This window comes from Acinetobacter sp. LipI_15 (genome assembly GCF_058242865.1).
On sequence record NZ_JBZAYN010000001.1, the window covers coordinates 922743 to 980413 of the forward strand.

A 57671-nucleotide genomic window follows, 5' to 3' on the forward strand; every position below is an offset into this window, starting at 1 on the left:
CAAATTTTGAAGATACTTGCATAAAGTCTTTCTAACTCTTTTTCATGGGTTGGGGTAACAATAACGAATGTAGTTGCTCTAATTGCGGATCATTCGGATGTTTTTGTTGGAGTTGTTGTAACAACGCGTCAAACTTATTCATATCACCTTGCATGAAGACTGATCGTGCGTAGCGAATGCCAATTTTTAAACTATTACTCAGTTCATACGCTTTGGCCAAAACAGATGCAGATGTACTAAAATCATTTTGCAAATAACAAATATAACCGAACGTATCTAAAATTGAGGCTTGCTCAGGAGCATATTCTAAGGCATGTTCGACGTATTTTCGGGCTTCATCTAAGCGTCTATTTTGTACCGCCAAGGTATAGGCATATGCATTTAAATAGGTCGGGCTATTGGGTTCAATTTCAAGTAATTGTTTTAGTAATTGGTCGAGTCTATCTTTATCTTGATGGGCGTCGAGCAGTAGAACTTCGGCATAAATGAGCTCAGGATCTTCGGGCAAGTTTTTTACCGCTTCATCAAGCAAACGAACTGCTGCTTTTTTATTGTTCATGCGTTTTAAAATATCTGCCTGAGCAAGATATAAAAAACTGGCATGTTGAGGATAATTAACCCGCTCTTGGGTTAAAAAGCGCAGTGCATCATGCAGCTTATTTTGCTGGCTAAAAATGCTGACCATATTGCGACGTGAAACCGTATAAAGACTGCCATCAACAAGGCGATAATAGGCTTTTGCCGTTTCATAATGCTGTTTGCGTTCAGCATTTACTGCGAGATAGTAATACGCTTCATTTTGGTATTTGCTCGAATAACGTAACTCCACCAAATACTTTTCGGCTTTTTCATAAAGCTCTAAGTCAATACTGGTCAAACCTGCCATAAATAGCGGTTCTTCAGCAGATGGCCATTTCTTTAGTATACCTTCGAGTTTTTCTAGACCTAATTCTGACTGATTGATTTTAATTAAATATTTTGCTTCTGCTAAGCGAACTTCCATATTGTTGCGGTGTTTACGGCTGGATTTTTCGAACCATTTTAAGGTTTCTTCTTCATCACCTAACGATATAAGTAAATTGGCTTTCATTAAGATATAGCCAGTCACTTTCGGGCGTTTTTTCAGTGCTAAATTAATGGTGTCTAAGGCATCAGCAAAGGCACCATTTTGAGCTTGTAAACCTGCGACTAAGACCAAAATAGAAGGGTTGGTTTTTTCCTTGCTAGCGGTCAGTGCTTGAATCAGATAAGCGCGATCTTCCTCTGATTCAGGGGAAATACCCGCCAAAATTTGTTCTAAATCTGCATTTGGGTCAATGGTTAAAATTTTATCAAGTGTTTCGGCGGCAAGCTCATATTCATGGGCTTTCAAAGCAATATGTGATAAATAAAATAATGCTGGTACATCTTCAGGTTCTTGCACAACCCAATGTGTAGCAATATCTAAGGCTGCTTGTAAATCATTTTGCTCAATAGCAACGTTTAAAGCACGCTGTTTGACCATGGTGGATTTACTTTTGATTGCAAGCACGGTGTAATTATGAAGCGCGGTTGGGATGTCGTTATAAGCTAAGGCAAATTCTGCAATCATACTTTGTTTAATTGCATCATATCCTGAATTTGCATGGTAAACTTCTCCCACGGCCCGAATTGGGGCAGTAGAAGCCATGCTACCAACAAGTAAGAATGTGGTAGAATACTGCTTTATTGTCTGGCCGTTCAGTCGGCTATTTGTTAGACGCAATTTTTCTTGATCCAAGTAATGCTTTTTATGACGCCGATAATGCACAATAGCATAAATTTAGCGAAATGATGATCTGATATGTCTTTCTTTGCATTGGGTGTCAACCATCAAACCGCCTCTGTAGAACTGCGCGAACAGATTGCATTTAACCCTGAAAAGTTAACAGCGCTGCTTGAACAGCAAAGCCATGCACCTGAACTTAATGACATGGTGGTGGTGTCTACATGTAATCGTACTGAGGTCTATGCGATGTCTGAAAATGCAGACATGGTATTGAATTGGCTTGCCCAATCAAATGGTATTGATGTAAAGCAATTGTCAAATCATGTGTATCGTTATGAAAATGCACAGGCGGTGACACACCTCATGCGTGTGGCTAGCGGCTTGGATTCGCTCATGCTTGGTGAGCCTCAAATCTTAGGTCAAGTTAAAACGGCTTTGTCCTTAGCCAAAGATGCCGAAACTGTCTCCCCAAATTTAAACCGTATTTTTGAATATGCCTTTTATGCGGCAAAACGAGTGCGTTCTGAAACAGCCGTAGGAAGTCATGCGGTGTCGATGGGCTATGCCGTTGCTCAGCTAGCTTTACAGGTTTTTAGTCAGCCTGAAAAATTGACGGTCATGATTGTTGCTGCTGGTGAAATGAATAGCTTGGTTGCGAAGCATTTGGCCGAAATGGGTGTGGGTAGAATTATTATCTGTAACCGTACACGTGCTCGTGCCGAAGCTTTATCGCAAGAGATTGCTCATCGTGTAGAAGTTGAAATAATTGATTTTGCAGATTTGGCAGACAATTTACATCGCGCAGATGTAATTTCAAGTTGTACTGGAAGCTTGCATCAAGTGATTTATTTTGCGGATGTCAAAGCAGCATTGAAAAAACGCCGTTATAAACAAATGTTGTTGGTCGATTTGGCGGTACCCCGTGATATTGAAGCCAAAGTTGAAAGTTTAGATGGTGTTTATTTATATGGTGTAGATGATCTGCAAACAGTCATAGAAGAAAACTTGGCTCAGCGTCGTCAGGCGGCAGTTGAAGCCGAAGTGATGGTTAATCAGCTTGCGACAGATTTAATCACACAGCAAAAAGTGAATTTGGCTGGCTCGACAATTCATGCATACCGTGAACATGGTGAGTCATTGCGTCAAGAAGAACTGGCTTTAGCCCTGAATCGTCTACAAAAGGGCGAAGATGCTGCGAAGATTATGCAAGAAATGTCGCATCGTTTAACCCAAAAGCTGTTGCATCCAACCTCTATCGTGCTGCGCAATGCTGCGATGGCGGAAAATCCTGCTTATTTTGAAATGTTAGAACAAGATTTAGTTAATGTTGCTGAAAATCGCCGTAAACCAAAGAAATAAATAAGCTGATTCATTGAATAGCATGTCGTTCACAGCTTGAACTTGAAGTTAAAACTTAATCTTCAAGGAGCGTGAGCGATCTTTTTTTATCAATATCATAAATACGTTGTTTTAAATTACGCATTTCAGCAAGGCTAGAAAACTTATTCGACTTGATCTTGAGTTGTAAGAATTGATATTGCAATTTTGTCGATAAATCTGCTGCAAGTTTATCTGCCTGTTCAGGTGATGACGTATAGTCACTGATATTGGCATGCTCTAAAATATGTTGTAATTCATGATGATGCGCTGCACATGCACCGAGTACATAATAGGTCGATAACTCTGGGTCATCAGGCAATTCATCAAAAATCACATTGAAAATATTTAAAACGTGATAAAGCAAGAGATCTTGTGAAACTAAGGCGCGTAAAGGCTCAAAATGAATGTAGAGATAAGGATGATTGATTAAAATCGCAATCACATATTCTTCGGCATCAATTTTTGTACTAAAGCTCAATGATGCATCATTATTGACTTGAGGCTGCCACTTTCGGCTAAACCCTAATTTTTCACGGAAATATTGCTGTAGCAAATAACGATATGAACCACCTTTCGGCAACAGTTCAGTCAGTTGTCTCAGTTCGCCCATCACCTGACTTTTACCTTCAGGCGAAGCAACATTATGATTTTGCGTTAAATGTGCAAAAACAAACTCAGAAAGTAGCGGTGAGGTGTCCAGTAAACGTCGAAAATTTTCAATACCTTCACGGCGGATCAGTGAATCTGGGTCGTGGTCATTTGGCAAAACAAAGAATTTAAGTTCACGTCCATCATTCAGTAATGGCAGTGCAATTTCGAGCGTACGACGAGCTGCTTTTTGACCTGCGGCATCACCATCAAATGCAATGGTAATACGGCTATTTTGCTTAAATAAAATGTTTAAATGTTCAGTATTACTGGCAGTCCCTAAAGTCGCTACAGCGCCATGAATGCCATATTGCTGTAGGGCAATGACATCCATATAACCTTCGACCATTAACCAATCTTGGGCTTTTTGTTTACGGCCTTCATATAAACCATAAAGTAACTGATTTTTATGGAAAACTTCGGAGTCTGGAGAGTTGATGTACTTCGGTTTGATTTCATCATTTAGGGCACGACCACCAAAACCGACCACACGACCTTTCGCATCTCGAATCGGGAAAATCACCCGCTCACGCAGTAAGTCAAAGTCACGACCACTATCACTGGTGCGAATCAAACCGAGGAGTTTGAGTCCTTCGATATCTTGTGGAAAGGCTTTTTCCAGATGTTGCCAATCTTCGGGGGCATAGCCTAAACGCCAATAGGCAATGGTGTCTGCACTGAGACCCCGTTGTTTAAAATAAGCTTGCCCAATTGGACTGAGCGGCAGTTGTTGCTCATAAAACTGTGCGACATTTTCCAGCAAGTCATATAAGTTTCCGTCTTGCGGCACATCTTCAAAACCATTGGCAACTTGGTCAAAGTGAGCAAACGGATCGTTCCCATAAAAGGCATCTTCGTTATTTTGAAACTCAGCAAATGGGTCGTGTTCGAAATTTACTGCAGCAGGATTTGTATCGGTTTCGCCTGTTTTGGGCGGCAGAGCTTTTGCTTCGATTGCAGGTTTTTGTACAGGTTTGGGTTTAGATTCGCGTTTATATTTGAGTTTATTGGAATCGTTATTGTCTTTCGGTAGTTCAATACCTGTTTGGCTTGATAAATCCTTCATCACTTCTATGAAGTTACGGCTACCAATATCCATTAAAAAACGGATGGCATTACCATTGGCCTGACAACCAAAGCAGTGAAAATATTGTTTATCACGATAGACATGGAAAGATGGCGATTTTTCCTGATGGAATGGGCAGCATCCGGAGTAGGTGCGTCCAGTCTTTTTCAATTTCACAAATTGACCAATCACATCGACAATATCGGTGCGATCTAAAATTTGATCAATTGTATGTTGAGGAATGGCCATGCTGTTTTATCTGTCTATCTATTGAATTTGGGCAGTTCGTGAAATATGTTGAAATCAGCAATGCTGTAAGTTCAGTGGGGATGCCGTACAGCATCGTCCATCGAACTATTGTATACCTTTTAATCTAACCGAATCTGTAGATCCTGAAAAGATAAAAGGGCAAGTATTCTAACTTGCCCTTTGTGAAAAATCGACCTTCGTTGCGACTATATTATTCAGCTGCTTCGGCCGATTGTGTTTTTTCATCTTTTGGACGATCGAGTAAGCCAAAGCTTAAACGATTAGTTAAACTACGTTTTTCTTCATCAGTTTCAACCGCGTCTGTAGAGGTTTGCTCAGACATCGTTTGTGCTTCTTTACCGAAAATACCTAAGGTTGCACGGTTAAGGAAGCTGCCTTCACTACGTGCAGCACGCATATTGACTGTACCGTCTGACTTCACAAGTTTTGGATAGTTCAGTTTAAGTACTTCAATGTATTGCTGAGACGTGGTTTTATCACCAAGTTTGTCATAACCATAGGCTACAGTCGCTAGAGCTTCTGGAACTTGTGGCGCTTGCGGATAATGTTCGATCACCCAAAGTGAACGTTCAACAGCAGCTAACCATGCTTTACGCTTCACATTAAAACGTGCCGCATTCATTTCGCTTTCAGCCAATTCTTGACTGATGAACTTCATACGTTGTGCGGCATCGACTGCATATTCGCTCGATGGGTAGCGACGGATAAAGTCGACAAAGTTTTGATAAGCCACTTTGAGATAGCTCACATCACGATGCGATTGCTTTAAAGAAGTATAGCGAAGCAAACCATTGTAGTTTTGCTCCATGTTTGAAACACCACGCACGTAGTACGCATAATCAACTTGCGGATGCTGTGGGTTCATACGAATAAAACGGTCTGCAAGTGCAATCGCACCTTCATAGTCTTTTTGCTGAAACTTTACATACAATAGTTCAAGTTGTGCTTGCTGCGCATAGTTACCTGTAGGGTAGTAGGTCTCTAGAGCTTCAAGGTGTTTTGCTGCATCTGTATATTGGTTACGTTCAAGCGCTTTTTGTGCTTTTTCGATATAAATCTGTTCGCTTGATTGTGGACCTGTGTCGACCACTTCTTTCTTTGGATTACTGCTACAGCCTACCATTGCCGATGCAATGCCTATTGTTAGAGCAAGCATTGTCATTTTATATTTTGGTAGCGACATAAAAATTCCTCTGTTAATACGGGCAATGAGCTACAATTGAACTATTAAACCACTTTTGTCTGAATGAGCAAATGAGTCAAGCACAATCTTCCAATTCTAATTTCCCTGAAACTGATTTCAATTTACTTGAAGATTCTGAGGATGCAGATAACCATACTTCAGACTCAACTGCAACACGTTTATCGTTGCAATTTCAATTGGATGAAAGCTATTTAGGACAACGTATTGATCAGGTTTCAGCACTGGTTTGGACTGATTTTTCTCGTGAAAAGCTAAAACAGTGGCTCAAAGAGGGCCATTTGTTGGTCAATGGTAACACTGTGAAACCAAAGTACAAATGCGAAGGCACAGAGTTACTGACTTTAGACGTCGAGTTAGAGGCACAAACCCGTAGCTTACCTGAAGATATTCCACTCAATATTGTCTATGAAGATGACGATATTATGGTGATTAATAAACCTGTCGGTATGGTTGTTCATCCAGGCGCTGGAAACAGTACAGGCACATTGGTGAATGCAATTTTGCATCACTACCCAAAATCTTCAGAGTTGACCCGTGCAGGTTTGGTGCATCGTATCGATAAAGATACTTCAGGTCTGTTGGTTGTTGCGAAAAACCTCGAATCCCAATTTTCTTTAAGTAAGCAATTGGCGAAGAAATCGGTTTACCGTATTTACGATTTGATCGTATATGGCAACATTATTGCTGGCGGTACAGTCGATGAACCAATTAAGCGTCATCCTGTCGATCGCATCAAAATGGCTGTCTTGCCGGGCGGTAAAGATGCGGTGACTCACTATAATGTGAAAGAACGTTTCCAAAACTTTACCCGCGTTCAAGCACGTCTAGAAACGGGTCGTACCCATCAAATTCGTGTGCATTTTACTTATATCGGTCATGGTCTTGTGGGCGATCAAGTGTATGTACCACGTGTACGTATGCCTGCAGGCGCGTCGGTGTTATTAGATGACACTTTACGTGGCTTTAAACGTCAGGCTTTACATGCGGTTAAATTGGGTCTCGTTCATCCACGTACAGGTGAAGACATGATGTTTGAAGCACCATGGCCTGAAGACTTTAATCAATTGGTTGAAGTATTACGTAGCGAAAACAAAGCGTATTAAGTTTTAACCTGATTTACACGCCATAGATAGAAAAGGACGGCAACATGCAATTTGTTCAGGGACTTCCACAGGGTGTTTTTGTGGGACAAACTCGAGTTCATCATGATCAGACGCAACCTGCTGAACAACCCGAACTGGCAGGATTCAATCTGGCATTGCATGTGGGAGATGATGCAGTGCGTGTGCAAAAGCACCGGATGCAATTGCTCAAAGACTTTGCTGAATATGGCGTGAATAAAATCAGTTGGATGAACCAAACCCACAGTACGTTATGCCATCGCATTGATGAACAGATCAACTTTGTTGCACCTGAAGGCGATGGCATGGTCACGCAGTCTAAACATCATGCCCTGATGATGATGACCGCAGACTGCTTACCCGTGGTTTTGGGTAATGCTGACGGGACAGAAGTTGCCAATCTGCATGCAGGTTGGAAGGGCCTGGCTAATGGTATTGTGGAAAACACCATTGCAGCCATGCACACTCAGCCAACATGGGCGTGGTTGGGGGCAGCCATTTGCCAAGAGAATTTTGAAATTGGCGCAGAAGTCAAAGCTGCCTTTTGTGCCAAATACCCAGAACTTGAAAGTGCATTTAAAGCTGGTGTAAGGGAAGGCAAATATTATGCTGATCTTTATGCGATAGCGCGTTATATTCTTGCATTACATGGGGTTAAAGCCGTAACAGGTGGCGACCAATGTACCTTTTTGCAAGCTGAAGAATATTTTTCTTATCGCCGCGAAGCGAAAACAGGACGTATGGCAACATTCGTCTTTATGCTTTGAAAATGCTAAACTTGACTGAATCTATCGACTTTTAAATGTTATGTCTTTGACTGCTAAATCTCTTGCTGTTGTTTACCACAGCCCCTATGGGCACACTGCCAAAGTGGCGAATTTCATTGTACAAGGTGCAGAAAAAGCCGGTGTAAAAGTCCATCTCATGAATGTAGAGCATGTGGATTGGGATGAATTGGACAGTGCAGATGCCATCGTTTTTGGATGCCCAACCTATATGGGCAGTATGAGTGCGGCAATGAAATTATTCATGGAGCAATCATCTAAACGCTGGTTAGCACGGACATGGCAAGGCAAGTTAGCCGCTGGTTTTACCAATGGTGGCGGCTTAAGTGGAGATAAATTGGCAGTATTGCAGCAAATCAATTTATTCGCCATGCAGCACGGTATGTTGTGGAGTGGTCTTCCATTGATGCCAACTGGACGAAGCACAACAGATTTAAATCGGATGTCGAGCTTTTTAGGTTTAATGACACAATCGGATAATGCGCCTGTTGAAGTCACGCCACCTGCGGGTGATTTAGAAACCGCCATTTGGTTTGGTGAATATTTGGGGCTGTTGTTAAATAAAGTTAATTAATTTGTAAATAAATCGTTTGAACTATCATTTATAAATCTTTGAAAACCCTAGTGATGGAAATGTTACTGGGGTTTTTAATGGCCTGAAATTTGTGAAAATTGGCATTTTGTATAATTGAGTTGTGATGCGTGTCACAAATTACCATTCATTTACGCCAACGCTATTGATTTAATCTTCTCATAAATTTCACTCGGGATGAGTGACGAATATTAAAAAGGATTAAATAATAGTAATGGCATTGACCTTATGTGTTTCTGACGTTGTTTTTGCAGCAGAAGGCTTGGTGGGATTAGCCGATGAAGAATTGTCTGCCATCAATGGTGCGGCATTGATGAATATGTCCTATACCGACCCTATTTTAGTCAACCAACAAATGGTCGATGAAAATATTGGTTTCTACAAACTCAGTTTAGATGCCGTCATGGATTTGAACGTCAATGTCAAAAGTTTGCAACTCGGCTGTGGTGGGGTAAATGGGTCAAATGGCTGTGATATTGATATTCGTCATCTAGCGCTGAGTGGTAATGTAACGTTGACCGATGCCAATGGTAATCCCGTCTTTAATGGTGATCGAGCGTCAACAAGTGCCAAACTAAAAAATCCATTTATTGAATTTGCAATTAAAAACCCTAAACAAACCGCTTTACGCGAAGTTAAAGGCTTTCGTGTCAGTGCTGAATCTATTACGGGTTTATTGACCACAGGTATTCAAAATACAGGTGCGTCAACAGACGGGATTAAGTCACTGAGTGGTTATATGAAAATTGCACCGACCACAGGAACAGCAAAGACCCAAGCAGCGCTCTTTGGTGATAGTAGCAGCGAGATTTTATCGGGGAACTTGGTGATTAACACGATTTGGAACAATGATCGTAGCTTTGTCAGCCAACCTGAAAATAGTCAAGGATTAAAAATTCCTTCAATGAATGTGCCGTTTACCGTTCCTGAAATTACGATTAATGGAAAACGACAAACTCAAGCCATTGCCAAAAATATCAGTGCGACTGTGCCATCGATTCAGCTCAATCGAGATAGCGGTAGCATGCAGGTCAAACTTGACCGCAATTTGTTATGGGTTGAAGGGGCGCAGTTCTTTATGGATTCAGGTTCGTCAATTGATGATTTGAAAATGAACATTACCTTTGAGCAAGCCTTAAATATGATTCATAACATTCCATTAAATGGCACAGCCGGTTATTTATCGCTTCAATCTCAAGATATCAGTTGGCCAGATGCCAATGCAGATGATATTGCACGTACAGGTTGGTGGATGTCATTTAAAGACCCGATCAATATTGGTAAATTAAATCCAACATCTGAAGTAGATATTTCAGGCGTCTTGCCACAAGTTGCAGAAAAAGTATCGCAAATTTTAACCAATGAACCGATTTATATTCCGTTAGGTTCTGCTGTTGGTGCTGCATTTGGTTTACCGATTTATAAAAATGTCGGTTCAATTAACCTCAGCAATGCTAGTGCGGCCAATTTAACTTTAAAAAATCAAGTCTTGGTGAACCAGAAAGTTCGGACCAACTGTTTTGGTGGGTTGAAATTCTGCTAAATGTGCAATTTAAAAATAAAAAAACCTCCAAAATGGAGGTTTTTTATTGAACTTATTTATGAAAAATACGGGCTTTATCACGCTGCCAATCACGGTCTTTTTCCGTTGCACGCTTGTCGTGAAGCTGTTTACCTTTTACTAGTGCAATTTCAAGTTTGGCATGAGGACCTTTCCAGTAACATGCCAAAGGCACACATGAATAACCTTTTTGGTTAATTGCACCTTGTAGTTTTTCAATTTCACGGCGGTTCAGCAATAATTTACGAGTACGTGTTGCTTCAGGCACTACATGTGTCGAAGCACTCAGTAAAGGTTGCACTTGAGCGCCGAATAAAAATGCTTCACCATTTTTAAACGTAATATAGCTCTCTACGATAGTCATTCGACCCGCACGCATTGATTTGACTTCCCAGCCTTGTAATGAAAGGCCCGCTTCAAATTTTTCTTCAATGAAATAATCGTGACGCGCACGCTTATTTAGGGCAATCGTACTGCTACTATTTTTTTTAACTACTGCTTTCGTCATAATCAAAAACTTCCAAACTTAGCACTATTGTACCCGAACTTTGAATAAGATGAAGTTTTTAAATTTACAAGCTGACTTCACCTATAAATCAAGATTTTGTTAAAATACCCATCTACAAAATAACAGAGTACAACTGGATGTCTAAAACTCGTGTAATTTATCCGGGCACATTCGATCCAATTACTAATGGTCATATCGATTTAGTGACACGTGCATCACGCATGTTTGACGAAGTTGTCGTGGCAATTGCAATTGGACATCACAAAAACCCTGTGTTTAGTCTGGAAGAACGTGTTGCACTAGCGCAAGAGTCTTTAAGTCATTTGTCAAATGTTGAGTTTGTAGGTTTTGATGGGCTGTTGGTCAATTTCTTTAACGAGCAAAAAGCAACAGCCGTGTTACGTGGTTTACGTGCAGTTTCAGATTTTGAATATGAATTTCAATTGGCAAATATGAATCGCCGTTTGGACAGTAAATTTGAAGCCGTGTTCTTAACCCCATCAGAGCAATATTCGTTTATTTCATCTACGCTCGTGCGTGAAATTGCACGTTTAAATGGTGATGTCACTCAGTTTGTACCACAAGCTGTTGTGGAAGCCTTTAAGCGTAAACAACAGCAAGGTTGGTAGAGTGTCTTTATATATCACTGATGAATGCATCAACTGCGATGTCTGTGAACCTGTATGCCCCAATGAGGCGATTTTCATGGGGGAACTCATTTATGAGATTAACCCTGATTTGTGTACGGAATGCGTTGGGCATCACGATAAACCGCAGTGTCAGTTGTTCTGTCCGGTGGACTGTATTCCATTGGATCCGGCACATCCTGAAACTCAGGAACAGCTTCAACAAAAGTACGAAAAACTAACTGCTCAAAAAACATCAAGCAATTAGTTGTCAGATTTGTTAGAATGCGCCCCGAAGTGAACCAGACGATCGCTGCTGTGTATAGGTCTCCGTGACTAAAGCAGGGGAGGAAAGTCCGGGCTTCATAGGGCAAGGTGCCAGGTAACGCCTGGGCGGCGTGAGCCGACGGAAAGTGCAGCAGAGAGTAGACCGCCTTCATTATGGTTTTGAGCAATCAAAATCGGAGGTAAGGGTGAAAGGGTGCGGTAAGAGCGCACCGCATGACTGGTAACAGTTCATGGCATGGTAAACCCCACCGGAAGCAAGACCAAATAGGGATCCTTTAGGCATGGCCCATGCTGGATCCGGGTAGGTCGCTTGAGCGTATGAGTGATTGTACGCCTAGAGGAATGATCGTCCTCGACAGAACCCGGCTTATCGGTTCACTTCAACAAATTTTGATCAAATACGCGCATTATGGGCTTGACGATATTTAAATATCCCTCCATAATGCGCGCACAGTTTAAGGCTATGTAGCTCAGTTGGTTAGAGCACCGCACTCATAATGCGGGGGTCACAAGTTCAAGTCTCGTCATAGCCACCATATTCAAAAAAGACCACTCCGATTGAGTGGTCTTTTTTTTATGTCTCAATTTTCCAAATTTAAAAAATTAACGATAAACAAAACGACGCATACCTGCACGTAAGGCAAATGCGCCTTGCATATATACGCCACCGAGCCAATACGGCACATTGTAAATATCTTCATGGCGATATTTAACTAAAGCAAACTCAGCCAATAGTCCTTCAAAGAACATGCCACCAATGGCAAGTATAATGGCCAAAATCAGTAACCATGTCCGCTCATAGCTAAATAGCCAGCGAATAAAAAAGCTAATATAGAAAATCCAGCACAATGCTTCAGGGTGGAAGTTACCAAAACCACTGAGTATGTAGACAATCGCAAAGAGTACTAAAGCCTCAACTAATGGAGCTGTACCATCGTGATGGCAACTGAGCTGAGTCATTACTACATAGTGTTTAAGTCGTTGTGTAAGTTGAATATAGCTAAATGCCATGAAAGCAAAGGCAATAAAAAAGCCGGGGAATACCCACTAAGCCTGATGGAAAAATAATGGTTTGGGATAACTAAGCGTCTGGGTATAGACATGAATCGCATAGCAAAAAGTTGCGACGACTGCTGCCAGCAGGGCAAGTATAAATATGCCTGAGAATTGAGTGGTTCTCGTCATCATTCATCCTGAAAAGTGGGGTCTTTTTATTTTATGAGTTCTTTATAGTCTGAATTTGAGGAAAAGGCTATGACAAGTTACGAGATGCTTATGGGTTAAATGTTAATTTATAGCGCTACTGCTATACTCAATACATAGTTAACTTGATGAATATAAATAGAAATGATGGATAATCAATTAAACTGGGCTAAAGATAATTTTGAGAATATTGAAACTGCATGGGAAGGTGATCTTTGGGATCGCCGTCGTTTAGGAGAGCAGCTTACAAGTTATGTTGATCGCTTAAACTGCGGTGCTGTTCTTGCTTTGGATGCACGATGGGGTGAGGGTAAAACGTGGTTTGTCCGTCATTGGGCGAAGCATTTAGATGATACTCAGCATAACGTGATCTATTTGGATGCATTTGCTAATGATTATTTGGAAGATCCATTTTTAACGATTGCAGCTGAAATAAGTCAAACTTTTAAAGAGTCAGAAGAAATTGATGATGATGAAATTAAAGATTTTAATGCTAAGACTGCTTCAGTATTAATATCGTTGGCGGCTGTCATACCAATGATTGCGGCTAAAGCGGGCATGCATTGGATTGGCTTGGGTGGAGCTGGAGAAGCATTTAAAGAGGTATATGAAGAAGGAAAAGCGTTGTATGACACAGCAAGTGAGGAAATAGCTGCAAAAGTTAAGGAGAAAATCGAAAAGAAAATTGAGAATCATCAGGTTGAGAAACAAACAATTCATGACTTTAAGAAAGAACTTGCTGTATTAGCTGGAAAATTAGATAAACCTTTAGTTTTTATTATTGATGAATTGGATCGTTGTCGTCCTGATTTTGCGATACGATTAATTGAAAGGGTTAAACATTTCTTTGATATTCCTAAAATTGTTTTTGTTTTGGTGATGAATAAGCCACAATTATCACAGTCAGTTCAGAATTTTTATGGTTATGAAGCAGAGATAACAGCTGATTATTTTGAAAAATTTATAGATTTAACAATTAAATTTCCAAATTTGGAACCTTATATTAACTATGAAAATGTATTGAAGGAAGAACTTTATAGAATTGGTGAGATGGAGCATAAAGAAGCTTTAAATGAATTCTTTTTTTGGGTATTAGCATTACAAAATTATAAAAACTTCAACTCACGTGAATTAAAAAGAAAAATTAATCAATATGCTATTTTGAAAACTAATGATTTTAGAAAAAACCTAATATTAATTGCGTTTGTATTTGGTGTGGAATTTTCAAAAGATTTGAAAATATTTCGTTTAGTTTTAAGTAAGTTAGTTGAAAAATTTAATTTGTCTTTTAGTGACAGTAAATTTCTTGGAAATATTATTATCAGTAAACTACGAACTGAATATTTCATTGATGAATTTCATATAGGAAATTTATATAATAAACAAGTAACATTGAATGAAAAATATGTATCAGTGGGACAACAAGATGCCAAAGAATTGTATATGCTGGAAACTTATACTCCCTTTGCTATCCAGAAATTAAAACACTCCGATGATTTTATAATTGATTGGAAAAACTATGTTGAATCGGGATTTAATCTAGATATTTGATTAATGTATCAACATCATCCGTCTGCAATTTTTCCCGCATCTTTAAAAACTGCTTTTCATCTAAGTCATAGAGCTTGAGGGAAAGTAGTTTTTTGATATCTTCTTCAGGAAAGCGATATTTAATAATTTTAGCAGGGACTCCGCCTACTACTGCATAAGGTGGCACATCTTTAGTCACCACAGCACCTGTAGCAACGACAGCACCTTCACCCAGTGTAACACCTTGCATAATCATGGCACGTGAGCCGATCCAGCATCCATCACCAATGATTGTGTCACCCGCAGGGACAAAACTCCGTGTATCAAACGGAAAGGCTGAAATCCAGTCCGTGCGGTGGAGTTGGTTACCGCCCATCATAATCACGCATTCTGCGCCAAAACAGACAAAATTACCGATATGTAACTGGTCTATCGGCTTTTCAGCTGTTGCAGGTTTATCGTGCAAATAACGCACCACACAGCGCTCAAAACCTTGATCCCAATATGCAGAATAATATGAATAATTACCTTTGATGTGAATATTAGGGTTCTTCACTGTTTTAGAGATGAACTCAAATTCACACCAATGATTTACAGGTGAATTAATCAATTTTTCAGACATAAACAGTACAACTTAAAAAGGGTAAACCATTATAACCAATTGAACTGATGTCATGCGTCGTTCATCCCTATTAAAAATCAATCGCTAGACCGAAGTGTTTGTAGGGAGGTTTGGGATCCGAGCAATGACTTTAATTTCAAAATCAAAACCTGCAAGCCAATTAACACCTATTGCTGTCCAGTTTGGATAAGGCTTTTGTGTAAACACCTCATTTTTAACTTTCATGATGACTTCAAATTGCTGTTCAGGGTTTGTATGGAAGGTGGTGACATCGACAATTTCATCGAAAGTACAGCCTGCCGCAGCGAGAGTATGGCTAAGATTCTGGAATGCTAGTTTTACCTGTTTCTCAAAATCAGGTTCAGGACTGCCATCTTCACGGCTACCGACCTGGCCTGATACAAAGAGTAAATTTTCCGATTTAATAGCAGCAGAGTAACCATGCTGTTCATACAAGGCATGGCGATCTTGGGGAAATATTGCAATTCTAGTCATGTTTATTCTCATTCAATATCTGGTTTTAAAAGTGGGGGGAAAGCAGCTTTATTTTTGACATACGTATCGTATGTCAACATAATTGACATACGCCTGGTATGTCAATTAAAATTTTTGTGATGATGAGGTAATCAAAGCAATGTCTGTTCGTGAAAAAAAAATGGCGGCAACCCGCAAGAAACTGATTGAAGTGGCACGCCGTACGTTTGCTGAGTATGGCTATGCAGACACCTCAATGGATAAACTCACGGCAGAAGCAGGGCTGACCCGTGGTGCGCTGTACCATCATTTTGGCGATAAAAAGGGCTTATTTGCTGCTGTGGTTAATCAAATTGATTCAGAAATGGCTTTATCTGCCCAGAAGTATCTGGAGCAACCCGAAGATCTTTGGGAGGGGTTGATGCTTGAGGGGAAAACCTATATTGAAAATGCCTTGAATCCTGAGTTTCAGCGAATTGTATTACGCGACGGACCTGCGGTATTGGGTGATCCTGCGCATTGGCCGAGTCAAAACAAATGCTTGAAGTCTACACGTGAATGCGTAGAACAGTTATTGGCAGCAGACCGAATTAAAGCAGTGAATTCTGAAGCGGCAGCCATATTTTTAAATGGAGCAGCCATGAATGCGGCGCTTTGGGTGGCTTCTAGCAAGAATCCTGAGCAGGTGTTGTCAGAAGCATTACATGCCTTTCAACTTTTTGCATCAGGATTATTAAAAGAAGTATAGAGCAGGGGTATAATAATTATTTGTCTGATTATAAAAAACCCCTCAAAAGAGGGGCTTAAAATTGCTATCTTAATGAATTAAAGATATTCAACTTTAGAAACTTCGTACTCAACTTCACCTTGTGGTGTGTTGATTTTTACATCGTCGCCTTCATTTTTACCCAAAAGACCACGAGCAATTGGAGAGTTCACAGAGATTTTGTTGATTTTAAAATCTGCTTCGTCATCACCAACGATTTTATAAGTCTTTTGTTCTTCAGTATCTAAGTTCTCAATGGTCACAGTCACACCGAAAACCACACGGCCATTTTGCTCAAGTGATTTAACATCAATCACTTGGCAAGCACCCAATTTACCTTCGATATCTTGGATACGGCCTTCACAGAAACCTTGTTGCTCGCGAGCAGCGTGGTATTCAGCGTTTTCTTTCAAATCCCCATGTTCACGCGCTTCAGCAATTGCTGCAGTAATACGTGGACGATCAACACTTTTAAGTTGCTGTAATTCTTTCTCTAGGGCAATTTTGCCTTCGGGTGTCATAGGATAACGTTGCATTGTTGTCCCTCATGTTTGTAAAAGAAAAAATCAGTAAAATTTTTACTGACCTAGAAATGAAAAAAAGCCCGCCACCGAGAGGTGGCGGGACTTCTCGGTAACTTAATTAACCTTTAGTAAGGTCTTGTAAGCGGTATACATCCATTGGCAATTTGATTGCTAAAGCTTGGCATACTGCATCAGCACCGTTAAGGGTAGTTGTGTAATACACTTTACCTTGTAATGCAGAGCGGCGGATCGAGAATGAATCTTCTTGAGCCTGTTTGCCTTCAGTTGTATTGATAATGAGGTGAACTTCGCCATTTTTCAAGCGGTCTACGATATTAGGACGGCCTTCAGTCACTTTGTTCACACGTTCACATTCAATACCAGCATTTTTAATCACATCATAAGTACCGCCAGTAGCGATCACTTTGAAGCCAAGATCTGTCAACTGTTTCGCAATACCAACAGCACGAGGCTTGTCAGAGTGACGAACAGATAAGAATGCATGTTTTACTTCGCCTTCCGTTGGTAGGCCTGGTAAACGGTCATTAGAGCCTAACACAGCTTTATAGAACGCTTCACCAAATGTTTTACCTACACCCATCACTTCGCCTGTAGATTTCATCTCAGGGCCAAGAATTGGGTCAACACCAGGGAATTTGTTGAATGGGAACACCGCTTCTTTTACAGAGAAGTGTTCAGGAATAATCTCTGTAGTGAATCCTTGAGATTCTAGAGATTGACCTGCCATACAACGTGCAGCAACTTTTGCTAAAGATTCGCCGATACACTTAGATACGAATGGAACTGTACGTGATGCACGTGGGTTCACTTCTAAGATGTATACGTCAGTACCTTTAACCGCAAACTGTACGTTCATCAAACCAATTACGCCAAGCTCTTTTGCCATAGCGATGGTTTGACGGCGCATTTCGTCCTGTACTTCTTGAGATAAAGAGTAAGGAGGAATAGAACATGCTGAGTCACCTGAGTGAATACCCGCTTGTTCGATATGCTGCATGATACCGCCGATCACAACGTCTTTACCGTCAGATACGCAGTCCACGTCAACTTCAATCGCATCGTCTAGGAAGTGGTCAAGAAGTACTGGCGCTTCGTTAGATGCTTGAACCGCATCACGTAAGTAACGTTTCAATTCTTCGTCGTTGTACACGATTTCCATCGCACGGCCACCAAGTACATAAGATGGACGTACCACAAGTGGGTAGCCAACTTTAGCAGCTTCTGCCATACCTTCTTCAGCAGATTTTACGATGCTGTTGTTTGGTTGACGAAGTTGTAGACGTTGAATCATTTGTTGGAAACGTTCACGGTCTTCTGCACGGTCAATCGCGTCAGGTGATGTACCAATAATTGGCGCACCAGCTTCTTCTAAAGCACGAGCCAATTTAAGCGGAGTTTGACCGCCGTACTGAACGATAATGCCTTTAGGCTTCTCGATACGCACGATTTCAAGTACATCTTCCAAAGTAATTGGTTCGAAGTACAAACGATCTGATGTGTCGTAATCTGTAGAAACCGTTTCAGGGTTACAGTTCACCATGATGGTTTCATAACCGTCATCACGCATAGCAAGCGCCGCGTGTACACAGCAGTAATCGAACTCGATACCTTGACCAATACGGTTTGGACCGCCACCGATTACCATGATTTTGTCACGGTTAGACGGATTCGCTTCACATTCTTCATCGTAAGTTGAGTACATGTAAGCTGTGTCAGATTCAAACTCTGCAGCACATGTATCTACACGTTTGTAAACTGGAGTTACGCCCAAGTTCCAACGGTGTTTACGGAATTGTTTTTGTGAAATGCCCATCAAGTCCGCAATGCGAAGGTCTGATAAACCTTTGCGTTTGAACGAACGGATGTTGTCAGCGTTTAAGTCACCAAAACCTAAAGTTTTGATTTGGTTTTCAGTTTTGATGATGTCTTCGATTTGAATCAAGAACCAACGGTCAATTTTGGTTGCTTCAAATACTTCATCAAGAGTGAAACCGTGACGGAATGCATCGCCTACGTACCAAATACGCTCTGGACCAGGCACTTTCAATTCAACAAGAATTTTCTCACGTGCGCCTTCAGTGCCCACAGCGATTTTTTCGTCAAAACCGCATGCGCCTACTTCAAGACCACGAAGCGCTTTAGACACAGATTCTTGGAAGTTACGGCCAATCGCCATTACTTCACCTACAGATTTCATCTGAGTCGTCAAAGTTGCGTCAGCTTGCGGGAATTTCTCGAAGTTGAAACGAGGAATTTTCGTTACAACATAGTCAATTGCAGGTTCGAAAGATGCAGGAGTTGTACCGCCAGTGATGTCGTTTTTCAACTCATCAAGGGTATAACCTACAGCCAATTTCGCCGCGATTTTAGCAATTGGGAAACCAGTTGCTTTAGAAGCAAGGGCAGATGAACGAGAAACACGTGGGTTCATCTCGATTACAACCATACGGCCGTCTTTCGGGTTGATACCGAACTGAACGTTCGAACCGCCAGTTTCTACACCAATTTCACGTAGTACAGCTAAAGATGCATTACGTAAAAGTTGGAATTCTTTGTCTGTCAATGTTTGCGCAGGAGCAACAGTGATTGAGTCACCTGTGTGCACGCCCATTGGGTCAAAGTTTTCGATTGTACATACAATGATACAGTTGTCGTTTTTGTCACGAACAACTTCCATTTCGTACTCTTTCCAACCAATTAATGATTCATCGATCAATAATTGTTTAGTTGGAGAAAGATCGAAACCGCGTTCACAGATTTCAATGAATTCTTCTTTGTTATAAGCAATACCGCCGCCTGAACCACCCATAGTGAATGATGGACGGATAATGACAGGGAAGCCGAAACGTGCTTGAATTTCAAGTGCGTGTTCCATGCTTTCTGCAACGTCAGCGCGAGGGCATTCCAAACCGATTTTGCGCATCGCGATATCGAAAAGTTTACGGTCTTCCGCTTTTTCGATCGCTTCTTTCGTCGCGCCAATCAATTCAACATTGTATTTTTCTAAAATACCGTTGGCATCGAGTGCAAGGGCACAGTTCAATGCTGTTTGACCACCCATTGTAGGAAGAACTGCGTCTGGACGTTCTTTCTCAATGATTGCAGCTACAGTTTGCCAAGTGATCGGCTCGATGTAAGTTGCGTCTGCCATCGCAGGGTCAGTCATAATGGTCGCTGGGTTAGAGTTCACCAAAATAACACGGTAGCCTTCTTCACGAAGGGCTTTACATGCTTGCGCACCTGAGTAGTCAAACTCACATGCCTGACCGATCACAATCGGACCAGCACCGATAATTAAGATGCTTTTAATGTCTGTACGTTTAGCCATGATGCTTCCTTAATTACTTCTTAGATGCTTCGATAAGTTCGATGAAATGATCGAACAGTGGTGCGCAGTCATGTGGACCAGGGCTTGCTTCTGGATGACCTTGGAAACTGAACGCAGGTTTGTCTGTACGATGAATCCCTTGAAGGGTTTGGTCGAACAGTGATTTATGCGTAGCTTTCAAGTTTGCAGGGAGTGTTTCTGCATCCACTGCGAAGCCGTGGTTTTGAGAAGTAATCATCACTGTACCATTTTCTAAGTTTTGTACAGGATGGTTAGCACCGTGGTGACCGTGAGGCATTTTCACAGTTTTTGCACCTGATGCAAGTGCAAGAATTTGGTGACCTAAGCAAATACCGAATACAGGTACATTGCGTGCGTCTTCTACAATTGTTTTTACAGCTTCAATTGCATAATCACATGCTGCTGGATCGCCGGGGCCGTTCGATAAGAACACGCCATCTGGATTCAGCGCAAGTACGTCAGCAGCAGGAGTTTGCGCAGGCACAACAGTCAATTTACAACCGCGGTCTGCGAGCATACGTAAGATGTTGGTTTTGACACCGTAGTCGTATGCTATAACATGGAATTTAAGTTCTGGTTGAGCGAAACCTTTACCAAGCGCCCAAGAGCCTTCAGTCCATTCGAAACCGGTCGGATCACAGCATTCTTTTGCAAGGTCTAAACCATTAAGACCACCAAAAGCACGTGCTTTAGCTAACGCTTCTTCTTCAGTTGCATTTTCACCAGCAAGGATACAACCGTTTTGCGCACCTTTTGATCGCAGAATACGCGTTAATTTACGAGTATCAATATCTGCGATAGCAACAACATTGTGTTGTTTAAGGTAATCACTTAGTGATTGCTCAGCACGGAAGTTGCTATGCAATAAAGGTAGGTCACGAATGATCAATCCGTTGGCCCATACTTTATGAATTCGACCTGACTCAGCGTCTTCATCATTACAACCTGTGTTACCGATATGTGGGTAAGTTAGGGTCACAAGTTGTTGTGCATAACTTGGGTCAGTCAAAATTTCTTGATAGCCAGTCATGGCAGTGTTGAAAACGACTTCACCAGTCGTACTACCCGATGCGCCAATTGAAGTACCTTTAAAAATAGTACCATCGGCAAGGGCTAAAATTGCTGGGGTGCTCAAACCAAAGCTCCTGAAATTTAGGCTGTAAAAAAGCGAGAAGACGAAAAAAAAGGAAGGTTGCTTAAAAACCTACCCTCCTTACATCTGCTCGCTTGAACTTAACACGGCATTATACGCAGAAAGCCACTGAAAGTCCATCGTAAATATCAGGAATAAAGCAGATAAAGCGCTTGCATTTTAGAATAAAGTTTGGTTTTGCAAAATCGTAGAAAAATGTAAGCAATTAATTATTGTCAGACAAATCATAAATTAAAATTTATCAAAAAGCGCTAATGTGGTTCGGTCAGCAAAAACTACAGGTACAAAGTCATGGCAACACAACAAAAACAAACAGCGGCTAAATCCTCCATGAAAGAAGTCGTTATCGAAGGTGCTGAAAAGCTTGAACAAGTTGCAAAAGAAGCGAGTGTTCAAGCCACAGAAGCGGTTACTGAAAGCAAAGAAAAGATCGGAGCAGAGGCAAAGCAGTTGAATGCCAGTGTGCAAGATCAATTGCGTCATTTGAAGCAAGATGTATTGAATAAACTTGATCAGTTAAAAGTTCAGTTTGGTTCATCGCAAAAAGATTTTAGTGAACTCAAAGAGTTTGTGAAAACTGAGTTTAATACGGTTATTGATGATCTTTCAAAACTTGGAAAAGAGCTGAAAGAAGATGTGACCCAAATTTCAGGAAAGCACAAAGATCATTTAACAGAAACATTTAAGCGTTCTAAGGAACATACTTTAGAAGCGTGGAAAAAAGTTTCACCAGTGAAAGCTGATGTTACGGATCAAACCACAGATCTTAAAAGTTAATTGTGAATGACATGAATTTTAAAACGCTTAAGTTAAATCTAGTCATTCCAAGGAGCTGGATTGGGTGAGAGCGAATTAAACTTAAAGTTAACGCTTGATATACGCTGAATTATCAGGAGACTTTCCCTTGGGAGATTCTAGGCAGCCAACTTATAAAAGTCTTCGGCCATTTGATTTGGTGTCTTAAAACCCAAACCCTTTTGAATTCTTCGATGATTATAAAATAACTCAATGTATTTTATAATATCTGCTTTGGCTTCTTCTCTGGTTTGATAGTTGTAATGATGCACTAACTCATTTTTCAGTATTCCCCAAAAGCTTTCAATCGGTGCATTATCGTAACAGTCTCCGCGCTTGCTCATTGAACCTTGAAAACCATATTGCTCAAGTATATTTCGATATTCATGGCTGCAATATTGACTTCCTCTGTCTGAATGCACAATCAGTTCTTTGGTTGGTTTTTGATTGTGAATAGCCATATTTAGCGCATTACAAACAAGCTGTGTTGTCATGCGCTCATTTAAGCTATAGCCAACCACTTGCTTCGTGTAAAGGTCTTTTACCGCTGCTAAATACAGCCATCCTTCAATAGTCCATATGTACGTAATATCACTTGACCATGCTTGATTTGGTCTAGTCATTGAGAATTGTTGCTCCAGCAGGTTTTCATAGATCGCTCGATTATGGTCACTATTCGTAGTCCTTTTAAAACGCTTGTGTCGCTTACAATACAGGTGGTTCAGCGCTTTTATCTGACGTACAGCGTACATACTCATTTTTATACCCTGAGCTTGTAAGTATTTGGTTAATCGAATATAACCATAGCTCTGCCTGGTCTCCTCATGGGCTATTTTCACCAATATCGTCTGTTGATTTCGTTGAATCGTTCTTTTGCTCACGCCTCTCTTGAGCCAATCATAAAAACATGAAACTGAAACATGAAGTAATCGAGCCATTAAGGTAATTGGAAAAGAATATCTTTTTTGTTTCATATAGGCGTACCTTACTGACTTTCTTTGGCAAAGTACGCTGCTGCCTTTTTTAAAAATTCACGTTCCATTTCAGCTATTTTGAGCTGTTGTTTGAGTTTTTTATTTTCTTCGAGTAGAGCGTTTAGATCAGGTGAATACTGTTTTGTACCTGCTAAAGTTCCAGCCTTTGCTTTGGTATTCCAATTTGAAAGAGTTTGCATTGAAATGCTAAGTTGTCTAGCTGTTTCCGAGACATTGCCTTGATTGGCTTCAATTAATTTGATGGCTTCAGCTTTAAATTCTGTGGTGTAAGTCTTGTGTTTCTTGCTCATGGTAAACTCCTGATGAGTGTGTTTAGTTTACCAAGTTAAAACCTCCTGTTTTTTCAGCACACATCACCATTAATGGCTCCCTTATTGTGAATAGTACATTTAAGTACAAAGCACTTATTTAAAAATAAGCAGGCAATAAAAAAGCAAAAGATCGTACTTTTGCTTTTTATCGAAGATCAAAACATTAAAAAGTTTAGAACTGATGTAGCCAATCACGTTTGTTGTGAAAGTCAGCATTTGGACTACTATGCTGCATGGCATAGTACTGTTCACCTTGAGAGGTTTTTAGTACTGCAGTTAGACCAATATAGAGATCTTCCCATTTAAGTTTGTACTTCAGCATAAATTCTGTCAGATCAAGACTGACATTTAAGCCATAGTGCGTCCGTTTCAACTGATTCAGTTCAATATCGTAAGCAGCTTGTGGCGGCATATCTTCTGGATAGCGATATTCTTCAAACTGGTAAGCCTGCCAAGCTTGTGAAGGGGAGAGGTTGATTTCACGATAAAAATCTTCATTGCGTACACCAATAAAAACTTCTAAGCAGGTCTGTTCCCACAAAAAATCGATTCGTGGGTGAGCTGATACCAATTCTGGCCATTGAATCAGTTGGTTTGGGTCTCGAATCCAATAACCCACATTTAAAGTATATGGGCTTTGTTGTTCGATAGCACCAACGACTGATACAGCCTGAAAGCGACGATCAAAAGCGCTGAGTTCGAAACTTGCCATAAATGCTTAGTTAGACAGGTGTGCGTAGCGAACAAGGTTAGACAGTTTTGCATTTTGTTTTGCCGCTTTACGGTAAATCAAAGCAATCTTACCAATCGTTTGAACAACTTCAGAACCTGAAACAGTCGCAATTTCAGTAATCATTGCAGCACGAGCTTCACGGTCTTCTGTCACAACTTTCACTTTAATTAACTCATGGTCGTTTAACGCACGGTTTAATTCTTCAACAACGCTTTCTGATAAGCCTTTGTCCGCAACCATTACAACTGGGTTTAGGGTGTGACCAATTTGACGTAAGCGTTTACGTTCTTGAATAGATAAAGCCGCCATAAATATAACCTAATTTTAAAAACGACCTAGTATAGCAAAATCAAAGTTGAAGCGCTGTATTTAATCGGCATTTTCTCGATGAACATTATTGAAAAAAACATGATTTAAGATGCTTTTTAGATACACATGTCTACTGCAAAAGTGCTGAATTTCACGTACAATCAAGGCTGAGAAGTTTTTTTTATTTAGAGAGTTATGGCTACCCGCATTACTAACCAGAAATTATCCAAAAGTAGTCGTGACTGGATGCGTGAGCATCTTGATGACCCCTTTGTGAAAAAAGCACAAAAGGAAGGATATCGTGCGCGTGCCGCTTATAAATTGCTTGAAATTCAAGAAAAATACAAATTGATCAAGCCAGGCATGACTGTTGTCGACTTAGGTGCTGCACCAGGTAGTTGGTCGCAAATTGCCGGTAAACTTGTTGGCGACAAAGGTTTGGTGATTGCTTCAGATATTTTACCCATGGATGCTTTACCCGATGTGACCTTCTTGCAAGGTGACTTTCGTGAACAAGAAGTGTTCGATGAATTGTTAAAAATTTTAGATGGACGTACTGTAGACGTTGTAATTTCAGATATGGCCCCCAATACATCAGGTAATAAGGCTGTAGATCAACCGCGTCAGATCTATCTTTGTGAATTAGCAATCGACTTTGCTCAAAAGGTTCTTGGACCAAATGGACAGTTTGTTGTTAAAGTGTTCCAAGGTATTGGATTTGATGAATACCGTAAGCAAGTTGTAGACACATTTGATGTGCTGAAAACAGCAAAACCGGCGGCTTCACGTGCTCGATCTAAAGAAGTGTTTTTAATCGGGCAGGGACGTAAGAAAGCTTTCAAGTAAAGTTTACTTGCCAACTCGTTAAAAATTGTGCATTTTGTACGTTTTTAAATTATTGCGAAGCTACTCTGCAGCGTAAGTATTAGAGTCACCCATGTAAGTGGGATTGAACGAATTAGATAGAAATGGGAATAAAGCTTTGAGCGATCTTTTTAAGAATGCCGTGTTGTGGCTGGTTATCCTAGGCGTGCTGGTTTTAATCTTCAGCAACGTCAGTGACCGCAATCAACCGACCGCGATGAACTATTCTGAGTTCGTGGCAGCCGTAAATGCGGGTCAGATTAAACAAGTCACCATTGATGGCGAAAGAATTCGTGGCGAAAAATCAAACGGTTCAGAGTTTGAAAGTATCCGTCCTGCGGTTCAAGATCCTGAACTTATGCCGAACCTGATCAAGAACAATGTTGTTGTTGAAGGTACAGCGCCACAGCGTCAAAGTATTTTGATGCAACTTCTGATTGCAAGTTTCCCTGTTCTTTTAATCATTCTGTTATTCATGTTCTTTATGCGCAACATGGGTGGTGGAGCTGGTGGTAAGAATGGCCCAATGAGTTTTGGTAAGTCAAAAGCAAAAATGCTGTCTGAAGACCAAATCAAAGTGACATTTACTGATGTTGCGGGCTGTGATGAAGCTAAACAAGAAGTTGTTGAAATCGTTGACTTCCTAAAAGATCCATCTAAGTTCAAACGACTTGGTGCAAGCATTCCGAAAGGCGTGCTCATGGTTGGTCCTCCGGGTACAGGTAAAACTTTACTTGCTAAAGCGATTGCGGGCGAAGCGAAAGTACCTTTCTTTAGTATTTCGGGTTCTGACTTTGTTGAAATGTTCGTAGGTGTGGGTGCGTCCCGTGTCCGTGACATGTTTGAACAAGCAAAGCGTCATGCGCCATGTATCATTTTCATCGATGAGATTGATGCCGTTGGTCGTCACCGTGGTTCAGGCACAGGTGGTGGTAATGATGAGCGTGAGCAAACATTAAACCAAATGTTGGTTGAAATGGATGGCTTTGAAGGCAACGAAGGTATTATCGTTATTGCTGCAACAAACCGTGCTGACGTATTGGATAAAGCTTTACTTCGTCCGGGTCGTTTTGACCGTCAAGTGATGGTATCTCTACCGGATATTAAAGGTCGTGAGCAAATCCTGAATGTACATTTGAAAAAATTACCTTCTGTGACTGGTGTAGATGTTAAAGTCTTGGCACGTGGTACACCGGGCTTCTCAGGCGCTCAGTTGGCTAACCTTGTAAACGAAGCGGCACTGTTTGCTGCACGTCGTAACAAGAACACGGTCGATATGCATGACTTTGAAGATGCAAAAGACAAGCTTTACATGGGTCCTGAACGTAAATCGATGGTGATTCGTGAAGAAGAACGTCGTGCGACGGCTTATCATGAAGCAGGTCATGCGATTGTTGCTGAAATCTTGCCGGGTACAGACCCTGTGCATAAAGTGACAATCATGCCGCGTGGTTGGGCATTAGGTGTGACTTGGCAGTTGCCTGAACATGATCAAACTAGCCATTACAAAGACAAAATGTTGAATGAACTTTCAATTTTGTTTGGTGGTCGTATTGCAGAGGAAGTCTTCATTAACCAAATGTCGACTGGTGCTTCAAATGACTTTGAACGTGCAACGAAAATGGCACGTGCAATGGTTACTAAATACGGTATGTCCGATAAAATGGGCGTCATGGTTTACGAAGATGACTCACAGCAGTCATTCATGGGTGGTTTAGGAAGTCGTGTGATTTCTGAAGCAACGCAGCTTGAAGTTGACCGTGAAGTTCGCCGTATTTTAGATGAACAATATAAAGTTGCACGCGATATTCTTGAAAATAACAAAGATATCGCACATGCCATGGTGAAAGCATTGCTTGAATGGGAAACCATTGATCGTGATCAAATTCGTGACATTATGGAAGGACGTGAACCTCAACCACCAAAAGTGTACATCGCTGAAAATCCAGTGATTGATGTAACACCAACGGATGGTCCAGATGTTCCACCACCATTGCCGTCATTGCCAAAAGCATAAAATTTTAAAACCACCTTCGGGTGGTTTTTTTATATGAAAATAAATGCATGTAAGTGAAATGCTGAGCAAACTTAGCGTTAAAATAAGCGCAGCAAAATCTGGGATGTGTGATATGAAGTTGGTGTCTTTGCCTAATAAAACTTTAAACTGTGGTAACTTGCAATTAAATTTGTCTCAGCCACATGTGATGGGGATTTTAAATGTCACACCGGACTCTTTCAGTGATGGTGGCAAACACAATGGTAAAGACCAAGCTATAGCACATGCCTTACAAATGATAGTGGATGGCGCGACAGTGATTGATGTCGGTGGTGAGTCAACACGTCCGGGTGCATCTGTTGTTGAGGTTGAAGAAGAAATTCGACGGGTCGTACCCGTCGTTGAAGCCTTAACTAAACACAATGTAGTGATTTCTATCGATACCTCACAGCCTGAGGTGATTGAGGCAGCGGTTCAGGCAGGTGCGCATATCTGGAATGATGTACGTGCATTAACTCGGCCGAATGCCTTAGAAACCGCTGCAAAACTGGATATTCCAGTGATCATTATGCATATGCGCGGCGAACCCACCACGATGAATAATCTAGATCAGTATCAAGATGTTGTGGCTGATGTCATTGATGAATTAAAGCAACGCGTGCAAAATGCATTGGACGCAGGCGTGCGTGCAGAAAATATTATGATTGATCCGGGTTTTGGTTTTGCTAAAAATGCGCAGCAAAACTTAAAGCTTTTACAGCAATTCTATCAATTGAATGACATGGGCTATCCGATCCTTTCGGCATTATCTCGTAAGCGTTTTATCGGTGAAGCACTTGGCGGTGCAGATGCACAAAATCGCGCTGTAGGCTCGGTTGCAGCGCATCTACTCAGCATTCAACAAGGTGCATGTATGGTTCGCGCACATGACGTCAAAGCGACGGTAGATGCGATACGTGTTTGGCAAGCCATGCAGAATGCAGACTGATTTGAAAATACTGAATCCCAATAAATTTGGTGAATTGTAGTATTTGTGTTATATAAGCGCCCTGAATGTTTTGTGATAGAGTTTCGTATGTTTGCAGATTTACTGCTACCCATGTTTGATGATGAATATTACCCAGATGTGTTGGTTGCAGAGGTGAAGTTATTGGTTGTTCAATTTGCGAAGAAAATTGCAAAAGCAGATCTAAGTTCAACTGATATCTACCATTTTGCCAATGAAACGGTTGCACAGCTCAATAAGATGAAACCTCAATTTGAAGATTTAGATTCGTCTTTGGATGATACGGCTGCAGATTATATTGCAGAAGCCATGATGATGGTGCTGCAAGATGAAGGCCATATGGATATTGAAATGGAAGAGTTGGTTGCTAACCGAGAATGGTAATTGAACTTTAAAAAAAGCCCTGTAGTGACAGGGCTTTTTTGTGTCTAGGGATTTAAAAAGTCATTGAGCATTGTCTAAAAAATCTTTAAACGATGATTTGATCGATGCTGATAATTTTTGTTCTTCTTGCATGGCTTGTAAGTGTAGGGCGTAGAAATACGATTGATGTTCTTTTTGTTTTAAAGATTGTTGATAAGACCAAAATGCCAGTTGGCGAAGCTTTTGTAGTTTTACTCGTTCAATGGCGCTGCTTTCAGGTTTATAAAATAATTCAGTAAATACACATAAAAACAGACTGAAAAATAGTCCACTGAGACTGATGAGGTTTAATACATCTGTTTGTAGATACTTAAAGTTTATAGCAAGGATAAGTGTTAATCCGCCAAGGAGATATAGTTGTATTTGCAGGCGTTGAACTGCGGACTTGCTGCTAAAACGTGCTTGATAATGTGCATACCAGACATAGCAATAGATCAAAGGAAGAATAATCAATATACCAAGAATGAACGCCATTTTTGGGTCGTGAATTGAAAGTGCCGTCGAAAGCATCTGGCCAAGTACTGCGCTGCCAAGTGAGATAAAAAGTATCAGGCAAAAGCTAAAGATTAAAACGGGTGCAGTGGGCGTTAGATTGATAATTTTAAAATGCGCAAACAGCAACCGTTGATAAAAGGCATCGGGATGCTTGAGTTGTAGTGCAGGGAGATCAAAATCTGAAGGTATTGGCATTGAATAATAATAGATTTATAAATTTTAGGCATAAAAAAACCAGCAAATTGCTGGATCTTTTATTGCACCAATCTTACAAGTATAAGAATGGTGCCCGAGGCCAGACTCGAACTGGCACGCTTTGTGGGCGGGGGATTTTAAATCCCCTGTGTCTACCGATTTCACCACTCGGGCATGTGCGCAATAATAGAGGACGAAATGAAGCTTGGCAAGTGTATTTGATGGTGTTTGTTTTAAAATCAATCAATTCATGCATATAAGTTGAAAATATTCAAAAATAGTGATGTATTGAATGACTTTTTGAGCAGTGATTGAAAGTTTTTTGCACTATATCAATGCTAACTTATTTCATTAACTCATCAAGATAATGTTCAACATTTTGGTGCTTTAGCTTTTTACATAGCTGATTTTCCTGATGTAGCATTTGTATGTGCAAATTTTGGAACTGGGTAAAGCGCTCAGATAACCGCTTGTAGTTTGCTTGATTTGGATTACTGAGTGTCAAACGTAATTTTGCTTTAAGCATTTGTTTATACGACCAATAAGCAATACGACGTGTCTCTTGCAGAAAATAGTATTCTTGGGTGTTACTTCCATCTTTGAATAGATTTTCTTTATAAAAACGCACAAAGCCGAAACTCATGGCGAAAAAGAACAATACAGATTGAACGAAGGTGCTTTGTAAAAAGGCGATATTGAGTAATTGTAATAAAATCACGATCGCAAGTCTGAACGGCGTATTCTTCAAACTTTGATACAGGGACATTGAACTGTGTTTGATTTGCTTGATGACTAAGGGCACAACCAGCATGAAAAACAGCATAATACTCAGTGCAGCAATACCATGAGCTCGAAACTCACTCATATCAGGAAAATACAGTTGCACTGCATGTCCAATACTCATGCTCAAAGAAATAAAAATCATCGCCGCCAAAACCCAAGGAATAAGCTCTTTGAGTTCGTCTAAAATGCCTTGAGTTTTCAGTTGGCTATAAAATAAATAATTATGTTTAAAGGCTGCTGGATATTGCTGTTTCAGTTGTTGAAGGTGAAGCGCAGCCTGTTTCTTTTGAGCCATATTGTGACGTTAGTATTAAAGCGTGAAAGTAATATAGTTGATTTCGATATTTTTGACAGAATTTTTTTCTAAATCATGTTGTATATCTGAACATTATAAGAGAAATCACAATTTCTATAGTGAAGGTCGCAGTTTTCATGCTGCTTTTATGCGAAAATACATACTTATTGAATATTAAGTTTTTATAGGCAGTTTATGACTGATCACTCTCCTGAAACATTAAGCGATATCGAAATTCTAGACATTCTTCAGTCGATGAAATCAGATGTTTTAAATACTGAAGCAAATGAAGTGATTCGTAGTGGGGGAAAAGCTGGTCGTCAAGAAGCACACAAACAAGCTTTGGTGAAATTAAATCAAGCATTTGAAGATAAATTTGTTGAAGCTGTGACTTTAGCTTTAGGCTTAAATGAAGGCCAAAGTAAAAAAATCCGCTACAAAAAAGACCGTATCCGTATTTTGAAAGTTCGTGGTATCGATTATTTAGCGATTGATGGTGCTGAAACTGCACAAGTATTGTCGCAAGTTGCACAAGCGATTGTACGTGAAGACGCAACGGTGACTCATGACCTGCATAATATTTTCCCATTTTGGAAAGAAGGCTGGCCAATGGTGCAATTCGACAATGTCTATAAAATTTTAGAAGATGACATTCGTATTCATTATGAAGCAGTTCTAGAAGCATTAATTTCAAAGCATTAATCACTACAAATGAACCTGTGAGTGTAAAACACTGGCTAGTTCAGTATTGTTAAGCATAAAAAAAGCACCATCAGGTGCTTTTTTATCTTTAACTTTTTAAGTTAAGCTCGAAAAAACGGAAACATTCCAAAGATCAGACCTGCTGCTAACATGACAAAACACGTGATTACAGCCCAGATAATGGTAAATTTCTGATGTTGTCCAAACTCGATACTCGCAAGTCCACAGAGTAAATAGGTCGAAGGAACAAGCGGAGAGAGTAGGTGTACAGGTTGCCCTACGATGGAGGCACGTGCCATTTCTACAGGTTCAATTCCATAATGAGCGGCAGCATCAGAAAGAATCGGCAAAACCCCAAAATAGAAAGCATCATTCGACATAAAGAAAGTCATCGGCATACTGATGACAGCGGTGATCGGTGCTAAATAGGGGCCCATACTTTCAGGGATAATTGCCACAAGTTCTTTGGACATGGCTTCTACCATGCCTGTTCCAGCTAAAATACCGGTAAAAATACCTGCAGCAAAAATAATACCGACCACGTTTAAAGCACTACCTGCATGATGTGCGATTAGCTTTTTCTGCAAGTCGACATTTTTGTAGTTGACGACTAGCGCAATACACAAAGCCACCATGAATAAAATAGGCATAGGTAAAATACTAAAAACCAGACAAATCATCAGAACGACGGTTAGCAATGCATTGAACCAACGTAGATTTGCGCGGTTGGCTTCTGGATTATCTGAGATTTGAATGTTTTCACCATGGCTGATATCCAATTGGACAATTCCTAGACGCTTTCTTTCCATGCGACCATACATCGTTCCTAAGAAGTACAACCAGCCGATGGCAAATAACATCGGTAAAACCATCGGAACAAATACATCACTTGGGTCGACATGAAGCGCGCTGGCAGCGCGGGCAGTAGGCCCACCCCAAGGTGTAAGATTCATAATTCCACTAGAGAGCATAATCAAACATGCCATAATCAATGGGCTCATACCTAAGCGCTTATAGAGTGGCAGCATGGCCGCAACACAGATCATATATGTTGTAGAACCATCTCCATCCAAAGAGACAATTAACGTCAGGGTAATGGTTCCAAGAACGACTTTTAAGGGATCACCTTTGACCATTTTTAAAATAAATTTCACCGAAGGGTCGAACAATCCGGTATCAATCATGATGGCAAAATACAGAATCGCAAAAAGGCAGCATGATGCCAGTCGGTGCAAGTTTTTTTACACCTTCAATCATCATGTCGCCAATTTCATTTATTTGTATGTGTGACAAGCTGTCAAAATAAAAACCAAGTAACCACGCAATCAAGGCAAAAAGTAGGGGAATTAAAGTCAGTGCGACAAGTGGGCTTAAGCGTTTCGACATGATCAAATACATAAAGCACAAGATCATGCCCAAACCGAGTACGGTTAACATGGTTCATTCCTTTGAAATATAAAGCTGTTTTTAAATCCAAGGGCAGAGCATAAAGAGAAATTTCATCAGTCAAAACAAAGGTGATAAAATGTGGAATACATCACTATTTTGATGAAAAATAGTCATTAATAATGAAGGTATTAGGGAAGAGGGATTTTTTGATTTATTTTAATTTTTATTCAAAAAAAGTGGTCTGTTTACATTTATTCAACATCTGTAGAGAACTGTAAATGCTGTGCCTATACAGTTTAATCACAATAAGTGCGCTTAAGCAAAAATAGACAGTAGCGTCCGAATCGGCCAACTAAAAAATCGGAACCAAAAAATTAAGGGATTATAAAAGAACAGACCAAAACGCATGGTTTCGTCATATTGTTGTCGACCGCGTTCATAGGGATAAGGTGTTAAAAACCAAGCAGTGACGATCAGTGCAACACCGAGCAATAGAAATAAAGGTTGTGGATGAGCTTTGAAAAAATAATAGATCAGATAAGCCCCAGTGTAAAAACTAAAGCAAGTCAAAATCGCTTTAAGTGAAAAAGACATCGTTGTTATTCCATCGTATTTTTATTTTATTGTTTTAGAAAAAAGAAGGATCGAATTAGGGTGTGTTGACATTTACAGCCGATAAATTGAGCTAAAGAGGCAACCATATAAATATACAAGCTAAAGCAACAGCGCTTTGATAGTTACGTTTTAGCTTATCGTATCTTGTGGCAATTCCTCTAAATTGTTTTAATCTACAAAATGCATTTTCAACTAAATGTCTGATTTTATACATATACCAGTCCATATCATCATTGCTAGATTTGGCATTTGATCTTCGAGGAATGTTTGCTTTCGTATTACTTTCTCTAATTTTCTTTCTGAAACTTTCTGAATCATAGCCTTTATCTGCACATAGCATTTCTGACTCTGTTAAATCTAATTTTGATACAAGATCAGGTGCAACCTTAATATCATGTGAAGTTCCATCTGAAATAATAAATTCAATAGGATTACCATTTGAATCGATTGCTAAATGTATTTTTGAACTATTACCACCAATACTTTTGGAAATACTTTGATTCTTAATACCAGCTGAATGTTGATGCGCTCGTACATGGCTCCCATCGATAAAAATCCACTCTTTATCAGCATGCTGGCTGAATAATTTAAAAATATTCATAAACTTACTATTTTTAGACCATCGATTATATTTCTTAAAAATAGAATTTGATTTACCAAACTCTTGAGGTAAATCACGCCAAGGACAGCCTGTTCTAATTCGAAATAAAATCGCTTCAATAAAATTCCGTAAATTTAATTTGAGATAAATATTAAAGTGACGGAAAATAGCAAGTAACTTGGACCAGTGTTGATCATTTAGCATTGTTCGAGGCATAGCGAGTGTAAAATTGGGTTTGGCGATTTAATTTTACTATCTCGCTATTTTTTTAATCAACAAATGTCAACAGACCCTAATCCGATTCTTTTGGTGTTTCCAGTTCAGTCTCAGCCGGCTTTAAGCGAGTCACTAATAATTGGTCAATTTTAAAGTGGTCTACATCCACTACTTCAAATTTGTAGCCATGATAAGTAACAAAGTCCGCTGGACGTGGAATTTTACGCAGTTTAAACATCATAAAGCCCGCAAGGGTTTCATAGTTTTCTTCATCGGGCATTTCATCTAAAGCGAGGGCATGCTTTAAATCTTCAATTGGTGTACTGCCATCGATAAGCCAAGAATCTGCATCACGTTTAATAATTTGTTGTTCTGCTTCAATCGGTGTTACCCAGTCGCCCATCACGGTAATCATAATATCGGAGAGGGTAATAACGCCGACAACTAACGCGTATTCGTTAATTACTACGGCAAATTTTTCTTTGGTTGAACGAAAGCGATCGAGTAATTCAGACAGTGTTAAGGTATCTGGAATCGTGAGAACATTACGAATAGTATTTTCGTTGAGTTGTAAAAGTGACTGATTGTTGAGGATACGAACCAAAATATCTTTGGCATCTACATAGCCAATCACGTCATCAATATTTTCACTACAGACCAAAAACTTCGAATACGGAAATTCAGCGAGTTTTTGACGAATACTGGCTTCTGATTCTTTGAGGGTAAAGTACACCACGTTTTCACGTGTAGTCATACTTGAAGGGACGTTACGTTCTTCCAGCTCAAATACGTTTTCAATAAAGTGGTGTTCTTGCTTTTGAAGTACACCAGCTTGAGCACCGGCATCCATCACGGCTGAAATGTCGTCAAAGGTAATATTGTCATCACGTGTTGTGTTTACTTTGAATAAACGAAACAACAAATTGGCAATGGCATTAATCACCCACGCCATTGGCTTACACACCTTAATAAAGATTTGAATCGGGTCTACAACAGCAACGGCAATTTTTTCAGGTGCGATCATCGCCAAACGTTTTGGCATCAAATCAGCAAATAGAATGAATAAGGATGTGACTAAAGTAAACGACAGGGTGAAACCGATAGTTTCAGTCCACGGGCCCTGATAAAAACGAGTGACTAAGCTAATGAAATAAGGACGAAATGCACCTTCACCCAAAATACCGCCAAGAATTGCCACGGCATTTAAGCCAATTTGTGATGCGGCGAAAAAGTCTGCTGAGTTGGCTTGTAAGTCAAGCACACGTTGTGCACGTGAATCTCCAGATTCAGCCAAAATTTTAAGTTTTACTTTTCGTGCACCCGCAAGGGCAATTTCTGTTAATGAAAGAAAACCCGCACCGACGATCAGGAGAATAATAATGACAATATTTTGGAAAAGGCTCACGAATACACCTGTTTGTGATTCATTCTATTTTTCTGTATTTCTAACACAAAAATGGGCAAGGTAGTAGTCTTAACTACTACCTATATAGTGACAGTATACGTTTGAATTAATAAGGAATTAAAGAATTAATTACTGATACTGTGAAAACTGAGAGTTATTCATTAAGTATTCGCGGTTTTCTTCTTCAATCATTTGACGTGCAACATACAAAATCAGTTGACGTAACCAGCGATGAGCAGGGTGATGATGAAGTAATGGACACCAAGCCATTTTTAATTCAAATTCAGGAATATAGAATGGTGGATCACGAAGTAACAGGTTTTGACTTTTGGCTTGAAGTCGAGCAATACGGCTTGGCAGAGTTGCAACCAAGTCAACATTCGATGCCAATAAGCCTGGCATTTGATAATGTCGAGTAAAAACTGAAATTTTACGTTTTTGGCCAATACGTTCTAAGGCTTGATCAATCCAACCTAGACCCGCTTGTTTTTCAGGATTGACACCAAAACCGACACCCATACCTGTTTTAGACACCCAAATGTGTTGTGCATCTAGATAGCTTTTCAGGTTTAAGTTATTTGCAGCAGGGTGCTTGGCATTTAAAAGGCATGAAAAACTGTCACGCCAGACCAAAACTTGGTGGAAACTTTGCGGAATTTCATTAAAGCGGTTAATCGCCAAGTCGACTTTACCTTGTTCCATATCTCGATAAGACACATCACTAGGCGTTAAAAAATCGAGAACCACATTGGGTGCTTCTGAGCGCAAAGCTTTTACTAGGCGCGGCACCAGTGTTGCTTCAGCATAATCTGAAGTCATGATGCGGAAGACACGATTTGAGGTGTAAGGGCGGAACTCGGTACGGGGTTCCAAAATCATCGAAAGGTCAGAAAGTGCATCACGGATACGTGGCTGTAATTCAAGCGCACGTTCTGTAGGTGTCATACCTTCTGAAGAACGAATAAGAAGTGGATCATTAAATAAGTTGCGTAGACGACGTAAAATATTACTCATCGCGGGCTGAGTTACACCCAGTTGCTCGGCAGCACGAGTCACATTTTTTTCACGAAGAAGTACATCAAGATAAATTAATAGATTGAGATCGACCCGCTCCAGATTCATAAAATAAATACCGACAATAAAATCATGAAATTTATCTGATTATGCCATAACTACTAAGGCTTGTGTAAAAAATGGATGAAAAAATGACGTGTACTATTGTACTAAAATTCGGCAGTTTTAAGACAAATTTGCTGAAGCGACAGCACATATTTCTTAAACACTTATTACCTGTTTAGACCGATATTTTTAAATAAATATAATAAAAATAAGGAGCAATTTTGATTATGCGAAGTGATGTTCATAAAACTAAAAAGTAAGATGAAATATCTCATTTACATAATCATTTGAGGACGGAATAACCATGCATTTAGTTTGGTAAATTTGGGCAAAAAAGGCGTAAAAAATGCTGTTTTTTTTTAAAGGGAATGCTCAGTCGACTTAAGTCTAATGAAGAATAATTCATCAGAGTGTTTGTAAAATAGACAAAAAAATCAGCCAAATTTATTGATAAAATTATTTAAATACAAATACTTCTGAATATTGGTTAATTATTATAATACGACTTTAATCTACATATTTTTTAAATAAATACTGAAAATTAATGCAGAATATTGGATTAATTTTTTTAGTCAATCTACTCTGTGTCTATCGCAACGAAGTGTTCTAAATCTGAACAATCATTCGAGGGTATGATTTTAGCCTTACGTTGCAGAAAAATCCTAATATTATTACAGGAACATATCATGTCTACATACTTAACAGCGATTGATGCAATCCGTGAATTAAAAGCAAAATTCGGAAGCACTTGGCGCGATATTAGCCCAGAAGATGCTGCACGTATGCAAATGCAAAACCGTTTCAAAACTGGTTTAGACATTGCGAAATATACAGCTGCTATTATGCGTCGTGATATGGCTGCTTATGATGCTGATTCTAGCAAATACACTCAATCATTAGGTTGCTGGCACGGTTTTATCGCACAACAAAAAATGATTGCGAACAAAAAATACTTCGGTACAACTGAACGTCGTTATATCTACCTTTCTGGTTGGATGGTTGCAGCTCTTCGTTCAGAATTCGGTCCACTTCCTGACCAATCTATGCACGAAAAAACTTCAGTTCCTGCATTGATCGAAGAAATCTACACTTTCCTACGTCAAGCTGACGCGAAAGAATTAAACGACTTGTTCCGTGCGCTTAAAAAAGCAAACGAAGCTGGTGATACTGCTAAAGCTGCTGAAATCACTGCTCAAATCGACGGTTTCCAAACTCACGTTGTGCCAATTATTGCTGACATCGACGCTGGTTTCGGTAACGAAGAAGCGACTTACTTACTAGCTAAGAAAATGATCGAAGCGGGTGCTTGTGCACTTCAAATCGAAAACCAAGTATCTGACGCTAAACAATGTGGTCACCAAGCTGGTAAAGTTACAGTTCCACACGAAGACTTCATCGCGAAAATCCACGCTCTTCGCTATGCATTCTTAGAAATGGGTCTTGATGACGGTATCATCGTTGCTCGTACTGACTCTGAAGGCGCTGACTTGACTCAAAAAATCCCAGTGGTTAAAGAGCCAGGCGACATCGCTTCTCAATACATCAGCTACTTAGACACAACTGAAATTGACATTTCAGAAGCTCAAGAAGACGAAATCCTAATCAAGCGTGACGGTAAACTTCACCGTCCAAAACGTCTTGCTTCTGGCTTGTACCAGTTCCGTCCAGACACGCAAATCGACCGCGTTGTACTTGACTGTGTATCTAGCCTTCAAAATGGTGCTGACCTTCTTTGGATCGAAACTGCGACTCCAAACGTTGAAGAAATCGCTCACATGGTTAACCGTGTTAAAGAAACAGTTCCAAATGCGAAACTTGTTTATAACAACTCGCCTTCATTCAACTGGACTTTAAACTTCCGTCAACAAGCTTACGACCGTTGGGTTGCTGAAGGTAAAGACGTTTCTGCTTACGACCGTGCTAAACTAATGAGCGCTGAATACGATAACTCTGAATTAGCTGCTGAAGCTGACGAAAAAGTTCGTACGTTCCAAGCTGATGCTTCTCGTGAGGCGGGCGTGTTCCATCACTTGATCACACTTCCGACTTACCATACAGCTGCTCTTTCTACTCACGAGCTTGCTCAAGGTTACTTCGGCGACCAAGGTATGCTTGCTTATGTAGCTGGCGTTCAACGTAAAGAAATCCGCGGTACGATTTCTTGTGTTAAACACCAAGCAATGGCTGGTTCAGACATCGGTGACGACCACAAAGAAATCTTTGCTGGTGACAACGCGCTTAAAGCGGGTGACGATGCGAAAAACACAATGAACCAATTCGCTGCTCACTAAGCATTGAACTGATTCGAAAAAAGCCCAGCGAAAGCTGGGTTTTTTTATGGCTTTAAGATCTTCTTAAATCCATTTATTGAAGTGTGTCGATATAAAAAAGCAGGGCATAACCCTGCAAATATAATGAGACACCCTTTATTTAAGGCCAAAGGATAATTAACCAAGTAAAAAAAATAATTGCTAAAGCGACAAATTGAGCTGCACTTCCCATATCTTTGGCAATTTTAGAAAGTGGATGCTTGTCTAAAGATACCCGGTCGACAACGGCTTCAATGGCAGAATTGAATAACTCAACAATCAAGGCAAATAAACACACCACCACCATAAGCGCATGTTCAGCACGACTGACATCGAGAAAACAACTGGTGGGAATAAGCACCATATTCATCCAGACAATTTGTCGAAATGCTGCTTCATTTTGATAAGCAGCTTTGAATCCATCGAGGGAATATTGCGTTGCATTTAAAATTCGTTTAAGTCCAGATTTACCTTTAAACGGGGAAATTTCACTCATAGTACTGTACAGACGTATAGATTTAAAAACTGGCGAAAATATAGCATGCCAAGCTTAAAGTTTTCTTGCATTCAGTTTTTATTTTATGAGGCCTAAACGTTTAGGATGATTTACATAAGTCTGTATCAAGTTAGTGCTATGTTTATCATGTATTGGACTTAAAATTTGCCTGAATTTCAGGCACAATACAGGCGTTTAAATTTTTTAATTTTGAAGCCTTTGCTTCATTGCATGAAATAATAAAAGTGATATAGGTCAACAATGAAAAACTTTAGTTTTGCTGTGCTTGCAGCAACACTTTTAACCAGCCAGTTTGTCAGTGCAGAGCCGGCAGTTATTCAAACGGAAATCAAAACGAATGTGACTCAGCCCATGGGATTTTATCCTTTCCAAGTGGGTGCATATAAAGTCATTGCTTTAAAAGATGGGACACTCGAATTAAGTCCTGATTTGTTTAAACAAAATTTAACTCCAGAAGAAGTCAGTGCTTTATTCCATAAGCTTGCGGTTGATCAGAGCAAAGGCATACAAACCAGTGTCAATGCCTATCTGATTGATGATGGACAAGGCGGTATCAGTCTTGTTGATAGTGGTGCAGCCAGTTGTTTTGGACCAAACTTAGGTTCTATTGCACAAAATATAGGGGCGGCCGGCTATAAGCTTAATCGTGTACGCAGTGTTTTCTTAACCCATTTACATCCTGATCATGCATGTGGCATTGCGAAACAAGGCAAGGCCGTGTTTCCAAATGCAACGGTTTACGTCAATGAACAAGAAAGTCAGTATTGGTTAAGTGAAAACACCGTTGACACTTTAGCTGCCGAAAAACGTGACGGTTATTTAGCGACCGTTGCAAAAATTAAAGCTGCGATTGCGCCTTATCAGACCATGCGGAGTTTTAAGACTTTTAGCGTTGGTTCTGTGATTAATGGATTAGAAGTACTACCGAGTGTTGGGCATACACCAGGGCATTATTCTTTTATCTTAAAATCGCAAGCTAAAAGTTTTGCTATCCTCGGCGATGTGGTTCATTCCTATCATTTACAGTTTGAACAACCCAAGTTATCTGTTGATTTTGATGTCGATCCGGTCAAAGCCAGTGAAACTCGTTTAGCAATTTTTAAACGTTTCGCTCAAGAGCAAACCTTTGTTGCATTTGCACATTTACCATTTCCGGGTATTGGTAAAATTAGTGAAATGAATGATGGTCAGTTCCGTTGGAACCCGCTAAATTTAGCTCCGACAGCTCCGACAGCTCCGACAGCTCCGACAGCTCCGACAGCTCCGACAGCTCCGACAGCTCCGACAGCTCCGACAGCTCCGACAGCTCCGACAGCTCCGACAGCTCCGACAGCTCCGACAGCTCCGACAGCTCCGACAGCTCCGACAGCTCCGACAGCTCCGACAGCTCCGACAGCTCCGACAGCTCCGACAGCTCCGACAGCTCCAACAGCTCCAGCACCTCAGCCAGTGGCAACGCAGTCAGCCGCAGAATATTTGGCAAACCCACTTTAAAATTTCCATTGAACAATAAAAAAGACGCCTCGGCGTCTTTTTTCATTTTAGGAAAATTAGGGCTTTTGCAGTTGCGTTAAGGTTTTACGTGCCAGTCCTGGATCATCGGCAAATACACCATCTACACCAGCTATATAGAAGTTTTCAAATTCTTTGGCCGCACCTGTATCACAGCGTTCTGTCGCCACAGAGCTACATTTTAAATAGTCAGGTAAAAAACCATTTTCAGGTCTGAGTGTATAAGGATGGACTTTCAAACTAGCAGCATGGGCATCTTTGACAAAACTGGTTTGTTTAAATTCAGTGTTTGAAAAGATATACGTTTTACTTGGGCCTACACCATCTGCATATTTTGCCACTGATTTTAGGCCTTCTGCTGTTGCTAAGCTTGCATAATTTTGAGGTGAGCTTTGTTGCTGTAAGTCACCCGGTATTGCAGTTGGGCTATCTAATAATTGAATAATTTTGCCATGTTTGAGGGTTTTCTTTTGCGTGAGTTGATCACGTAAGTATTTAAGATTGGTGGTTTCAAAAGACTGTAAATATACAGGTGCGATATCACGTGTATAACTGTATTTGGCAAGCGTGGTGAGTAAACGATCTTCCATGGCTAGATTTTGCTGTTGGAAAAATGTGGGATGCTTGGTTTCAATATATAAACCAACAATTTTTCCAGTTTTTTTATAATGAGCTTCGGCAAGTTCAATGATTTGTTCGAGCGTTGGGATGCTGTATTGATCATTATATTGAGTGTTATTAGAGCGATATTGAGCAATACGCTCACGTGCTTTTACATTTTGAGTCAGTTCATTCAAATTAAAGTCTTCCGTAAACCATCCTGTATAGTCGATACCATCGATTTTTTTGGTGGTTTTTCGATCCGCAAATTGTGACAGCGTACTAATATTGGTTGTCCCTGAAATTTCACTTTCATGGCGCGCAACCAGATAGCCATCCTTGGTTGGCACTAAATCGGGTTCGATAAAATCCGCACCATCATCAATCGCTTTTTGATATGCGGCAAGAGTATGCTCAGGTCGCAAAGCACTGGCACCACGATGCCCAACAATGACAAAACCTGTATCAGGCAAAATAGGGGGCTTGGTGACATGGGTTTTATCGTCATCCGAATTACATGCAGATAAACCAAAAACGCTAAAAAGGAGCAGTGAAGACACGCCCCATGAGGATTTCACTTTGCTTGTTATGGCTAGATTTAACTGTTTTGTTAATTGTTTTTGCATGGCTGCCTCGGCATCTTTTTATTTAAATGAATGAAGTTGCAGGCATACATTGCAGGGCAGTGGCTAAGACTTCATGACAGAGGCGGTTTTGTCACATAAATTTACTAAAATAGCTGAAATGGAGGCTCTCCATATTTTCTACATATTTCGCTTCAAGCAAGGTTTTTATGTAGTCTAGGCTTGTAATCAAGCATATTGTGATTGATTATCAATAAGATTTTTTGAAAAAATCAATCAACATATTTTATTTCATTAATTGAAAAGTGACATGGACTGATGCTGTCTAAGTTTTTTATTTATCGACCGATTTTTGCAGGTGTCTTGGCGATCATCGTCATGGCGCTCGGGCTATTTGCTGTGCTCAATTTACCGGTAGAGCGCTATCCAGATATTGCACCACCACGAATTACGGTCAGTGCAAGTTATAGCGGTGCGTCAGCAGAAACAGTCGAGGAAAGTGTCACACAAGTTCTTGAGCAACAAATTAAAGGAATTGATCATCTTTTATATTTTAGTTCAAGCAGCGACTCTTCAGGTCGAAGCCGGATCAGCATCAGTTTTGAAAATGGCACTGACCCAGATACCGCTCAAGTACAAGTACAAAATGCCATAAATGGAGTAATCAATCGGCTGCCTGAAGATGTGCAGCGCCAAGGGGTAAATGTCTATAAGTCTTTGGGTGATACCCATATGGTTATCGGCCTCTATGATGAGACTGGCAAGAGTTCGAATATCGAACTTGGTGACTATATGATGACTCATCTAGAACAGGACATTGCTCGAATTGAGGGTATTGGTGAAGTCGATGTTTTTGGTTCGCAATTTGCCATGCGTATTTGGCTCAACCCACTGAAGTTAAAGCAATATAGCCTTATGCCCAGTGATATCCGTGCGGCTGTTGAATCACAAAATACGCAGGTTGCAGCCGGAGCCGTAGGTGAATTGCCGAGTGTATCGGATCAATATCTCAATGTAAAAGTCACTTCAGGTTCACGTTTAAAGTCAGTTGAAGAATTTGAAAATATTATTGTCAAATCTGCACGAGATGGCAGTTTTGTCTATTTAAAAGACGTTGCACGTGTTGAATTGGGTGCGGAAAATTATTCAGGGGTCAATACCATTAATGGATATCCATCTTCAGGGATGGGGATCTCATTGGCTTCTGGGGCAAACGCACTTGAAACCTCTGCCTTAATTAAGCAAGAAATTGAACAGTTAGCGAAGCAATTACCTGCCGGTTATAAAATCGTTTATCCACGGGATAACACGCCATTTGTACAAGAATCGATTAAAGAAGTGGTGAAAACATTATTTGAAGCCGTTTTACTGGTGGTTTTGGTGATGTTTATCTTCTTACAAAATTGGCGAGCAACGCTGATTCCTGCGATTACGGTGCCTGTGGTGATTCTTGGGACTTTAGCGATTTTATATGCTTTGGGCATGACCATTAATACGCTCACATTGTTTGCATTGGTACTGGCCATCGGTCTGTTGGTCGATGATGCGATTGTTGTGGTGGAAAACGTTGAACGTTTAATGCATGAACAACAGTTAACAGCAAAACAAGCGGCCATCGAGTCGATGCATGAAATTAGCGGGGCATTAATCGGGATTACTTTGGTATTAACCGCTGTATTTATTCCCATGGCGTTCTTTGGTGGCTCAACGGGCGTGATCTATAGACAATTTTCCATCACACTTGTGGCTGCAATGGGCTTGTCACTGATGGTTGCGCTGATTTTAACCCCTGCATTATGTGCCTTAATTTTAAAACCCAATCCGAAACCGCAGCGCTGGGCGATTTGGTTTAACGCCAAATTAGAGATTTTAAAAACCAAATATTTGACCCTTGCACAAGCCACGGTTCGTTATCGCTTATGGACGGTGGTTTTGTTTGCGGGGCTTATTACGGTATTTGCTTTGTTTTATCGTGCTTTGCCGACCAGTTTTATTCCTAGTGAAGACCAAGGCATTTTGAGTGTGCAACTTAAATTACAAGAAGGTGCACCGATGTCGAAAAGTCGTGAGGTCGGTGAACAAATTCGGCAGTACTTTTTAACTGAAGAAAAGCAAAATGTTGATTTGGTGATGATTCGTTATGGACGAAATTTTTCTGGTACGGGTCAAAACTTAGGGCAAGGCTTTATTGCACTGAAGCATTGGGATGAACGTTCAGGACAACACAATTCAGCGCAAGCGATTCGTGAACGTGCTATGAAACATTTTAAAAAATTTAACAATGCACAAATCAATGTCAGCATGCCTTCCTCTGTCAGAGGTCTTGGGCAAACCGATGGTCTGGAATTTTGGCTGCGAGATATGAATGGCGAAGGTCGAGCTTATCTGGATGCGCAATTTAAAAGCTTGCAAGAAAAATCTGCACAATTTAGCAGTTTCGAAAATTTAGACAAACGCTCTAACCCAGACAAAGCTGAACTGAAAGTTGATATTGATCAAAAACAAGCGATGGCCATGGGTTTAACGCAAAATGCGATTAATAGCACCATGAGTAGTGCATGGGGCGGGAGTTATATCAACGATTTCATTGACCGTGGACGTATTAAACGCGTCATGATGCAGGCAGATGCCGAATTCCGTTCTAAACCAGAAGATTTAGCTTATTGGCATGTGCGAAATGATCAAAATGAAATGATTCCATTTAGTAATTTTTCAACCATTGGTTGGAGTGGCGGCCCAGAAGTTGTTAATCGTTTCATGGGCTATACTGCATTACAAATGGAAGCGGATACAGCCAAAAATGTCTCAAGTGGACAAGCCATGCAGGATGTGAAAGCCTTAGTCGATCAGGTGCCTGGTGTGGACGTGGCATGGAGTGGTTTATCCTTTGAAGAGCAAAAATCAAGTCATCAAGCGATTTGGCTGTATTTGGTCTCGATTGGATTTATTTTCCTTTGTCTTGCCGCCCTATATGAAAGTTGGAGCATTCCAACCGCAGTCATGAGTGCGATTCCACTCGGGATTGGCGGTAATATTTTGTTTAGCTACATGACTGGTTTTCCAAATGACATCTACTTCCAAATTGCCTTGCTGACGACCATTGGTCTGTCCTGTAAAAATGCGATCTTGATTGTAGAGTTTGCAGCGATGGCACAAGAAAAAGGCAAACATGTAATCGAAGCTGCAATGGAAGGCGCAGCACTACGTTTACGTCCTATTTTGATGACTTCTTTAGCATTTGGTGCAGGGGTGGTTCCTTTAGTTCTTGCTTTTGGTGCTGGTGCAGCCAGTCGTCAAGAGATCGGGGTAAGCGTACTCGGTGGGGTAATATTCGGTACAGTCTTGGTGCTGATTTTTATTCCGTTTATGTATGTGATGGTCCGATCTATTTTTAAAATCAAGCCGGTGTCTGAAACTTAGAAATAATTCACGCACAGCGTATCGCTCCACTAAAAGCCACCGTGAAAGCTTGAGTACATCGCGGTGGTTTTTTATGTCGCCAAATTTATGTCACCAAACTTTCGACAGGGAATGTTCACACAGAATTTTGGCAAACAACGTTCACCGAGAACATATTGAAGAGATTTGAAACTCTTCTTTTTATCCTTCAAAATGTGCACTACATAGAAAGATTAAAATAAGAGTGAGTTGAATGGCGGATTTAATACAAAGACAGCGTGAAATTTCCGCTTTGCTGCAACAACAAAATTATGCAGCAGCAGTTTTCGCTTTACAGCCTCTGAACTACGCTGATCAGGCTCGTTTAATTCAGCAATTTCCAATCGAAGATCAAATCGAGTTACTTTCAGGTTTAGACCATCAAGGCTTGGTATTTGAGTTTTTCCCGTTTGAGTCACAGCGACAGCTGATTTCACGTTATCCACTGCGTCTACAAATTGAATTATTTGATGACATGCATTCTGATGATGCAACGGACTTATATAAAAGCTTAACATATGCAGAACAAGATCGAATTTACCAACAACTTGATCAAGATACACAAGCGCATCTAAAGGCGTTATCTGCTTATGCAGAAGAGTCTGCAGGCGCAATCATGAGCTCAGACTATGTCAGTATGCCTGCTGACTTTACCATGCAACAAGCCATAGAGGCCTTGCGCCATGAACCGCATGACCGTGAAACCCTGTATTTAATTTATGTCACCAATGATCAGTCTCAATTAAATGGGGTGATTTCACTGCGGCAAATTCTGCAGGCTGACCGTGATGCACGGATTCAAGAGGTGATGACCAAAGATGTAGTGACTGGTTGGATAGACGAAGACCAAGAAAGTATTGCACGTAAACTGGCTGAATATGATTTTATGGCCTTGCCGATTGTGGATCATGCCAAGCGTTTGATGGGGATTGTCACCTATGATGATGCGATGGATGTGGTACAGGCTGAAACTACCGAAGACTTTTTAAAAGCTAGTGCAGTGAGTACCGAACCAGGTATGAGCATTAAGAAAGCACCGATTTTAAAGTTGTATCAAAAGCGGGTGTTCTGGTTGGTAATATTGGTCTTTGGTAGCTTATTGTCCGGTTTAGGTATTTCGTATTATGAAGATATTATTGCCGCACATATCGTCTTGGTTTTTTTCTTACCCTTATTGGTCGGAAGTGGAGGCAATGCAGGTTCACAGTCTGCGACCTTAATGGTGCGAGCGCTTGCAACTGGGGATGTAAAAATTCGTGATTGGTTTTATTTGTTGGGACGGGAGACACTCGTCGCTCTTTGCCTCGGCGGAACCATGGCCGTTGCTGTATCGATTTTAGGCTACTACCGCGGTGATGCAACCGTCGCTTTGGTCTTGGCTTTAAGTATGATGGGCATCGTATTGCTCGGTTGTTTAATTGGGATGAGTTTGCCCTTTGTACTCAACAAGTTGAAGCTCGATCCTGCAAGTGCATCTGCACCATTGGTGACCTCGATTTGTGATGCGACCGGCGTGGTGGTGTATTTGATGATTGCATCGCAATTGCTCAATTTATAGAGATTAGCATTTTGCTACAGATTGAAGATTTCTAATATGTTTTAATCTCAGTGATTTACACGGTTTTTATTGGATAAAACATGACTGAACCATTAAAACAAAAAATGTCAAAGCAAGAAGTCATTCGTCTTGAACGTGATCTCGCCAAGTTTGCCAATATGATGGACTCGGTGGTTCGGATTCCATTTACCCGACAAGGGGTAGGTGCAGATGCAGCGTTGAGTACCATTCCGGTCGCTGGTGATATCGCAGGATTTGTCTTGACCTGCTATGCTGTCTATAAAGCCAAACAGATTGGCGTACCACAAGCCAAATTAAATGGTGTAATGAAACTCGCGGTTATGGATGCTGTCGTGGGGTTTATTCCTGTCGCGGGGACGATCTTCGATGTGTTTATTCGTCCGAGCCGTAAAGCTTTAGATGTCGTACACACGCATATACGTGAAGAATATCAAATCAGTACAGATCAACATGTGGTACATCCGTTTTTACATGAAAAATTAGAAGAGAAACAACAGCAATCGGCTTTTTGGCGTAACCCTGTGATTGCATGGTTATGGATTCATATCCCAGATATACTCGGGATGATTTTCTTATTGGTGTTTATCTTTGCAATTTATATGGGCGGTTCATTGCTTTGGCAATGGTTAAAGGCCAATGGGGTATTGTAGAGAGAAATGCACTGTTGCTTGAGCGCGATCAATGAAAGGCTATTCAACTGAAAAGTGATTGATAAAACGGTAAACGCTCTGAGAAAAATTAGACCCAATAAAAAAGCCTCCATAGGGAGGCTTTTTTACGACTTACATCAGATGCTGAATTATGGGCAATCTAATTGTTGTAAAGCCGCAACACGTTGTTCAATCGTTGGGTGTGTTTGGAACAATGCAGCTAAGCTGAAACCTTGTTCTTGACCCGCAGAAATAGCAAAGGCTTTCATTTCTTTTGGCATTTGATCTGGCATTTCAGATTCTGCTTGTAAACGTAATAGGGCAGAAATCATCGCTTGTTTACCTGCTAGACGCGCACCAGCTTCATCGGCACGGTATTCACGGTAGCGAGAGAACCACATCACAATAGCAGACGCTGCGATACCAAAGACAATATCTAATACAATCGTAATGACGAAGTATGCGATACCCGGTGCTTCACCATCTTCACGACCGAAGACATTACGGTCGATAAAGTCACCTGCTACACGTGCAAAGAACATGACAAAGGCGTTGACTACACCTTGCACCAAAGCAAGGGTCACCATGTCACCATTGGCTACGTGACCAATTTCGTGAGCGAGTACGGCACGGAGTTCATCTTTGTTCATACGCTCCAGTAGACCGGTAGAAACCGCCACTAAAGCATCATTTTTGTTCCAGCCTGTTGCAAAGGCATTTGACTGGTACGATGGGAAAATACCCACTTCTGGCATTTTGATACCAGAACGTTGTGCCAGTTGCGCAACTTCGTTGAGTAACCATGCTTCAGCTTGGCTACGTGGTGCATTAGGGTCAATCAGCTCTGTACCCGTGGTTTTTTTCGCCATCCATTTTGACATGAATAGTGAGATCATCGAACCCACCATACCGAACACAAAACAGATAACGAGCAAGTTGCCTAAGTTTAAGCCGCCTGCACCGTGGTAACTACCGACACCGAAGAGTGACAAGATTATGCCAGCTACAACCAGTACCGCGAGGTTGGTCAGCAAGAACAAACCAATCCGCATCATTGGGTAAATCCTCTTATTATAGAAAAATGATCTGATTTACAAATAAAAATCATTAAACTCAATATGAGGTGAAAGTCTTAAAATTTCAAGGAAAAATTAGTAAAACAGATGCAATTTTACAAAATCAGTGAATTTATTCATTGAAATAAATGCGCGCTGAGGCAGACGCATTTGCTGTCGCAAATGAACCTGAAGGTGCATCAGTAAAACTACCATTGTCTGTTTGAATAATTTGACGTGCCGGTGACTTGGCAACAGTAGGGGCAGCAGCATGATAATTGTCCGAGCTGGCAATAATCCGACCACTACTATTTGAAGTGCTATTTGAACTGCTCGAACTCGAGACACTTAAACTGCCAGCATATAGGTTACTGTAGCGGCTAGTGACACGGCGGACATAGTCTTGGGTTTCACGAAAAGGTGGGATACCACCATATTTCGCGACATTGCCTTCACCTGCGTTATAACCTGCTAAAGCAAGCGAGGTGTTGCCATTAAAACGTTTCAGTAGCCAAGATAAATATCGAGCACCAGCCATAATATTCTGATGAGGATCATAAGCATTTGTTACATTGAAGCGACGTGCAGTAGCAGGCATGAGTTGCATTAAACCTTGCGCACCGACAGGGGAGCGTGCATTGGTGTTAAAACCTGATTCGGTATGCATCACCGCTTTGATTAGACCTTCGGAAACACCATGCTGGGCCGCGGCTTGTTTAATAATATTGTCAAACGCATTTTTATTCCTACTATAGCTGGGTAACACAGACGCTTCATTTGAGCCCCAGTTACTATAACTATGGATATTACTGTCCGGATAGTAGGTTTTTTTCTCAACTTTTAGATTGCTATAGCGGCCTTGTTTATTGGTGAGTAACGTTGTGCCATTACTTTCACGCAATTGATAAATCGTTTGGCCGGCAAAAATGTTTGGTGCAGCTAAACTGATAGCCACACTTCCACCTAATAACAGCCCCAAAGTCCAAGTAATGTTTTTCATTTTATTGTGAAGAAAAATTCTGTCCCCAAACAGTTAAAGAGAGTTTATCAAAAAAAAATTAGATGAAAAGGCTTCATAGACTGATTTCTTCTTTACTTTGTAAAAATCAAGTCATTTTGATGATTCAATAATCAAAAAAAATATTTATTTTTTTTTAATGAGCATAACTTGACACATCTAAAGCATTGATAAGTAATAAATAATAAATAGATCAAAAAATGATCAATTTAAATAGAAGCCTTAAAATAAGGGCAGCTCACCTTGTCAAGTCATTTAAAATCCACAAAGTTATCCACAGCTTTTGTGGACAACTGTGGAAAAGTCCAAAAGATAAGCGTTTCGCCTAAAAAATGAACTCGACTGTATAAAATAATGCACTGAAGATTACGTGATCATGACAGTATTTCTACTTTTTTCGGAAATTACATTCTTTTGATGCGAGAAGTCTGCGAATCGGATAAAATTGCGCGGTATTTTTTTTTAGGTTTAACTCGTCTATGTTCTCGCCAGTTGAGTCCGAACAAGGATTTAATTTCAAACCAGAACTACCAACTAGCTCTGCGTATTATCGTCTATTGAAAAAGCTACGCCGTCAGGTCGGTCATGCCATTCGTGATTTTAAAATGATCGAAGAGGGTGACAAAGTGATGGTCTGTATTTCAGGCGGTAAGGACAGTTATACCCTGCTCGACATTTTGTTGCAGTTTAAGCGTATTGCGCCGATTAATTTTGATGTGGTTGCGGTCAACCTTGACCAAAAACAGCCGGGTTTCCCTGAAGACGTATTGCCACGTTATTTAGAAGAAAACAAAATTCCGTATTACATCTTAGAAAAAGATACTTACAGCATTACCAAACGTTTAACACCAGAAGGTAAAACGTACTGCGCAGTGTGCTCGCGTCTACGTCGTGGTTCGTTATACGGCTTTGCTCAAGAAATTGGGGCGACGAAAGTGGCTTTAGGTCATCACCGTGATGATATTTTGGCGACGTTCTTTTTGAACTTGTTCCATGGCGGCAGCTTAAAAGCCATGCCACCGAAATTATTGTCTTCTGACAAAAAGAACATTTTGATTCGTCCACTGGCTTATGTGGAAGAAAAAGACATTATCAAATATGCAGAAATGCGTAAGTTCCCAATTATCCCGTGTAATTTGTGTGGTTCTCAAGAAAACTTACAACGTGCGATGCTAAATGACATGCTGCGTACTTGGGATAAAGAATTTCCAAAACGTTTACACAGTATTTTTGGTGCGTTGCAAAATGTATCACCTTCACAACTGGCTGACCGTGAGTTATTCGACTTTGAAGCCCTAGATGAACAACGCGAATTTGACTTTAAAAATAGCGAAAGTTGTTCAACTGAAGAAGGTGAGTCAGAAAGCAAACGCATTAATATGGTGAACTTAGGGTTTATGGCAGATTAAGCCGAAAACCTCATCACGCAAAAGGCATTCTACGGAATGCCTTTTTTATGCTTATGATTTTTCTCATTTTGTTATTAAACAGTTAAATATTGAACGGTGCGTACAAAAAACTTTAGCCTTTTCACAAATGATCATGCTATAACAAACCTCAAGCAAAATATGCTTGCACTGATGTTGTCCGGAACGGCAACACACACGAACAAAATAAATTGAGGAAAGATCATGCCTGCTTTTTTAACTGATGATTGGTTTTCAACTGTAGAAACTCTGACAGCTCAAGCTGGTGATTTAAACTTACCACCTGCATTGGCTAATCTTGCAATTAACCTTGTGGTTGCTGACGCTGCAGGCAATACTGAATTGTCATTAGATGGTGGTGCAATTAAAAAAGGTTTATCTTCAAACGCGAAAACAACGTTGAACATGGATGCTGAAACTTTACGTAAAGTATTCCTTGAGTTTGATATGGCTGCAGCGATGCAAGCGTTTATGACGGGCAAAATAAAAGTACAAGGTGATATGTCACAATTGATGGCATTACAAACAGCAAAACCAAGTGCTGAGCAAAAAGATTTGTTCAAAAAAGTACTTGAGCAAACTGCTTAAGTTTAAAACGAAAAAAGCTTACCTAAAGGTAAGCTTTTTTTTGTGCGCTCACATGTAAATGTTAGGTGGACGCATATTAGATATTCACCAGTTGTGGTGTGGTTTTAATATGTTCCAAATACGCACGAATACGCGTGACATATTGCACAGCTTGACGATAACGACCATTGCTGGCCTTGTTACGGTCTAGATAAGCATATAAATTCACCCACTTATTCGGGTTTTTACCCTGAGACTGGATGCGCTTTTGAATCTGACTTACAGCACCAGGACCCATGTTATAAGCCACTAAGGCATACCAATTACGATCAGGGTACGGAATGTTACTATAACGGTTTAACATTTGGTCATAGTACTTTGCACCACCTTGAATGCTTTGAGTCGCATCTGTACGGTTGCTCACACCCATGGCTTTTGCTGTACTGTTGGTCAGCATCATAATGCCACGAACACCCGTTGGGGATACCGAGTCAGGTTTGAGGTAAGACTCTTGATAACCAATCGCTGCCAATAAATGCCAGTCGAGGTCATATTGCTTGGCGGTGTTTTTAAAACTTGCCTTATAGATCGGCATACGTTTACTTAAATCACGTTGAATCACATTCCAAGAATCTTGTTTGACCACATTACGGTTGTAGAATGATGCCAACTGTCCAATTGCGCCATTTTGTTTGGCACGGCAAATAAAACCACTCGCGGTTTGGCTTAGTGGATCATCTGCATTTTTAAATACCCAGTTTAAGTTGCTGTTTAAACCATTCTTTTTTAAAGAAACGGTATCACCACAACTGGCTGAAAATGACGTCAAATGCTTGGCTTCAATGGTACTCATTTCGGCAGTGGTCATAGCAAAATTGGCTTGACCTTTGGCAACCATTTTTAAAGCAGTGGCATTGTCATTCACTGTTTTAAAATCTAATTGGACATTTAAACTTTCTGCATAGTTACGTGCAAGGTCGTAACCAAAACCATGTCGATGTTTACCATCCTGAAAAACAATGGCAGGATTGGCAACTGCAACAACAGTGAGTTTATTACTGTTGACGACAGCATCATATTGATGTGCTGTTTTGCTGGCATTAATACTGTGAAAAGGAATTAAGATAGTACTAAGTGCAAGCGCTTTAAATGGGAGAGAGTTAAAAGAGTTAAGGCAAAGCCTCGACCCAGAAGTTGAACTACTGTGCATGTTGTCTCCGCTACAAGTAATTTATGCCCTAAAAAGCAAAGGCAAACAGGCCTCAGACTTTTTCAAGTTTGATAAATTCAATAAGGGTTGGGCAGTCATGACGTCATTCAAAAATGACTAGGGGTTTCGGGAAATATGTAGAAAATCTACACTGGATAAAAATTAAACAAGCCTAAAAGATGTGCGCATAATAATGAGCAAAAAAATACTTGTCAAATTTTGTACGAAAAAATATTAAAATATGTAACATAAATAATTGATTTTGTTTGGGAATAAATTTTATATACTTTGCCTGTGTAGAAATGGAGGATAAAATAGGCATGTTTTGTAAAAATCAGCGCTTGCTCAAGGCCGAAAAATCATCATGAAATCTAACTTAATTACCCGTGGTGGACACGATTTATTGGTCGCTGAACTTCAACATTTATGGCATGAAGAACGACCTGAAATTACCAAAAAAGTGAACTGGGCGGCCAGTCTTGGCGACCGTTCGGAAAACGCGGATTATCAATATAATAAGCAATTGTTACGCAAAATTGACCGACGTGTACGCTATTTGGGAAAACGTTTGGAAGAGCTTCGTATTATCGATTATTCACCCGAGCAAAAAGGGAAAGTCTATTTTGGGGCGTGGGTCGATATTGAAAATGATGAAGGCGAACAAAAAACGTTAAGGATCGTGGGGGTAGATGAAATTTATGATCATCATCCACAGCATATCTCAATTGATTCACCTATGGCTCGAGCACTCCTGTCCAAGCAAGTGGATGATGAGGTCGAAGTCCTGACCCCACTGGGAAAAAAATGTTGGTATATCAATTCAATTCGTTATGAAATGGGCGAAAGTACTGAAAAATAACAAACTGCTCTTATTTTGTTCAATTGGACGTGTTTTTTACAAAATAATTTGCCATTGCTGAAATTTATTTATATGATGGCGGCCATGGAAGCGTGGCAGAGCGGTTTAATGCACCGGTCTTGAAAACCGACGAGGGCGCGAGTCCTCCGTGAGTTCGAATCTCACCGCTTCCGCCAAATTCAAAAACCCTGATGTTTTAACATCAGGGTTTTTTTATATGCGTAAATTGAGGCAATGTAATTAGCTATGATCTTAATTAAATATATATTGATTGAGCATCTGTTTTTCAGCTCTAAGCCAAAATTTTACAATCGCCTAAATTTTGTCTGAACGATTCGCCAAGTGTTCAAAATAAGGCAAAATAATTTGCCAATCTGAATTTTTATTTATATGATAGCGGCCATGGAAGCGTGGCAGAGCGGTTTAATGCACCGGTCTTGAAAACCGACGAGGGCGCGAGTCCTCCGTGAGTTCGAATCTCACCGCTTCCGCCATATTCAAAAAACCCCAATGTTTTACATTGGGGTTTTTTTTTGCCTAAAATTTTTGAATTATTTTTTCGACAGGCGAAGCTGATATACAGCATGGATATGACATGCTATTAATTATTCACAATAAACAGAAAACATAATTAATCGATTTAGAAAAGGAATTCATCCATGCAGAAACCAGAACTTATTCATGAACTGGAATGGCAAGAGCGTTGTCAATTGGCGGCACTGTATCGCTTGGTGGCTTATTATAAAATGACCGACTTAATTGATACCCATATCAGCCTGCGTTTAAGTCATGAACCTGAGCATTTTCTGATTAATCGCTATGGTGTGACCTTTGACAAAATGACGGCTTCGGATTTGGTCAAAATTGATCATGAAGGTAAAATTGTTGAAACCTATGATGCAGGGAAGATGGTGAATGTCGCAGGTTTTGTGATTCATTCTGCCTTACATCATGCACGTGCAAATATTAATTGTGTGATTCATACGCATACTACAGATGGCGTGGCAGTTTCTGCGCAGGAACATGGTTTATTGCCAATTTCGCAACATGCGTTAAAGTTCTATCAGAACATTGCTTATCATGAATATGAGGGCATAGCCTTTTCAACTGAAGAGCATGAAAGGTTGGTGCAGGATATGGGACATTATCGCTGCATGATTTTACGCAATCACGGCTTGCTTGCGACTGGAGATAGTGTGGCACGGGCATTTCATGAAATTTACTTTTTAGAACGGGCTTGTCAAATTCAAGTAAAAGCGTTGTCGAGTGCTACATTGCATTATCCGAGTCCGAAGGTTTGTGAACATACGTTGCAGCAGTTTGAAAATCCGATGGCCGAGCCCATTATTCAAGCGGCTTGGCAGGCGGCCTTGTCTTTAATTGAAGATCAGCACTCAGATTATTGTCGTTGATATAATTTTCAATCATCAAGGTTGTAGATTGAAGGCACTGTGCCTTATGTGCAGAAGAATAGTCATGGCTTGATCAACGCGTTATCATGTTCATAGTGGAACTATGAGATGAACTATGAAAATCGTTGCAGATGAAAATCTGGCATTTACTGAGTATTTTTTTGCCGAATTTGGTGAAATAAAGCAAGCGGCAGGTCGAACATTGACCCATGAGGATGTCAAAGAAGCCGATGCATTATTGGTACGATCAGTGACTCAGGTAAATGCAGAATTAATTCAACAGACCGCACTCAAATTTGTCGGTAGTGCTACGATTGGAACAGATCATTTAGATATTAATGCTCTAGAAAAGCAGGGCATTGCTTGGTCAAATGCTGCAGGTTGTAATGCACAAGCGGTTGCTGAATATGTGATTACGGCATTGCTGTACGTTAAACCTGAATTATTGAATGCAAATGAACAATTTACCTTGGGCATCGTTGGCTTAGGTAATGTCGGTTCACGTTTGGCCGTCATGGCAGAATTATTCGGTTGGAATGTCATTGGCTATGATCCATTTGTGCAATCTGATCAGGTGAAACAAGTTGAATTTGCAGAACTGTTAAAAAAAGCAGATGCGATTAGTATCCATGTGCCACTAACTAAAGTGGGGGAATATCCAACCTATCATTTAATCAATGCTGCTGCACTTGCCGCTATGAAGCCAACTGCGATCTTGATTAATTCCGCGCGTGGGCCAGTGGTCGAAGAAGCTGCCTTAATTGCCGATATTCAACAGACACAGCGTAAAGTGGTCTTAGACGTTTTTGAGCATGAGCCAGAGATTTCAGCAGCGTTGTTAGATTTAATTTACGTGGTGACACCACATATTGCGGGCTATAGCTTGGAAGGTAAAGCACGTGGCACACAGATGATCTATGAAGCATTCTGTCAAACTTTTAATCAACCGATAAATAAAGCCTTTGAAAGTCAGTTGCCCGTCTGTGAGCAGTATTTTACTGGCGCTGACTTTAAGACGGTATTACAGCGTTATTTAAAAGATATTTATGACATTGCTCGTGATGATGCAAACTTACGTGCTTGCCTAAAAGACGGCAAGGTGGATCAAAAAGCCTTTGATTATTTACGTAAAACCTATCCTTTACGCCGTGAATGGGCTGCGCATGGAGGCCCTGCAGCATGAGTCAAATGAACTTTCAGCCGAGTTGTGAACTCACTGCACTTCGTGCACGTGCCACGATGTATGCTCAAATTCGCCAGTTTTTTGCTGCACGTGATGTGCTTGAAGTGGAAACACCTGTGCTTTCACAAGCGGGTGTCACCGATGTGCATTTAGCATCGGTACAAGCTCAGCGTCATGTGAATGGTCAAAAGCAAACGCATTATTTGCAAACTTCACCTGAATTTGCCATGAAGCGTCTGTTGGCAAGTGGCAGTGGGCCTATCTATCAAATCTGTAAAGTTTTCCGTGATGATGAACATGGACGTAAACACAACAGTGAATTCACCATGTTGGAATGGTACCGTCCGGGTTTTAGCTTAAAAGACTTGATGTTTGAAGTGACGGATTTATTGAATGAAACTTTGAAACAGCGCTTTGGTGAAATTCGTCCGACTATTTTGAGCTATAAGCATGCCTTTATGGATCGTTTGGATTTGAACCCGTTACAAGCTTCTTTACAAGATCTAAAAGATTGCTGTCGTCGTGTGGGGCTAAGCTTAGATTTGGGTGAAGACCGTTTAGGCTATATCGATTTATTGTTTTCGCATTATGTTGAGCCGAGCCTCGGTTTTGATACGCCAGTGTTCCTTACTGATTTTCCACCGGAAATGGCTTCTTTGGCGAAAACCCGTGTGGACGAAGATGGGGAGTTGGTTGCAGCACGATTTGAGCTGTATATCGAAGGTTTAGAGTTAGCGAATGCTTATGATGAACTGATTGATGCGGATGTTTTACGCAGTCGTTTTGAGGCAGATAATGCAGAGCGCGCTAAACTTGGGTTGCATGTGATGCCGATTGATGAATATTTGCTTGCTGCATTACCGCATATGAGCGAGTGTGCAGGTATAGCCTTAGGTATTGATCGATTGCTAATGGTGGTTATGAATCAGCTAAAGCTTGAAAAAGTCATTAGTTTTCCAGCCGATATTTCTTAAAAAATGTCCGGATCGGCTGATGGTAAAATTGGCCGATCAATTTAAATATTTAGTAAAATCAAAACCATATAGGCTTCAAACCCTAAATTTTG

The 57671-nt window shown here is 40.5% G+C and carries 51 protein-coding genes, 4 tRNA genes, 1 other RNA gene and 3 pseudogenes (2 of these 59 cut by a window edge); 31 read left to right on the plus strand and 28 right to left on the minus strand.

All coding sequences use genetic code 11. The annotated features are described in order from the left end of the window. On the minus strand, nt 1–22 hold the 5' end (the start) of the coding sequence (gene lolB, locus AC4CU0_RS04475) for a lipoprotein insertase outer membrane protein LolB (RefSeq protein ID WP_490742556.1). It extends 557 nt beyond the left edge of the window; 22 of the gene's 579 nt are visible here — the first part of the coding sequence; its start codon is at nt 20–22; its stop codon lies beyond the left edge, outside the window. Nucleotides 23–31: 9 nt separating this feature from the next. Further along, the gene (locus tag AC4CU0_RS04480) at nt 32–1744 is read right to left on the minus strand and encodes a tetratricopeptide repeat protein (RefSeq protein WP_490742557.1); all 1713 of its coding nucleotides are present in this window, start codon (nt 1742–1744) and stop codon (nt 32–34) included. Nucleotides 1745–1822: 78 nt separating this feature from the next. Between AC4CU0_RS04480 and hemA the strand changes: the two genes are divergently transcribed. Beyond that, nucleotides 1823–3106, plus strand: coding sequence for a glutamyl-tRNA reductase (hemA, locus tag AC4CU0_RS04485; RefSeq protein WP_490742558.1), 1284 nt, complete (start codon nt 1823–1825; stop codon nt 3104–3106). Between the two features lie 55 nt (nt 3107–3161). Here hemA and AC4CU0_RS04490 read toward each other — a convergent pair whose 3' ends face one another. After that, a complete protein-coding gene (locus AC4CU0_RS04490) occupies nt 3162–5090 on the minus strand; it encodes a DNA primase (RefSeq protein WP_490742559.1) in 1929 nt (642 codons plus the stop codon). A gap of 211 nt (nt 5091–5301) precedes the next feature. Further along, complete coding sequence (locus tag AC4CU0_RS04495) at nt 5302–6294, minus strand: outer membrane protein assembly factor BamD (RefSeq protein ID WP_490742560.1); 993 nt, start codon at nt 6292–6294, stop codon at nt 5302–5304. Nucleotides 6295–6365: 71 nt separating this feature from the next. On the opposite strand from AC4CU0_RS04495, the gene rluD reads away from it, so the two are divergent. The 4 genes from rluD to AC4CU0_RS04515 all read left to right on the plus strand — a co-directional run bounded on the left by rluD (nt 6366) and on the right by AC4CU0_RS04515 (nt 10356). Continuing rightward, on the plus strand, nt 6366–7418 hold the full coding sequence (rluD, locus tag AC4CU0_RS04500; RefSeq protein ID WP_078192173.1) for a 23S rRNA pseudouridine(1911/1915/1917) synthase RluD: 1053 nt from the start codon (nt 6366–6368) through the stop codon (nt 7416–7418). A 44-nt stretch (nt 7419–7462) separates the two neighbouring features. Continuing rightward, a complete protein-coding gene (pgeF, locus tag AC4CU0_RS04505; RefSeq protein WP_490742561.1) occupies nt 7463–8203 on the plus strand; it encodes a peptidoglycan editing factor PgeF in 741 nt (246 codons plus the stop codon). 40 nt (nt 8204–8243) lie between these two features. Next, complete coding sequence (locus tag AC4CU0_RS04510) at nt 8244–8795, plus strand: flavodoxin family protein (RefSeq protein WP_078192171.1); 552 nt, start codon at nt 8244–8246, stop codon at nt 8793–8795. Between the two features lie 232 nt (nt 8796–9027). Continuing rightward, nucleotides 9028–10356: a hypothetical protein gene (locus AC4CU0_RS04515; protein ID WP_180176869.1), complete on the plus strand. Its 1329-nt coding sequence runs from the start codon at nt 9028–9030 to the stop codon at nt 10354–10356. Nucleotides 10357–10408: 52 nt separating this feature from the next. Here the strand turns inward: AC4CU0_RS04515 and smpB are convergent, their stop codons facing one another. Beyond that, on the minus strand, nt 10409–10882 hold the full coding sequence (gene smpB, locus AC4CU0_RS04520; protein ID WP_078191351.1) for an SsrA-binding protein SmpB: 474 nt from the start codon (nt 10880–10882) through the stop codon (nt 10409–10411). Nucleotides 10883–11019: 137 nt separating this feature from the next. Between smpB and coaD the strand changes: the two genes are divergently transcribed. The 4 genes from coaD to AC4CU0_RS04540 all read left to right on the plus strand — a co-directional run bounded on the left by coaD (nt 11020) and on the right by AC4CU0_RS04540 (nt 12332). Continuing rightward, complete coding sequence (gene coaD, locus AC4CU0_RS04525; protein WP_078191350.1) at nt 11020–11511, plus strand: pantetheine-phosphate adenylyltransferase; 492 nt, start codon at nt 11020–11022, stop codon at nt 11509–11511. A 1-nt stretch (nt 11512) separates the two neighbouring features. After that, nucleotides 11513–11776 carry a YfhL family 4Fe-4S dicluster ferredoxin gene (locus tag AC4CU0_RS04530; protein ID WP_078191349.1) on the plus strand — a complete coding sequence of 88 codons (264 nt, stop codon included), beginning with the start codon at nt 11513–11515 and terminating at the stop codon, nt 11774–11776. A 26-nt stretch (nt 11777–11802) separates the two neighbouring features. After that, an RNA gene (rnpB, locus tag AC4CU0_RS04535) (RNase P RNA component class A) lies at nt 11803–12182 on the plus strand. Nucleotides 12183–12255: 73 nt separating this feature from the next. Continuing rightward, nucleotides 12256–12332: transfer RNA gene (locus tag AC4CU0_RS04540), tRNA-Met, on the plus strand. A 67-nt stretch (nt 12333–12399) separates the two neighbouring features. Here the strand turns inward: AC4CU0_RS04540 and AC4CU0_RS04545 are convergent. Beyond that, entirely contained in the window at nt 12400–12807 is a 408-nt protein-coding gene (locus AC4CU0_RS04545; protein ID WP_490742562.1) for a hypothetical protein, read from the minus strand. Nucleotides 12808–13143: 336 nt separating this feature from the next. On the opposite strand from AC4CU0_RS04545, the gene AC4CU0_RS04550 reads away from it, so the two are divergent. Beyond that, a complete protein-coding gene (locus AC4CU0_RS04550; protein ID WP_490742563.1) occupies nt 13144–14550 on the plus strand; it encodes a KAP family P-loop NTPase fold protein in 1407 nt (468 codons plus the stop codon). Here the strand turns inward: AC4CU0_RS04550 and AC4CU0_RS04555 are convergent. Further along, complete coding sequence (locus AC4CU0_RS04555) at nt 14534–15151, minus strand: CatB-related O-acetyltransferase (RefSeq protein ID WP_490742564.1); 618 nt, start codon at nt 15149–15151, stop codon at nt 14534–14536. The genes AC4CU0_RS04550 and AC4CU0_RS04555 overlap by 17 nt on opposite strands. Nucleotides 15152–15235: 84 nt before the next feature. Next, nucleotides 15236–15646, minus strand: coding sequence for a RidA family protein (locus AC4CU0_RS04560; protein WP_180005422.1), 411 nt, complete (start codon nt 15644–15646; stop codon nt 15236–15238). A 139-nt stretch (nt 15647–15785) separates the two neighbouring features. Here AC4CU0_RS04560 and AC4CU0_RS04565 point away from each other — a divergent pair, with 139 nt between their 5' ends. After that, nucleotides 15786–16373 carry a TetR/AcrR family transcriptional regulator gene (locus AC4CU0_RS04565; protein WP_490742565.1) on the plus strand — a complete coding sequence of 196 codons (588 nt, stop codon included), beginning with the start codon at nt 15786–15788 and terminating at the stop codon, nt 16371–16373. Nucleotides 16374–16450: 77 nt separating this feature from the next. On the opposite strand, the gene greA is transcribed toward AC4CU0_RS04565, so the two are convergent. The 3 genes from greA to carA all read right to left on the minus strand — a co-directional run bounded on the left by greA (nt 16451) and on the right by carA (nt 21420). After that, complete coding sequence (greA, locus tag AC4CU0_RS04570; RefSeq protein WP_078191345.1) at nt 16451–16927, minus strand: transcription elongation factor GreA; 477 nt, start codon at nt 16925–16927, stop codon at nt 16451–16453. A 106-nt stretch (nt 16928–17033) separates the two neighbouring features. Then, entirely contained in the window at nt 17034–20264 is a 3231-nt protein-coding gene (gene carB, locus AC4CU0_RS04575) for a carbamoyl-phosphate synthase large subunit (protein ID WP_490742566.1), read from the minus strand. A gap of 13 nt (nt 20265–20277) precedes the next feature. Further along, a complete protein-coding gene (gene carA / locus AC4CU0_RS04580) occupies nt 20278–21420 on the minus strand; it encodes a glutamine-hydrolyzing carbamoyl-phosphate synthase small subunit (RefSeq protein WP_490742567.1) in 1143 nt (380 codons plus the stop codon). Nucleotides 21421–21729: 309 nt separating this feature from the next. Between carA and AC4CU0_RS04585 the strand changes: the two genes are divergently transcribed. After that, the gene (locus AC4CU0_RS04585; RefSeq protein WP_180177520.1) at nt 21730–22215 is read left to right on the plus strand and encodes a hypothetical protein; all 486 of its coding nucleotides are present in this window, start codon (nt 21730–21732) and stop codon (nt 22213–22215) included. 137 nt (nt 22216–22352) lie between these two features. Here AC4CU0_RS04585 and AC4CU0_RS04590 read toward each other — a convergent pair. The 3 genes from AC4CU0_RS04590 to AC4CU0_RS04600 form a co-directional block, all read right to left on the minus strand. Further along, nucleotides 22353–23518 (minus strand): IS3-like element ISAba22 family transposase gene (locus AC4CU0_RS04590; protein ID WP_490742568.1). Its coding sequence is split into 2 segments (ribosomal slippage): nt 22353–23260 and nt 23260–23518, totalling 1167 coding nucleotides; the frame shifts between segments, so codons are not numbered across the junction. A 193-nt stretch (nt 23519–23711) separates the two neighbouring features. After that, a complete protein-coding gene (locus tag AC4CU0_RS04595) occupies nt 23712–24251 on the minus strand; it encodes a DOMON-like domain-containing protein (protein WP_180124314.1) in 540 nt (179 codons plus the stop codon). A 6-nt stretch (nt 24252–24257) separates the two neighbouring features. Continuing rightward, nucleotides 24258–24581, minus strand: a complete 324-nt coding sequence (locus AC4CU0_RS04600; RefSeq protein ID WP_490742569.1) for a YhbY family RNA-binding protein — start codon at nt 24579–24581, stop codon at nt 24258–24260. 195 nt (nt 24582–24776) lie between these two features. Here AC4CU0_RS04600 and rlmE point away from each other — a divergent pair, with 195 nt between their 5' ends. The 4 genes from rlmE (at nt 24777) to AC4CU0_RS04620 (ending at nt 28831) form a co-directional block, all read left to right on the plus strand. After that, nucleotides 24777–25427, plus strand: a complete 651-nt coding sequence (rlmE, locus tag AC4CU0_RS04605; protein ID WP_078191339.1) for a 23S rRNA (uridine(2552)-2'-O)-methyltransferase RlmE — start codon at nt 24777–24779, stop codon at nt 25425–25427. Between the two features lie 136 nt (nt 25428–25563). Further along, nucleotides 25564–27462, plus strand: a complete 1899-nt coding sequence (ftsH, locus tag AC4CU0_RS04610) for an ATP-dependent zinc metalloprotease FtsH (RefSeq protein WP_078191443.1) — start codon at nt 25564–25566, stop codon at nt 27460–27462. Between the two features lie 112 nt (nt 27463–27574). Then, complete coding sequence (gene folP, locus AC4CU0_RS04615) at nt 27575–28429, plus strand: dihydropteroate synthase (protein ID WP_490742570.1); 855 nt, start codon at nt 27575–27577, stop codon at nt 28427–28429. Nucleotides 28430–28516: 87 nt separating this feature from the next. Further along, nucleotides 28517–28831 carry a DUF5713 family protein gene (locus AC4CU0_RS04620; RefSeq protein WP_078191338.1) on the plus strand — a complete coding sequence of 105 codons (315 nt, stop codon included), beginning with the start codon at nt 28517–28519 and terminating at the stop codon, nt 28829–28831. Between the two features lie 60 nt (nt 28832–28891). On the opposite strand, the gene AC4CU0_RS04625 is transcribed toward AC4CU0_RS04620, so the two are convergent. The 3 genes from AC4CU0_RS04625 to AC4CU0_RS04635 all read right to left on the minus strand — a co-directional run bounded on the left by AC4CU0_RS04625 (nt 28892) and on the right by AC4CU0_RS04635 (nt 30638). Further along, nucleotides 28892–29560 (minus strand): hypothetical protein, encoded by a 669-nt coding sequence (locus tag AC4CU0_RS04625; protein WP_490742571.1) that lies wholly within the window; start codon nt 29558–29560, stop codon nt 28892–28894. Between the two features lie 88 nt (nt 29561–29648). Further along, nucleotides 29649–29734: transfer RNA gene (locus AC4CU0_RS04630), tRNA-Leu, on the minus strand. Nucleotides 29735–29903: 169 nt separating this feature from the next. Continuing rightward, on the minus strand, nt 29904–30638 hold the full coding sequence (locus AC4CU0_RS04635) for a hypothetical protein (RefSeq protein WP_490742572.1): 735 nt from the start codon (nt 30636–30638) through the stop codon (nt 29904–29906). Between the two features lie 195 nt (nt 30639–30833). On the opposite strand from AC4CU0_RS04635, the gene AC4CU0_RS04640 reads away from it, so the two are divergent. Continuing rightward, nucleotides 30834–31340 carry a hypothetical protein gene (locus AC4CU0_RS04640; RefSeq protein ID WP_078191335.1) on the plus strand — a complete coding sequence of 169 codons (507 nt, stop codon included), beginning with the start codon at nt 30834–30836 and terminating at the stop codon, nt 31338–31340. A gap of 101 nt (nt 31341–31441) precedes the next feature. On the opposite strand, the pseudogene AC4CU0_RS04645 reads toward AC4CU0_RS04640, so the two are convergent. The 5 genes and pseudogenes from AC4CU0_RS04645 to AC4CU0_RS04665 form a co-directional block, all read right to left on the minus strand. Beyond that, nucleotides 31442–32777: pseudogene (locus AC4CU0_RS04645) on the minus strand (CitMHS family transporter). 267 nt (nt 32778–33044) lie between these two features. Further along, complete coding sequence (locus AC4CU0_RS04650; protein ID WP_078191333.1) at nt 33045–33323, minus strand: hypothetical protein; 279 nt, start codon at nt 33321–33323, stop codon at nt 33045–33047. A gap of 91 nt (nt 33324–33414) precedes the next feature. Then, nucleotides 33415–34161, minus strand: coding sequence for an IS5 family transposase (locus AC4CU0_RS04655; RefSeq protein ID WP_026056797.1), 747 nt, complete (start codon nt 34159–34161; stop codon nt 33415–33417). A 76-nt stretch (nt 34162–34237) separates the two neighbouring features. Next, nucleotides 34238–35566 carry a polyamine export protein PaeA gene (gene paeA / locus AC4CU0_RS04660; protein WP_490742573.1) on the minus strand — a complete coding sequence of 443 codons (1329 nt, stop codon included), beginning with the start codon at nt 35564–35566 and terminating at the stop codon, nt 34238–34240. Nucleotides 35567–35695: 129 nt separating this feature from the next. After that, nucleotides 35696–36688 carry a LysR family transcriptional regulator gene (locus AC4CU0_RS04665; RefSeq protein WP_078191331.1) on the minus strand — a complete coding sequence of 331 codons (993 nt, stop codon included), beginning with the start codon at nt 36686–36688 and terminating at the stop codon, nt 35696–35698. Between the two features lie 683 nt (nt 36689–37371). Between AC4CU0_RS04665 and AC4CU0_RS04670 the strand changes: the two genes are divergently transcribed. After that, nucleotides 37372–38976, plus strand: coding sequence for an isocitrate lyase (locus tag AC4CU0_RS04670; RefSeq protein ID WP_490742574.1), 1605 nt, complete (start codon nt 37372–37374; stop codon nt 38974–38976). 139 nt (nt 38977–39115) lie between these two features. Here the strand turns inward: AC4CU0_RS04670 and AC4CU0_RS04675 are convergent, their stop codons facing one another. After that, entirely contained in the window at nt 39116–39490 is a 375-nt protein-coding gene (locus AC4CU0_RS04675; protein ID WP_490742575.1) for a diacylglycerol kinase, read from the minus strand. A 372-nt stretch (nt 39491–39862) separates the two neighbouring features. Here AC4CU0_RS04675 and AC4CU0_RS04680 point away from each other — a divergent pair. Both AC4CU0_RS04680 and AC4CU0_RS04685 read left to right on the plus strand, forming a co-directional pair. Beyond that, nucleotides 39863–40642 (plus strand): annotated as a pseudogene (locus AC4CU0_RS04680) (MBL fold metallo-hydrolase); the annotation flags it as partial. 90 nt (nt 40643–40732) lie between these two features. Next, a pseudogene (locus tag AC4CU0_RS04685) lies at nt 40733–40870 on the plus strand (hypothetical protein); the annotation flags it as partial. Nucleotides 40871–41061: 191 nt separating this feature from the next. Here the strand turns inward: AC4CU0_RS04685 and AC4CU0_RS04690 are convergent. Continuing rightward, on the minus strand, nt 41062–42249 hold the full coding sequence (locus AC4CU0_RS04690) for a glycerophosphodiester phosphodiesterase family protein (protein ID WP_490742576.1): 1188 nt from the start codon (nt 42247–42249) through the stop codon (nt 41062–41064). A 276-nt stretch (nt 42250–42525) separates the two neighbouring features. Between AC4CU0_RS04690 and AC4CU0_RS04695 the strand changes: the two genes are divergently transcribed. From AC4CU0_RS04695 to AC4CU0_RS04705, 3 genes are all read left to right on the plus strand, one after another. Then, the gene (locus AC4CU0_RS04695) at nt 42526–45627 is read left to right on the plus strand and encodes a multidrug efflux RND transporter permease subunit (RefSeq protein WP_490742577.1); all 3102 of its coding nucleotides are present in this window, start codon (nt 42526–42528) and stop codon (nt 45625–45627) included. A gap of 232 nt (nt 45628–45859) precedes the next feature. Continuing rightward, on the plus strand, nt 45860–47203 hold the full coding sequence (gene mgtE / locus AC4CU0_RS04700; protein WP_490742578.1) for a magnesium transporter: 1344 nt from the start codon (nt 45860–45862) through the stop codon (nt 47201–47203). An 80-nt stretch (nt 47204–47283) separates the two neighbouring features. Further along, on the plus strand, nt 47284–47874 hold the full coding sequence (locus tag AC4CU0_RS04705) for a DUF4112 domain-containing protein (protein WP_180026673.1): 591 nt from the start codon (nt 47284–47286) through the stop codon (nt 47872–47874). 149 nt (nt 47875–48023) lie between these two features. Here the strand turns inward: AC4CU0_RS04705 and htpX are convergent, their stop codons facing one another. Then, nucleotides 48024–48929: a protease HtpX gene (gene htpX / locus AC4CU0_RS04710; protein WP_078190437.1), complete on the minus strand. Its 906-nt coding sequence runs from the start codon at nt 48927–48929 to the stop codon at nt 48024–48026. A gap of 133 nt (nt 48930–49062) precedes the next feature. Beyond that, nucleotides 49063–49929: a lytic transglycosylase domain-containing protein gene (locus AC4CU0_RS04715; protein WP_490742579.1), complete on the minus strand. Its 867-nt coding sequence runs from the start codon at nt 49927–49929 to the stop codon at nt 49063–49065. 497 nt (nt 49930–50426) lie between these two features. Here AC4CU0_RS04715 and ttcA point away from each other — a divergent pair, with 497 nt between their 5' ends. Both ttcA and AC4CU0_RS04725 read left to right on the plus strand, forming a co-directional pair. Next, complete coding sequence (gene ttcA, locus AC4CU0_RS04720) at nt 50427–51356, plus strand: tRNA 2-thiocytidine(32) synthetase TtcA (protein ID WP_078192144.1); 930 nt, start codon at nt 50427–50429, stop codon at nt 51354–51356. Nucleotides 51357–51578: 222 nt separating this feature from the next. Beyond that, complete coding sequence (locus tag AC4CU0_RS04725) at nt 51579–51962, plus strand: SCP2 sterol-binding domain-containing protein (protein ID WP_180008384.1); 384 nt, start codon at nt 51579–51581, stop codon at nt 51960–51962. Nucleotides 51963–52038: 76 nt separating this feature from the next. On the opposite strand, the gene AC4CU0_RS04730 is transcribed toward AC4CU0_RS04725, so the two are convergent. After that, nucleotides 52039–53151, minus strand: a complete 1113-nt coding sequence (locus AC4CU0_RS04730; RefSeq protein ID WP_078192143.1) for an MltF family protein — start codon at nt 53149–53151, stop codon at nt 52039–52041. A gap of 364 nt (nt 53152–53515) precedes the next feature. Here AC4CU0_RS04730 and greB point away from each other — a divergent pair, with 364 nt between their 5' ends. The 6 genes from greB to epmA all read left to right on the plus strand — a co-directional run bounded on the left by greB (nt 53516) and on the right by epmA (nt 57579). Then, nucleotides 53516–54010 (plus strand): transcription elongation factor GreB, encoded by a 495-nt coding sequence (gene greB, locus AC4CU0_RS04735; protein WP_180003371.1) that lies wholly within the window; start codon nt 53516–53518, stop codon nt 54008–54010. Nucleotides 54011–54096: 86 nt separating this feature from the next. Next, nucleotides 54097–54186 (plus strand) — tRNA-Ser (locus AC4CU0_RS04740). A gap of 228 nt (nt 54187–54414) precedes the next feature. Then, nucleotides 54415–54504, plus strand: a tRNA-Ser gene (locus tag AC4CU0_RS04745). A 165-nt stretch (nt 54505–54669) separates the two neighbouring features. Then, nucleotides 54670–55422, plus strand: a complete 753-nt coding sequence (locus tag AC4CU0_RS04750; protein WP_490742580.1) for a class II aldolase/adducin family protein — start codon at nt 54670–54672, stop codon at nt 55420–55422. Nucleotides 55423–55537: 115 nt separating this feature from the next. Then, entirely contained in the window at nt 55538–56605 is a 1068-nt protein-coding gene (locus tag AC4CU0_RS04755; RefSeq protein ID WP_490742581.1) for a 4-phosphoerythronate dehydrogenase, read from the plus strand. A 5-nt stretch (nt 56606–56610) separates the two neighbouring features. Then, nucleotides 56611–57579: an EF-P lysine aminoacylase EpmA gene (epmA, locus tag AC4CU0_RS04760; RefSeq protein WP_490743461.1), complete on the plus strand. Its 969-nt coding sequence runs from the start codon at nt 56611–56613 to the stop codon at nt 57577–57579. 41 nt (nt 57580–57620) lie between these two features. Here the strand turns inward: epmA and AC4CU0_RS04765 are convergent, their stop codons facing one another. Further along, nucleotides 57621–57671: the 3' end of a GNAT family N-acetyltransferase gene (locus AC4CU0_RS04765; protein ID WP_490742582.1), read on the minus strand. It continues 387 nt past the right edge of the window; the window shows 51 of its 438 coding nt (coding positions 388–438); its start codon lies off the right edge, out of view; its stop codon occupies nt 57621–57623.

Bases quoted from the DNA above. Each gene is read 5' to 3' on its own strand.
- hemA (WP_490742558.1), top strand. From the start codon at position 1,823: ATGTCTTTCTTTGCATTGGGTGTCAACCATCAAACCGCCTCTGTAGAA.
- AC4CU0_RS04490 (WP_490742559.1), bottom strand. From the start codon at position 5,090: ATGGCCATTCCTCAACATACAATTGATCAAATTTTAGATCGCACCGAT.
- AC4CU0_RS04495 (WP_490742560.1), bottom strand. From the start codon at position 6,294: ATGTCGCTACCAAAATATAAAATGACAATGCTTGCTCTAACAATAGGC.
- rluD (WP_078192173.1), top strand. From the start codon at position 6,366: ATGAGTCAAGCACAATCTTCCAATTCTAATTTCCCTGAAACTGATTTC.
- pgeF (WP_490742561.1), top strand. From the start codon at position 7,463: ATGCAATTTGTTCAGGGACTTCCACAGGGTGTTTTTGTGGGACAAACT.
- AC4CU0_RS04510 (WP_078192171.1), top strand. From the start codon at position 8,244: ATGTCTTTGACTGCTAAATCTCTTGCTGTTGTTTACCACAGCCCCTAT.
- AC4CU0_RS04515 (WP_180176869.1), top strand. From the start codon at position 9,028: ATGGCATTGACCTTATGTGTTTCTGACGTTGTTTTTGCAGCAGAAGGC.
- smpB (WP_078191351.1), bottom strand. From the start codon at position 10,882: ATGACGAAAGCAGTAGTTAAAAAAAATAGTAGCAGTACGATTGCCCTA.
- coaD (WP_078191350.1), top strand. From the start codon at position 11,020: ATGTCTAAAACTCGTGTAATTTATCCGGGCACATTCGATCCAATTACT.
- AC4CU0_RS04545 (WP_490742562.1), bottom strand. From the start codon at position 12,807: ATGGCATTTAGCTATATTCAACTTACACAACGACTTAAACACTATGTA.
- AC4CU0_RS04550 (WP_490742563.1), top strand. From the start codon at position 13,144: ATGATGGATAATCAATTAAACTGGGCTAAAGATAATTTTGAGAATATT.
- AC4CU0_RS04555 (WP_490742564.1), bottom strand. From the start codon at position 15,151: ATGTCTGAAAAATTGATTAATTCACCTGTAAATCATTGGTGTGAATTT.
- AC4CU0_RS04560 (WP_180005422.1), bottom strand. From the start codon at position 15,646: ATGACTAGAATTGCAATATTTCCCCAAGATCGCCATGCCTTGTATGAA.
- AC4CU0_RS04565 (WP_490742565.1), top strand. From the start codon at position 15,786: ATGTCTGTTCGTGAAAAAAAAATGGCGGCAACCCGCAAGAAACTGATT.
- greA (WP_078191345.1), bottom strand. From the start codon at position 16,927: ATGCAACGTTATCCTATGACACCCGAAGGCAAAATTGCCCTAGAGAAA.
- carB (WP_490742566.1), bottom strand. From the start codon at position 20,264: ATGGCTAAACGTACAGACATTAAAAGCATCTTAATTATCGGTGCTGGT.
- AC4CU0_RS04585 (WP_180177520.1), top strand. From the start codon at position 21,730: ATGGCAACACAACAAAAACAAACAGCGGCTAAATCCTCCATGAAAGAA.
- AC4CU0_RS04595 (WP_180124314.1), bottom strand. From the start codon at position 24,251: ATGGCAAGTTTCGAACTCAGCGCTTTTGATCGTCGCTTTCAGGCTGTA.
- AC4CU0_RS04600 (WP_490742569.1), bottom strand. From the start codon at position 24,581: ATGGCGGCTTTATCTATTCAAGAACGTAAACGCTTACGTCAAATTGGT.
- rlmE (WP_078191339.1), top strand. From the start codon at position 24,777: ATGGCTACCCGCATTACTAACCAGAAATTATCCAAAAGTAGTCGTGAC.
- folP (WP_490742570.1), top strand. From the start codon at position 27,575: ATGAAGTTGGTGTCTTTGCCTAATAAAACTTTAAACTGTGGTAACTTG.
- AC4CU0_RS04620 (WP_078191338.1), top strand. From the start codon at position 28,517: ATGTTTGCAGATTTACTGCTACCCATGTTTGATGATGAATATTACCCA.
- AC4CU0_RS04625 (WP_490742571.1), bottom strand. From the start codon at position 29,560: ATGCCAATACCTTCAGATTTTGATCTCCCTGCACTACAACTCAAGCAT.
- AC4CU0_RS04635 (WP_490742572.1), bottom strand. From the start codon at position 30,638: ATGGCTCAAAAGAAACAGGCTGCGCTTCACCTTCAACAACTGAAACAG.
- AC4CU0_RS04640 (WP_078191335.1), top strand. From the start codon at position 30,834: ATGACTGATCACTCTCCTGAAACATTAAGCGATATCGAAATTCTAGAC.
- AC4CU0_RS04650 (WP_078191333.1), bottom strand. From the start codon at position 33,323: ATGTCTTTTTCACTTAAAGCGATTTTGACTTGCTTTAGTTTTTACACT.
- AC4CU0_RS04655 (WP_026056797.1), bottom strand. From the start codon at position 34,161: ATGCCTCGAACAATGCTAAATGATCAACACTGGTCCAAGTTACTTGCT.
- AC4CU0_RS04665 (WP_078191331.1), bottom strand. From the start codon at position 36,688: ATGAATCTGGAGCGGGTCGATCTCAATCTATTAATTTATCTTGATGTA.
- AC4CU0_RS04670 (WP_490742574.1), top strand. From the start codon at position 37,372: ATGTCTACATACTTAACAGCGATTGATGCAATCCGTGAATTAAAAGCA.
- AC4CU0_RS04675 (WP_490742575.1), bottom strand. From the start codon at position 39,490: ATGAGTGAAATTTCCCCGTTTAAAGGTAAATCTGGACTTAAACGAATT.
- AC4CU0_RS04690 (WP_490742576.1), bottom strand. From the start codon at position 42,249: ATGCAAAAACAATTAACAAAACAGTTAAATCTAGCCATAACAAGCAAA.
- AC4CU0_RS04695 (WP_490742577.1), top strand. From the start codon at position 42,526: ATGCTGTCTAAGTTTTTTATTTATCGACCGATTTTTGCAGGTGTCTTG.
- mgtE (WP_490742578.1), top strand. From the start codon at position 45,860: ATGGCGGATTTAATACAAAGACAGCGTGAAATTTCCGCTTTGCTGCAA.
- AC4CU0_RS04705 (WP_180026673.1), top strand. From the start codon at position 47,284: ATGACTGAACCATTAAAACAAAAAATGTCAAAGCAAGAAGTCATTCGT.
- htpX (WP_078190437.1), bottom strand. From the start codon at position 48,929: ATGATGCGGATTGGTTTGTTCTTGCTGACCAACCTCGCGGTACTGGTT.
- AC4CU0_RS04715 (WP_490742579.1), bottom strand. From the start codon at position 49,929: ATGAAAAACATTACTTGGACTTTGGGGCTGTTATTAGGTGGAAGTGTG.
- ttcA (WP_078192144.1), top strand. From the start codon at position 50,427: ATGTTCTCGCCAGTTGAGTCCGAACAAGGATTTAATTTCAAACCAGAA.
- AC4CU0_RS04725 (WP_180008384.1), top strand. From the start codon at position 51,579: ATGCCTGCTTTTTTAACTGATGATTGGTTTTCAACTGTAGAAACTCTG.
- AC4CU0_RS04730 (WP_078192143.1), bottom strand. From the start codon at position 53,151: ATGCACAGTAGTTCAACTTCTGGGTCGAGGCTTTGCCTTAACTCTTTT.
- greB (WP_180003371.1), top strand. From the start codon at position 53,516: ATGAAATCTAACTTAATTACCCGTGGTGGACACGATTTATTGGTCGCT.
- AC4CU0_RS04750 (WP_490742580.1), top strand. From the start codon at position 54,670: ATGCAGAAACCAGAACTTATTCATGAACTGGAATGGCAAGAGCGTTGT.
- AC4CU0_RS04755 (WP_490742581.1), top strand. From the start codon at position 55,538: ATGAAAATCGTTGCAGATGAAAATCTGGCATTTACTGAGTATTTTTTT.
- epmA (WP_490743461.1), top strand. From the start codon at position 56,611: ATGAACTTTCAGCCGAGTTGTGAACTCACTGCACTTCGTGCACGTGCC.